General features: G+C 69.9%; 48 protein-coding genes, 2 tRNA genes, 1 pseudogene and 1 riboswitch (1 of these 52 running past the window's edge). Of the genes and pseudogenes, 30 read left to right on the forward strand and 21 right to left on the reverse strand.

Annotated elements, in window-relative coordinates; genetic code table 11:
* Both E3O32_RS06675 and E3O32_RS06680 read left to right on the forward strand, forming a co-directional pair.
* Window positions 1-1,294: the final stretch of an alpha/beta fold hydrolase gene (locus tag E3O32_RS06675; protein ID WP_241974665.1), read on the forward strand. The gene continues 1,499 nt to the left of window position 1, outside the view; the window shows 1,294 of its 2,793 coding nt (coding positions 1,500-2,793); its start codon lies beyond the left edge, outside the window; the stop codon is at window positions 1,292-1,294.
* The gene (locus tag E3O32_RS06680; RefSeq protein ID WP_134507847.1) at window positions 1,291-2,268 is read left to right on the forward strand and encodes an NAD-dependent epimerase/dehydratase family protein; all 978 of its coding nucleotides are present in this window, start codon (window positions 1,291-1,293) and stop codon (window positions 2,266-2,268) included. The genes E3O32_RS06675 and E3O32_RS06680 overlap by 4 nt, the downstream gene beginning before the upstream one ends.
* Window positions 2,269-2,343: 75 nt before the next feature.
* On the opposite strand, the gene E3O32_RS06685 is transcribed toward E3O32_RS06680, so the two are convergent.
* Complete coding sequence (locus E3O32_RS06685; protein WP_134507971.1) at window positions 2,344-2,706, reverse strand: GntR family transcriptional regulator; 363 nt, start codon at window positions 2,704-2,706, stop codon at window positions 2,344-2,346.
* A 96-nt stretch (window positions 2,707-2,802) separates the two neighbouring features.
* On the opposite strand from E3O32_RS06685, the gene E3O32_RS06690 reads away from it, so the two are divergent.
* Entirely contained in the window at window positions 2,803-3,240 is a 438-nt protein-coding gene (locus tag E3O32_RS06690; protein WP_134507849.1) for a YdeI/OmpD-associated family protein, read from the forward strand.
* A 17-nt stretch (window positions 3,241-3,257) separates the two neighbouring features.
* The gene (locus E3O32_RS06695) at window positions 3,258-4,028 is read left to right on the forward strand and encodes an ABC transporter permease (RefSeq protein ID WP_241974666.1); all 771 of its coding nucleotides are present in this window, start codon (window positions 3,258-3,260) and stop codon (window positions 4,026-4,028) included.
* A 22-nt stretch (window positions 4,029-4,050) separates the two neighbouring features.
* On the opposite strand, the gene E3O32_RS06700 is transcribed toward E3O32_RS06695, so the two are convergent.
* Window positions 4,051-4,488, reverse strand: a complete 438-nt coding sequence (locus tag E3O32_RS06700) for an Lrp/AsnC family transcriptional regulator (protein ID WP_134507851.1) — start codon at window positions 4,486-4,488, stop codon at window positions 4,051-4,053.
* A 393-nt stretch (window positions 4,489-4,881) separates the two neighbouring features.
* On the opposite strand from E3O32_RS06700, the gene ddaH reads away from it, so the two are divergent.
* Genes ddaH through E3O32_RS06720 form a run of 4 tightly spaced genes read left to right on the forward strand, consistent with a single transcriptional unit; the run spans window position 4,882 to window position 7,762 of the window.
* Window positions 4,882-5,727 (forward strand): dimethylargininase, encoded by an 846-nt coding sequence (gene ddaH / locus E3O32_RS06705; protein ID WP_134507853.1) that lies wholly within the window; start codon window positions 4,882-4,884, stop codon window positions 5,725-5,727.
* Window positions 5,724-6,977 (forward strand): ornithine--oxo-acid transaminase, encoded by a 1,254-nt coding sequence (rocD, locus tag E3O32_RS06710; RefSeq protein ID WP_134507855.1) that lies wholly within the window; start codon window positions 5,724-5,726, stop codon window positions 6,975-6,977. Before ddaH ends, rocD begins: the two co-directional genes overlap by 4 nt.
* 49 nt (window positions 6,978-7,026) lie before the next feature.
* Complete coding sequence (locus E3O32_RS06715) at window positions 7,027-7,233, forward strand: ribbon-helix-helix domain-containing protein (RefSeq protein ID WP_134507857.1); 207 nt, start codon at window positions 7,027-7,029, stop codon at window positions 7,231-7,233.
* A gap of 25 nt (window positions 7,234-7,258) precedes the next feature.
* Window positions 7,259-7,762, forward strand: coding sequence for a type II toxin-antitoxin system death-on-curing family toxin (locus E3O32_RS06720; RefSeq protein WP_134507859.1), 504 nt, complete (start codon window positions 7,259-7,261; stop codon window positions 7,760-7,762).
* Window positions 7,763-7,784: 22 nt separating this feature from the next.
* On the opposite strand, the gene E3O32_RS06725 is transcribed toward E3O32_RS06720, so the two are convergent.
* From E3O32_RS06725 to E3O32_RS06735, 3 genes are all read right to left on the reverse strand, one after another.
* Complete coding sequence (locus tag E3O32_RS06725) at window positions 7,785-9,044, reverse strand: alpha-hydroxy acid oxidase (RefSeq protein WP_134507861.1); 1,260 nt, start codon at window positions 9,042-9,044, stop codon at window positions 7,785-7,787.
* Between the two features lie 48 nt (window positions 9,045-9,092).
* Window positions 9,093-9,809, reverse strand: coding sequence for a FadR/GntR family transcriptional regulator (locus E3O32_RS06730; protein WP_134507863.1), 717 nt, complete (start codon window positions 9,807-9,809; stop codon window positions 9,093-9,095).
* A gap of 131 nt (window positions 9,810-9,940) precedes the next feature.
* Window positions 9,941-10,987, reverse strand: coding sequence for a glycerophosphodiester phosphodiesterase family protein (locus tag E3O32_RS06735; RefSeq protein ID WP_134507865.1), 1,047 nt, complete (start codon window positions 10,985-10,987; stop codon window positions 9,941-9,943).
* 207 nt (window positions 10,988-11,194) lie between these two features.
* Here E3O32_RS06735 and E3O32_RS06740 point away from each other — a divergent pair, with 207 nt between their 5' ends.
* Complete coding sequence (locus E3O32_RS06740; RefSeq protein ID WP_134507867.1) at window positions 11,195-11,953, forward strand: dienelactone hydrolase family protein; 759 nt, start codon at window positions 11,195-11,197, stop codon at window positions 11,951-11,953.
* A gap of 106 nt (window positions 11,954-12,059) precedes the next feature.
* Here E3O32_RS06740 and E3O32_RS06745 read toward each other — a convergent pair whose 3' ends face one another.
* The gene (locus E3O32_RS06745; RefSeq protein ID WP_134507869.1) at window positions 12,060-12,455 is read right to left on the reverse strand and encodes a DUF3592 domain-containing protein; all 396 of its coding nucleotides are present in this window, start codon (window positions 12,453-12,455) and stop codon (window positions 12,060-12,062) included.
* Window positions 12,456-12,559: 104 nt separating this feature from the next.
* On the opposite strand from E3O32_RS06745, the gene E3O32_RS06750 reads away from it, so the two are divergent.
* A complete protein-coding gene (locus tag E3O32_RS06750; RefSeq protein WP_134507871.1) occupies window positions 12,560-14,026 on the forward strand; it encodes a peptide MFS transporter in 1,467 nt (488 codons plus the stop codon).
* 42 nt (window positions 14,027-14,068) lie between these two features.
* Here E3O32_RS06750 and E3O32_RS06755 read toward each other — a convergent pair whose 3' ends face one another.
* Together E3O32_RS06755 and E3O32_RS06760 are read right to left on the reverse strand one after the other, a co-directional pair.
* Entirely contained in the window at window positions 14,069-15,397 is a 1,329-nt protein-coding gene (locus E3O32_RS06755; protein ID WP_198417536.1) for an MFS transporter, read from the reverse strand.
* Window positions 15,398-15,402: 5 nt separating this feature from the next.
* A complete protein-coding gene (locus E3O32_RS06760; protein WP_134507875.1) occupies window positions 15,403-15,915 on the reverse strand; it encodes a MarR family winged helix-turn-helix transcriptional regulator in 513 nt (170 codons plus the stop codon).
* A gap of 113 nt (window positions 15,916-16,028) precedes the next feature.
* Between E3O32_RS06760 and E3O32_RS06765 the strand changes: the two genes are divergently transcribed.
* Both E3O32_RS06765 and E3O32_RS06770 read left to right on the forward strand, forming a co-directional pair.
* Window positions 16,029-16,880, forward strand: a complete 852-nt coding sequence (locus E3O32_RS06765; protein WP_134507877.1) for an alpha/beta fold hydrolase — start codon at window positions 16,029-16,031, stop codon at window positions 16,878-16,880.
* Window positions 16,881-16,889: 9 nt separating this feature from the next.
* Entirely contained in the window at window positions 16,890-17,942 is a 1,053-nt protein-coding gene (locus E3O32_RS06770; protein ID WP_134507879.1) for a lipoate-protein ligase LplAB, read from the forward strand.
* A gap of 27 nt (window positions 17,943-17,969) precedes the next feature.
* Here E3O32_RS06770 and E3O32_RS06775 read toward each other — a convergent pair whose 3' ends face one another.
* Window positions 17,970-18,290 (reverse strand): GNAT family N-acetyltransferase, encoded by a 321-nt coding sequence (locus E3O32_RS06775; protein ID WP_134507881.1) that lies wholly within the window; start codon window positions 18,288-18,290, stop codon window positions 17,970-17,972.
* A gap of 34 nt (window positions 18,291-18,324) precedes the next feature.
* Here E3O32_RS06775 and E3O32_RS06780 point away from each other — a divergent pair, with 34 nt between their 5' ends.
* Together E3O32_RS06780 and E3O32_RS06785 are read left to right on the forward strand one after the other, a co-directional pair.
* On the forward strand, window positions 18,325-19,236 hold the full coding sequence (locus E3O32_RS06780) for a DNA-methyltransferase (RefSeq protein WP_134507883.1): 912 nt from the start codon (window positions 18,325-18,327) through the stop codon (window positions 19,234-19,236).
* A 49-nt stretch (window positions 19,237-19,285) separates the two neighbouring features.
* Window positions 19,286-20,212: an LLM class F420-dependent oxidoreductase gene (locus E3O32_RS06785; protein WP_134507885.1), complete on the forward strand. Its 927-nt coding sequence runs from the start codon at window positions 19,286-19,288 to the stop codon at window positions 20,210-20,212.
* Window positions 20,213-20,337: 125 nt separating this feature from the next.
* Here the strand turns inward: E3O32_RS06785 and E3O32_RS06790 are convergent, their stop codons facing one another.
* The 8 genes from E3O32_RS06790 to E3O32_RS06825 all read right to left on the reverse strand — a co-directional run bounded on the left by E3O32_RS06790 (window position 20,338) and on the right by E3O32_RS06825 (window position 32,500).
* On the reverse strand, window positions 20,338-21,366 hold the full coding sequence (locus E3O32_RS06790) for a LacI family DNA-binding transcriptional regulator (protein ID WP_134507887.1): 1,029 nt from the start codon (window positions 21,364-21,366) through the stop codon (window positions 20,338-20,340).
* Between the two features lie 40 nt (window positions 21,367-21,406).
* Window positions 21,407-22,864, reverse strand: coding sequence for a GH1 family beta-glucosidase (locus E3O32_RS06795; RefSeq protein WP_174776492.1), 1,458 nt, complete (start codon window positions 22,862-22,864; stop codon window positions 21,407-21,409).
* On the reverse strand, window positions 22,861-23,703 hold the full coding sequence (locus E3O32_RS06800; protein ID WP_134507889.1) for a carbohydrate ABC transporter permease: 843 nt from the start codon (window positions 23,701-23,703) through the stop codon (window positions 22,861-22,863). The genes E3O32_RS06795 and E3O32_RS06800 overlap by 4 nt, the downstream gene beginning before the upstream one ends.
* Window positions 23,700-24,689, reverse strand: coding sequence for a carbohydrate ABC transporter permease (locus E3O32_RS06805; RefSeq protein WP_134507891.1), 990 nt, complete (start codon window positions 24,687-24,689; stop codon window positions 23,700-23,702). Before E3O32_RS06805 ends, E3O32_RS06800 begins: the two co-directional genes overlap by 4 nt.
* 142 nt (window positions 24,690-24,831) lie before the next feature.
* A complete protein-coding gene (locus E3O32_RS06810; protein WP_134507893.1) occupies window positions 24,832-26,043 on the reverse strand; it encodes an ABC transporter substrate-binding protein in 1,212 nt (403 codons plus the stop codon).
* Between the two features lie 246 nt (window positions 26,044-26,289).
* Entirely contained in the window at window positions 26,290-29,784 is a 3,495-nt protein-coding gene (locus E3O32_RS06815; RefSeq protein ID WP_134507895.1) for a hypothetical protein, read from the reverse strand.
* Window positions 29,785-29,992: 208 nt separating this feature from the next.
* Window positions 29,993-30,673 carry an NAD(P)H-binding protein gene (locus tag E3O32_RS06820; protein ID WP_134507897.1) on the reverse strand — a complete coding sequence of 227 codons (681 nt, stop codon included), beginning with the start codon at window positions 30,671-30,673 and terminating at the stop codon, window positions 29,993-29,995.
* Between the two features lie 57 nt (window positions 30,674-30,730).
* On the reverse strand, window positions 30,731-32,500 hold the full coding sequence (locus E3O32_RS06825; RefSeq protein ID WP_241974668.1) for an MDR family MFS transporter: 1,770 nt from the start codon (window positions 32,498-32,500) through the stop codon (window positions 30,731-30,733).
* Window positions 32,501-33,011: 511 nt separating this feature from the next.
* Here E3O32_RS06825 and E3O32_RS17880 point away from each other — a divergent pair.
* The 3 genes and pseudogenes from E3O32_RS17880 to E3O32_RS06840 form a co-directional block, all read left to right on the forward strand.
* Window positions 33,012-33,398, forward strand: a pseudogene (locus tag E3O32_RS17880) (M15 family metallopeptidase); the annotation flags it as partial.
* 234 nt (window positions 33,399-33,632) lie between these two features.
* Entirely contained in the window at window positions 33,633-34,715 is a 1,083-nt protein-coding gene (locus tag E3O32_RS06835; protein WP_134507899.1) for an amidase domain-containing protein, read from the forward strand.
* Between the two features lie 101 nt (window positions 34,716-34,816).
* Complete coding sequence (locus tag E3O32_RS06840; protein ID WP_134507901.1) at window positions 34,817-35,566, forward strand: amidase domain-containing protein; 750 nt, start codon at window positions 34,817-34,819, stop codon at window positions 35,564-35,566.
* Between the two features lie 110 nt (window positions 35,567-35,676).
* Here the strand turns inward: E3O32_RS06840 and pgm are convergent, their stop codons facing one another.
* Window positions 35,677-37,293, reverse strand: coding sequence for a phosphoglucomutase (alpha-D-glucose-1,6-bisphosphate-dependent) (gene pgm / locus E3O32_RS06845; protein ID WP_134507903.1), 1,617 nt, complete (start codon window positions 37,291-37,293; stop codon window positions 35,677-35,679).
* Window positions 37,294-37,329: 36 nt separating this feature from the next.
* Between pgm and pheA the strand changes: the two genes are divergently transcribed.
* Window positions 37,330-38,277: a prephenate dehydratase gene (pheA, locus tag E3O32_RS06850; RefSeq protein ID WP_134507905.1), complete on the forward strand. Its 948-nt coding sequence runs from the start codon at window positions 37,330-37,332 to the stop codon at window positions 38,275-38,277.
* On the opposite strand, the gene E3O32_RS06855 is transcribed toward pheA, so the two are convergent.
* Window positions 38,274-39,269 carry a diacylglycerol/lipid kinase family protein gene (locus E3O32_RS06855; RefSeq protein WP_134507907.1) on the reverse strand — a complete coding sequence of 332 codons (996 nt, stop codon included), beginning with the start codon at window positions 39,267-39,269 and terminating at the stop codon, window positions 38,274-38,276. The two genes, pheA and E3O32_RS06855, sit on opposite strands and share 4 nt — an antisense overlap.
* A 49-nt stretch (window positions 39,270-39,318) precedes the next feature.
* Here E3O32_RS06855 and serS point away from each other — a divergent pair, with 49 nt between their 5' ends.
* The 7 genes from serS (at window position 39,319) to E3O32_RS06890 (ending at window position 45,994) form a co-directional block, all read left to right on the forward strand.
* Window positions 39,319-40,584: a serine--tRNA ligase gene (serS, locus tag E3O32_RS06860; RefSeq protein ID WP_134507909.1), complete on the forward strand. Its 1,266-nt coding sequence runs from the start codon at window positions 39,319-39,321 to the stop codon at window positions 40,582-40,584.
* Complete coding sequence (locus E3O32_RS06865) at window positions 40,581-41,420, forward strand: HAD family hydrolase (RefSeq protein ID WP_241974672.1); 840 nt, start codon at window positions 40,581-40,583, stop codon at window positions 41,418-41,420. The genes serS and E3O32_RS06865 overlap by 4 nt, the downstream gene beginning before the upstream one ends.
* Window positions 41,421-41,538: 118 nt before the next feature.
* A tRNA-Ser gene (locus E3O32_RS06870) sits at window positions 41,539-41,623 on the forward strand.
* A gap of 131 nt (window positions 41,624-41,754) precedes the next feature.
* Window positions 41,755-42,933, forward strand: coding sequence for an LCP family protein (locus E3O32_RS06875; RefSeq protein WP_241974673.1), 1,179 nt, complete (start codon window positions 41,755-41,757; stop codon window positions 42,931-42,933).
* 85 nt (window positions 42,934-43,018) lie between these two features.
* Window positions 43,019-43,109: transfer RNA gene (locus tag E3O32_RS06880), tRNA-Ser, on the forward strand.
* Between the two features lie 77 nt (window positions 43,110-43,186).
* Window positions 43,187-44,434: a glycosyltransferase gene (locus E3O32_RS06885; RefSeq protein ID WP_134507911.1), complete on the forward strand. Its 1,248-nt coding sequence runs from the start codon at window positions 43,187-43,189 to the stop codon at window positions 44,432-44,434.
* Between the two features lie 150 nt (window positions 44,435-44,584).
* Entirely contained in the window at window positions 44,585-45,994 is a 1,410-nt protein-coding gene (locus tag E3O32_RS06890; protein WP_134507913.1) for an aldehyde dehydrogenase family protein, read from the forward strand.
* A gap of 60 nt (window positions 45,995-46,054) precedes the next feature.
* Here E3O32_RS06890 and E3O32_RS06895 read toward each other — a convergent pair whose 3' ends face one another.
* Window positions 46,055-46,243 carry a YegP family protein gene (locus tag E3O32_RS06895; protein ID WP_134507915.1) on the reverse strand — a complete coding sequence of 63 codons (189 nt, stop codon included), beginning with the start codon at window positions 46,241-46,243 and terminating at the stop codon, window positions 46,055-46,057.
* 263 nt (window positions 46,244-46,506) lie between these two features.
* A riboswitch (TPP riboswitch) is annotated at window positions 46,507-46,605 on the forward strand.
* Here E3O32_RS06895 and thiM point away from each other — a divergent pair.
* The 5 genes from thiM to E3O32_RS06920 all read left to right on the forward strand — a co-directional run bounded on the left by thiM (window position 46,597) and on the right by E3O32_RS06920 (window position 52,002).
* A complete protein-coding gene (thiM, locus tag E3O32_RS06900) occupies window positions 46,597-47,409 on the forward strand; it encodes a hydroxyethylthiazole kinase (protein ID WP_241974674.1) in 813 nt (270 codons plus the stop codon). Its footprint overlaps the riboswitch before it by 9 nt.
* Window positions 47,406-48,137 (forward strand): thiamine phosphate synthase, encoded by a 732-nt coding sequence (gene thiE, locus E3O32_RS06905; RefSeq protein WP_134507917.1) that lies wholly within the window; start codon window positions 47,406-47,408, stop codon window positions 48,135-48,137. The genes thiM and thiE overlap by 4 nt, the downstream gene beginning before the upstream one ends.
* Window positions 48,134-49,696: a bifunctional hydroxymethylpyrimidine kinase/phosphomethylpyrimidine kinase gene (locus E3O32_RS06910; RefSeq protein ID WP_134507919.1), complete on the forward strand. Its 1,563-nt coding sequence runs from the start codon at window positions 48,134-48,136 to the stop codon at window positions 49,694-49,696. Before thiE ends, E3O32_RS06910 begins: the two co-directional genes overlap by 4 nt.
* Window positions 49,697-49,867: 171 nt before the next feature.
* The gene (locus E3O32_RS06915) at window positions 49,868-51,379 is read left to right on the forward strand and encodes an alkaline phosphatase (RefSeq protein WP_134507920.1); all 1,512 of its coding nucleotides are present in this window, start codon (window positions 49,868-49,870) and stop codon (window positions 51,377-51,379) included.
* An 89-nt stretch (window positions 51,380-51,468) separates the two neighbouring features.
* On the forward strand, window positions 51,469-52,002 hold the full coding sequence (locus tag E3O32_RS06920) for a hypothetical protein (RefSeq protein WP_134507922.1): 534 nt from the start codon (window positions 51,469-51,471) through the stop codon (window positions 52,000-52,002).
* Window positions 52,003-52,042: 40 nt separating this feature from the next.
* Here E3O32_RS06920 and E3O32_RS17220 read toward each other — a convergent pair.
* On the reverse strand, window positions 52,043-52,223 hold a 181-nt coding region (locus E3O32_RS17220), incomplete at its 5' end, for a hypothetical protein (RefSeq protein ID WP_166790797.1).

The raw sequence follows: 52,223 nt of genomic DNA on the forward strand, positions 1-52,223 counted from the left end.
CTGGCCCGGCCAGAAGATCTCCGTCGCCCGCCTGCCCCGCGCGGTGCACCGCGCACTGGACGTGTCCTTCACCCTCGCCGAACTCCTCTCCCTCGGCGCCGCCGAGGAACTGCCGGCCCCGCCCGCCCCCGGCGACACGGCGGCCGTGCTGTTCACCTCCGGCTCGACCGGTCCGGCCAAGGGCGTCGTCTACACCCACGCCCAGCTGGCCGCGGTCGCCCACGCGCTGCACGCCCAGTACGGGGTCGGCGTCGGCACCGGCCTCGTCGCCGGCTTCGCGCCGTTCGCCCTGCTCGGCCCGGCCCTCGGCGCCCGCTCGGTCACCCCCGACATGGACGTCACCTCGCCGAAGACCCTCACCGCGACCGCCGTCGCCGCGGCCGTCGCCGCGATCGACGCCACCGTCGTCTTCCTTTCCCCGGCCGCCCTGGCCAACGTCGTCGCCACCGAGGCCGCCCTCACCCCCGCCGACCACCGGGCCCTCGCCGGCGTGCGCAGCTTCCTCTCCGCGGGCGCCCCGGTCGCCGAGCCGCTGCTCGCCGGCGCCGCCCGGCTGATGCCGCGGGCGAGCGCGCACACGCCCTACGGGATGACCGAGGGCCTGTTGATGACCGACATCACCCTCGAGGGCATCCGCGACGCCGCCCCGACCTCCCTCGCCGACCTGGCCGGCCCGGGCGGGGTCTGCGTCGGCCGCCCGGCGGCGACCACCCGCATCCGGATCAGCGCCCTCGACGCCGACGGGGCCGCCACCGGGGAGCTCTCGGATGCCGCGGGCGTCACGGGCGAGATCGTCGTCTCCGCGCCGCACACCCTCGACCACTACTCCCGGCTCTGGCTCACCGACCGGGCCGCCCGGCGCGGCGCGGTCGCCGGGGAACGCTGGCACCGCAGCGGCGACGTCGGCCACTTCGACTCGGCCGGCCGGCTCTGGATCGAGGGCCGCCTGCCCCACGTCATCGCCACCGCGACCGGGGTGCTCACCCCGGTCGGCCCCGAACAGCGGATCGAGGGCGTGGCCGAGATCGCCCGCGCCGCCGTCGTCGGCGTCGGCCCGGCCGGAACCCAGCAACCGGTCGCCGTCGTCGAGACCCTGCCGCACGCGCACCGGGTCGCGCTGGCCATGCCCGGGCTCGCGGCCCTGGTTCGCGACGCCGCAGGGCTGCCGCTCGCCGCAGTGCTGGTCGTGCCGCGCCTGCCCACCGACATCCGTCACAACTCCAAGATCGACCGCAGCCGGCTCGCCCGCTGGGCGGAGACCGTGCTCTCCGGCGGGCGGATGACCCGCCCGTGAGGGTGCTCGTCACCGGGGCCAGCGGGTTCCTCGGCCGCTTTGTCGCCGCCCGGATCGCGGCCGCGGGGCACGAGGTGCGCACCCTCCAGCGCCGGCCCTCCGGGCTCGCCGGGGTGTCGCCCGGCGTGACCGACCTGCGCGGCTCGATCGGCGACCCGGCCGCAGTCGCCCGGGCCGTCGCCGGCATGGACGCGGTGGTGCACCTGGCCGCCAAGGTCTCCCTCGCCGGCGACCCGGCCGAGTTCGAAGCCGTGAACGTGGGGGGCACCCGCACCCTGCTGGCCGCGGCGGCGGATGCCGGGGTCTCCCGTTTCGTCTACGTCTCGTCGCCCTCGGTGGCGCACGCCGGGGCATCCATCGTCGGGCAGGACGCGCTCCCGGCCGACCCCGTCCGGGCCCGCGGCGACTATGCCCGCACGAAGGCGCGCGCCGAGCTGGTCGCGCTGGCCGCCGACTCGCCGGCGCTGCGCGTGGTCGCGGTGCGGCCGCACCTGGTCTGGGGTCCGGGCGACACCCAGCTCGTGGCCCGCGTCGTCGACCGGGCCCGCGCGGGCCGGCTGCCGCTGCTCGGCCACGGCGCCGCCCTGATCGACACGACCTACATCGACAACGCCGCCTCGGCGATCGCCGCCGCGCTCGAGCGCGCCGACGCCGTGCACGGGCGCGCCTATGTGATCACCAACGGCGAGCCGCGGCCGGTGGCCGAGCTGCTCGCCGGGATGTGCGCGGCCGCGGGGGTTCCTGCCCCGGAGTGGCGGGTGCCCGCGGCGCTCGCCCGCGGCGCCGGGTCGCTGATCGAGGCGGCCTGGCGGGTGCGGCCGGGAGCCGACGAACCGCCGATGACCCGGTTCCTGGCCGAACAGCTCTCGACCGCGCACTGGTTCGACCAGCGCCGCACCCGCGCCGACCTCGATTGGATGCCCGAGGTGACCCTGGACGAGGGCTTCCGGCGGCTCGCGGCGTCGTACCGGTAACGGTCCGTTTCGTCGTGGACGACTCCGGCGTGAGCGCCCGCCGTTATGGGCGGATGCCGGCGTGAGCGCCCGCCGTCACGGGCGGATGCCGAGGGCCGCCCTCACGATCGCGAGCGCCTCGGTCTCGCCCACGCCGAGTGCCCGTACCCGCTCGGCGTAGGCGATCGCGGCCAGCTGCGCCTGCTTGTGGGTGGCATCCCCGGTCACGGCGATGAAGGAGCCGAGCCGGCCCCGGGTCTCGATCACCTCGTCGCGCTCGAGTTCGCGGTAGGCCCTGGCGACCGTGTTCGCGGCCAGGCCGAGGTCGTCGGCGAGGCGGCGCACGGTCGGCAGCTTGTCGCCCGGGGCGAGGGCGCCGCTCCGCACGCCCTCGATCACCTGGCTGCGCAGTTGCTCGAACGGCGGTGTCGGCGAGTGCGGGTCAAGCGTCAGGATCATGGGCACGAAAGCTCCTTTGTGCGGACTATGTATCAATCTACCGAGGCCGGTCCGGTGAGCGACGCTGCGGTGCCGACAGCGGGGCATACTCGACTCATGAAGTTCACGACCGTGCTCGAACTGGGCGGCAAGACCGCCACCGGGATCCGCGTGCCGGACGAGGTCGTCGCGTCCCTGGGCGCCGGCAGGCGGCATCCGGTCGTCGTCACCATCGGTGCGCACAGCTATCGCAGTTCGGTCGCGCCCTATCGCGGCGCGTACATGGTCGCGATGAGCGCGGAGAACCGGGCGCTCGCCGGGGTGGCAGCGGGTGACGAGATCGAGGTCGACCTGGCTCTCGACACCGAAGCCCGCGAGGTGGCGGTGCCCGCGGACCTGGCCGCGGCGCTCGACGCGCAGCCGGGCGCCCGCGCGGCCTTCGAGGCGCTGTCCTACAGCAACCAGCGACGGCAGGTGCTGGCCGTGGAGGGCGCGAAGGCCGCCGAGACCCGGCAGCGTCGCATCCTCGCCGCGCTGGCCGAGCTCAGCCCGTAGGTCGCTAGGCTCGGAGGGTGACCTGGCCCCGCGACCTGCCCGCCCAAGTGGCGGGGCTCCTGCCGAGCCTGGTGGGCATCCTGTTGCTCATCGCGATCGTCTCCCTGGTGCTTGCGGCCTACCGGGTGCCGCATCCGTTCGCCCCGGCGCTCGCGGTGCTCCGCGGCGCCCTGCAGCTCGCGGCGATCAGCCTGATCCTCAGCGGGATCATCTCCGACCCGTTCTGGGTCGGCGTCGGGCTCACCGTCATGTTCGTCGCGGCGGTGAGCACCGTCAACCGCCGGATCGGCGCCACCCGGCAGCATTTCGGCTGGGTTGCCGTGTCGATGGGAATCGGGATCCTGGCCACCCTCGGGGTGGTCTTCACCGTGGGCGCGATCGAATTCTCCCCGCGATATGTGCTCTCCTTCGGCGGGATCATCATCGGCAATGCGATGTCGATCGCCACTCTCACCGGCCGCCGGTTCGGGGAGGCCGTCACCGAGCACTGGGACGAGGTCGAGGGCTGGCTCGCGCTCGGGGCGACTCCCCGCCAGTCGACGAGGGAGCTCGCCCGCCGGGCCGTGTACTTCGCGATGATCCCGTCGACCGACCAGACGAAGACCACGGGCCTGGTCACGCTGCCCGGGGCGTTCGTCGGCGCGATCTTCGGCGGGGCGAGCCCCCTCGAGGCCGGCCGGTTCCAGATCGTGGTGCTCGCCGGCATCCTCTGCGCCGGGTCGATCGCCGCAGTCACCCTGATCCGGTTCCTGGCCCCGGTCACCCGTCGCCCGGTCCCGATCTCCTAGCCGCCCGCCCCACGCCGCGGGGCTACTCGGCGGCGCGGTGGATCAGCCGGGAGAGCACGATCGCGCTGCGGGTGTGGTCCACGTTCGGAGCCAGCCGCACCTTCTCGAGGGCGGCCTCCAGCCCCGAAATGTCGCGGGCCCGGATGTGCACGATCGCGTCGGCGCTGCCGGTCACCGTGCCGGCGTCCACCACCTCCGGCACGCCGGAGAGGATGCGCAGCAACTCGTCGGGCGCGACGGTGCCCCGGCAGAACAGCTCGACGTAGGCCTCCGTGCTCATGCCGTCGATGGCCGGGTCGACCTGGATCGTGAAACCACGGATGATGCCGTCCGCGACGAGCTTGTCGACCCGCCGTTTCACGGCCGACGCCGACAGGCCGACGACCGAGCCGATATCGCCGTAGCCGGCGCGGGCATTCTGGCGAAGAAGGTCGAGAATGCCACGGTCGAGGTTGTCCATTCCGCGAGTCTAGGTGAAATCGTTGCGCTTGCGGGGGGAGCGGCGCAGCAAATTTGCGCTCAACGGCGGGAATCACTAGATACCTGCGCGATGTCGCGTGCCCGCCGGGGGTCCGGCACAGGCATCCGTGTCGGTGGGCCCCGCCGGCCCCATCACCGGCCCCTTCCGGGTGCGGACGGATCCGCTCGGTTCGGTGCGCGGCGATCGCGCAGCACGCAGGAATCGAGCGTGAATTCGCAGGAAATACCGATTCATGCTGTGTGAGACTGGGACCGGCGTCCCTGCATGGTGTTCGGTTTCAGCCGGGCAGGGCTCTCGTGAGTGACCTGGTCCGCCATCCACCCCCGCGTTCCGTTTCGCCCAGAGCGGCGGAATGCAGACGAAGGAGCCCCAATGTCGACCAATCTCGATGCGCTCGTCTCCCCGGAGGCACCCGTGCGCACCGCGCTCAAGCGCACGATCCTGATGTGCAAGCCCAGCCATTTCACCGTGGTCTACCGGATCAACCCCTGGATGGACCCGGCCGTGCCGACCGACACGGCGCTGGCCGTTGCGCAGTGGCAGACCCTCTACGACACCTACGTCGGTCTCGGCTTCGACGTGCACCTGATCGACCCGATCGACGGCCTGCCCGACATGGTCTACGCGGCCAACGGCGGCTTCGTCATCGACAACATCGCCTACGGCGCAGCCTTCACCTACCCGCAGCGCCAGCCCGAGGGCCCGGCCTACATGGACTGGTTCCGCGAGAACGGCTTCGACGTGCGGGTGCCCCAGGAGATCAACGAGGGTGAGGGCGACTTCCTCCTGGTCGGCGACGTCATCCTGGCCGGCACCGGCTTCCGCAGCGCCTCGAACAGCCACGAAGAGGTGTCGGCGATCTACGGCCGCCCGGTGATCACGCTCAACCTGGTCAACCCGAACTTCTACCACCTCGACACGGCCATCGCCGTGCTCGACGACACGAACATCGCCTACCTGCCCAGCGCGTTCGACGAGCCGAGCCTCGCCAGCCTGCGCGAGCGCTACCCGGATGCCGTGATCGCCACCGAGGAGGACGCCGCCATCCTCGGCCTCAACTCCTACTCCGACGGCTACAACGTGGTCATCGCGGCCCGGGCGAAGGACTTCGAACGCCAGCTGCGCGAGCGCGGCTACAACCCGATCGGCGTCGACCTGTCCGAGCTGCTCCTCGGCGGCGGCGGCGTGAAGTGCTGCACCCTGGAGCTGCGCCGATGACCGACCTGCAGGCCGGCCGCACGCTTGCCCCGGCCGACTACATCTCCCTCGAGAACGACCACGCGGCGCACAACTACCATCCGCTGCCCGTCGTCGTCGCGTCCGGCGACGGCGCCTGGGTGACGGATGTCGACGGCAAGCGCTACCTGGATTGCCTGGCGGCGTACTCCGCGGTCAACTTCGGGCACTCCAACCCGGTGCTCCTCGAGGCCGCGCGCGCCCAGCTCGGCCGGATCACCCTCACCAGCCGCGCCTTCCACAACGACCAGCTCGGCCCGTTCGTCGCCGCGCTCGCGAAGCTCGCCGGCAAGGACATGGTCCTGCCGATGAACACCGGTGCCGAAGCGGTCGAGTCGGCGATCAAGGTCGCCAGGGCCTGGGGCTACCGGGTGAAGGGCGTCGCGGCCGGACTGGCCAACATCGTCGTGGCCGGCGAGAACTTCCACGGCCGCACCACCACGATCATCAGCTTCTCCGACGACGAGTCTGCCCGCAAGGACTTCGGGCCGTTCACGCCCGGGTTCCGCACGGTTCCCTACGGCGATGCCGCGGCGCTCGAGGCCGCGATCGACGAGAACACCGTCGCCGTGCTGCTCGAGCCGATCCAGGGCGAGGCCGGCATCGTCGTGCCGCCGGCGGACTACCTGCCCGCCGTGCGCGAGATCACGACCCGTCACAACGTGCTCTTCATCGCGGATGAGATCCAGTCCGGCCTCGGCCGCACGGGTGCCACCTTCGCCTGCGACCTGGTCGGGGTCGTGCCCGACCTCTACCTGCTCGGCAAGGCCCTCGGCGGCGGCATCGTGCCGGTGTCCGCCGTGGTCGGCAACACGGACGTCCTCGGCGTGCTCCGCCCGGGCGAGCACGGCTCCACCTTCGGCGGCAACCCGCTCGCCGCGGCGGTCGGGCTCGCCGTGGTCGAGCTGCTCGCCACCGGCGAATACCAGGAGCGCGCGCGCGTCCTCGGCGCCCGGCTGCACGCCGGACTGCTGGGCCTGATCGGCCACGGGGTCGTCGCCGTGCGCGGCGCCGGACTCTGGGCCGGGATCGACATCGACCCGGCCCTGGCCTCGGGCCGTGCCGTCTGCGAGGCGCTGCTGGAGCGGGGTCTGCTCGCCAAGGACACCCACGGCTCGACCGTGCGGCTGGCCCCGCCGATCGTGGTCTCGGAAGAGGACATCGACTGGGCCGTCGCCCAGCTCGCCGCCGTGCTGACGGAGTTCGGGGCCGTGGAGCCCCGCCCGGAATAGGGGTTCCGGACTGTTCCGCTCCGTGGTATCACAGTGGTACCATCTTGGCATGGCCATGACCGTCAGACTCCCCCCGCCGATCGACTCCGCACTGGAGGAACTGGCTCGCCAGCGCCACACCTCGAAGCACGCCTTGCTCATTGAGGCGGCAGATCGTTTCACGCGCCAGGAGTCCAGGACGGAGCGTGTGCTCGTGAGCGTGGACGAGATAACCACGGAGTACTCAGAACTGCTGACCCGACTCGAAGACGCGTAGTCGCCTCGGGTCGGCGCACGCTTTCATGGTGGACTACATCGAGCCGGAGCAGGCCGTGGCCGTTGTCGCGCACCTCGGACTGCACGTGCGCGACAAGGGGCTCCTCTTTTCTGCGCTCGCGCGCCCTGCGGCGGGCATGTTCGGCGAGGATGCGTATGCGGCCAGGGAGCTAAAGGCCGCCGCATTGATGTCGTCACTGGCACAGAATCATGCGTTGTTCGACGGAAACAAGCGGCTGTCCTGGATTCTGACCCTGGCATTTCTGCGACTGAACGGCTTTCGGGTCGTCATGCCCACGGACGAGGCCTTCGACTTCGTGATCGCGGTGGCGCAGAGCCAGCTTGAGCTCGAAGAGATCGCGTCGACGCTGGCACGCCATCTCGTCGCCACGACCCCGCGCCCGGCACCCCCGTCTGCCTCGACCGAAAAGGTCGATTTCGGCAAAGAAGGGCGGGTGGTAGCGGACGGCACTGCTGACCTCGACGATTCGGAGCGGCGGAGTGCTGCCCACCGCGTCACTCGGCCGTGAAGCGAGAATCTGAGCGCATCGGTCAGGTGGTGGCGGGGATGCCGGCCGACCGGTCGATCGGCGTCAGCCGGGCGAGCTGGGTGACGTGGCCGGGTTCGAGTTCCTCGAGCGAGTTCACGCCCAGCAGCCGCATGGTGCGGGTGATCTGGCCGGAGAGGATCTCGATGGCCCGGTCGACGCCGGCCTCGCCGCCGGCCATCAGCCCGTAGAGGTAGGCACGGCCGACGAGGGTGAAGCGGGCGCCGAGGGCCACGGCGGCGACGATGTCGGCACCGCTCATGATGCCCGTGTCCAGGTGCACTTCGAGGTCGGTCCCGACCTCGCGGACCACCCGCGGCAGGAGGTGGAACGGGATCGGGGCCCGGTCGAGCTGCCGGCCGCCGTGGTTGGAGAGGATGATGCCGTCGACGCCGAGTTCGGCCAGCCGGGTCGCATCCGCCACGGTCTGCACGCCCTTGACGACGATCTTGCCCGGCCACTGCGCGGTGATCCAGGCGAGGTCTTCGAACGTGACGGTCGGGTCGAACATGGTGTCGAGGAGGTCGCCGATCGTGCCGCTCCACCGGTCGAGGGAGGCGAAGGCGAGGGGTTCGGTGGTGAGGAAGTTGATCCACCACTCCGGCCGGGGCAGCGCGTTCAGCACCGTGCCCACCGTCAGGGCGGGCGGGATCGAGAACCCGTTGCGCTTGTCCCGGAGCCGGGCGCCCGCGATGGGCACGTCCACGGTCACCAGCAGGGTGTCGAAGCCGGCCTTCGCGGCCCGGTCGACGAGGGCCATCGACCGGTCGCGGTCCTTCCACATGTACAGCTGGAACCAGTTGCGCCCGGCCGGGTTCGCCGCCTTGACGTCTTCGATCGACGTGGTTCCCATGGTCGACAGCGAGAACGGGATGCCGGCCTTCGCGGCCGCGTGGGCGCCGGCGGTCTCACCCTCGGTCTGCATCATCCGGGTGAAGCCGGTCGGCGCGATCCCGAACGGCAGCGCCACGGGGGCGCCGAGCACATCCCAGCCGGTGGAGACCGCCGACACGTCGCGGAGGATCGCCGGGTGGAACTCGATGTCCTCGAACGCCTGGCGAGCCCGGGCGAGGGAGATCTCCGACTCCGCCGCGCCGTCGGTGTACTCGAACGCGGCCTTCGGCGTGCGGCGCTTCGCGATCGTGCGCAGGTCGTGGATGGTCAGCGCGGCCTCGAGCCGGCGCTTCCTCGCGTTCAGCTCCGGCGCCTTGAACTTCATCAGGGGGGCCAGGTCTGCGATCTTGGGGATTCGTCGTTGAACCATCAGTGGGTGTCCGTTCGGTGGGGGTCAGGTGGGTTCCGGTCCACGCGGTCAGGCGTGGAGCGGGTGGTCGTGGGTTTCGGCGTAGTAGCCCTCGATGTGGGCGACGATCCGCGCGCGGGCCGGCTCGGGCTCGGCGGCGGCGATGGCGGCGAGGATTCCCCGGTGTTCGGCCCGGAGGCGGGCGGACGTCTCCGGCCAGGAGGCCAGGCCGAGCGCGCCGGCCCGCGCGTAGCCCTCGATGGCATTCCGGAGCCCGGCCATCGTGGCGGTGATCACCTGGTTGCCGGAGGCGGTGGCCAGGGAGAGGTGGAACTGGGTGTCGAGCGCGAGGAACTCGGCCTCGGTCAGGTCGGGGGCGTCCATCGCGTCGAGCAGCTGCGCCGAACCGGCGAGGTCGGGGCGCGCGGATGCCCCGGCCAGCTCGGCCACCACCGCCGCCTCCAGGATGAGCCGGGTCTTCACCACGTCGGCGACCGGGAATCCCTGCGCCGCGACCTGCAGCCGCATCAGGGCCGACATTCCGCCGCCGGGCAGGGCGACGATGATCGCCCCGGCCGAGGGGCCGGATCCTGCCGCCGTGCGGATCAGCCCGAGCACCTCGAGCACTCGGAGCGCCTCGCGCACGCTGGACCGTCCGACGCCCAGGTCGGCGGCGAGGGCACGCTCGGCGGGGAGGTGGTCGCCGGGGGAGAGCCGGCCGGAGAGGAGGTCGGCTTCGATGCTTTCCAGCACGACTTCCCAGGCGCGACGCTCGGTGCCTGGCACAGGGTCCTCCTCGGCGTGGGGCGGCAGCCGCGCTGAGAGCCGGCGGCTGTGGTCTGACCACGCTACACGGCGAGACCGGTTCGGTCCACCACGTCGGGTGAGGTCACGTCTCAGCCGCCGCCGGCATCCGGCTACCGGGTGTACGGGCGGGGGAGCGCGAGGCCCCGGTCGGCCATGATCTGGCGCACCCGGCTGGGGTAGTCCGTGATGATACCGTCGACGCCCTCGTCCATCAGGGTGCTGACGTCGGCCGGCTCGTTGACGGTCCACGGGATCACCGGGAGGCCGAGGGAATGCGCCTCCTCGATCATCGCCGGGGTGGCCGAGGCGAAGTTCGGCGAGATGACGTCGTAGCCCTGGGCGGCGGCGGCCTGCGCGAGGGAACCGTTGAACGTGTCGATGTCGATCCCCCCGAGGTTCGGGCTCATGCCGGGTGCTCCCACGCCCAGCCAGACGTCACCGCTGGACAGGGCGACCAGGGCGAGATCCGGCGCGATCTCCCGGGTGAGATTCAGGGATGCCCAGTCGAAGCTCTGCAGGGTGGTGCGCCCGGCCAGGCCGGACCCCTCGATCTCGAGGACGACCGCACGGGTCAGGGCCGCCATCTCGTCGGCGCCGTCGGGGCCGGCCACCTCGACCTTGGTTTCCACGTTGAGGCGAACCTTCCGGGCGTCGTACTCGTCGACCAGGGCGAAGACGTCCTGCAGCAGGGCGATGCGGTTCCCCGCGATCACGGTCTGGGTGGGGAAGCCGGGAAGCTGCTGGTAGCCGCAGTCCATCGTGCGGATCTGGGCCAGGGTGAGGTCACGCACCCGGTCGTTCGCATAGGGGAATGCCGGATCGCCGGCGAAGGCCGGGGCGGTGTCCGCGCACTTGGCGGCCGTCATGATGTCGTCGTGCCAGACCACGACCTGGTCGTCCCGGGTCAGGTGGGTGTCCAGCTCGAGGGTCGACACGCCCAGCTCCAGGGAACGGGCGAACGCGGCCGTCGACTCTTCGGTCCACTCGCCACGCCCACCGCGGTGCGCCTGCAGGTCGAAGGAGGAGTGTCGGTCGGCTCCGTGGCCGTCGTCTTCCGGGCGGGATTCGGCGGCCATGGCCGGTGTGGCCAGCGTGGTCGCGACCAGTGCCGCGGAGAGCGCGGCCGTGACGGCGGTTGTGATAAGGATTGAGCGCATTGCGGGGTCCCCCTGGTGGAGCCGGTGCCGGGGCGGCGAAGCGCCGCCCACCCGGCCACCGTAGGAACCGGAGGTTGCCGGGCAGGGCCGGCTTGCTGTCTCCGCGGTGAACGGGCGGGGCAATCCGGGCGGCGCCGGGCGGCCAGTCCGTTGTCCGTTCTCCGTTCAGCGACCCGCGCTACGCTTCAGCCACCGAAGGAGGCCACCATGAGCACCGCGCCACAACTCGTCGATCTCACCCTGCCGGGGGCGTCCGGAGGCAGCGCGGGGCTCACCGCCCTCCTCGGCATTCCGGCCGGGAACGGCCCGTGGCCCGGGGTGGTGCTCGTGCACGAGGCATTCGGGCTGACCGATGTGATGCGGCGCCAGGTGGCCAGGATGGCCGAGGCCGGCTACCTGGCCCTGATGCCCGACCTGTTCACCGAGGGCGGACCGCGCAAGTGCCTCACCGCGACATTCCGTGCTCTCCAGGCCGGCGAGGGCCGCGCGTTCGTCGACATCGAGTCCGCGCGCCGGTTCCTGCTCGATCGGCCGGACTGCACCGGCGAGGTCGGAGTGCTCGGCTTCTGCCTGGGCGGCGGCTTCGCCCTGGTGGCAGCCGCACGCGGCTTCGACGCGGCATCCGTCAACTACGGGCGTCTGCCCAAGGACCTCGACGACGCGCTCGCCGGGGCCTGCCCGATCGTGGCCAGCTACGGCGCGACCGACGCGTCGCTGAGGGGAGCCGCCGGCACGCTCGAGGCCGCGCTCGTGCGGCGCGGGATCCCGCACGACGTCACGGAGTACCCGGGCGCCGGGCATGCCTTCCTCAACGACGCCGAGAGCGGGCCGCCGGTGCTGCGATTCGTGCTCAAGCGCATCCTCGGTGCCGGGCCGGACCCGGTGGCCGCGGCCGACGCGTGGCAGCGGATCGACGCCTTCTTCGGGGAGCACCTGGCCACCCCGAAGGAGGCGCCCTCCAGCTAAAGGGCCGCCTGGAGCGCCGGCTCCGCGGTCGTCGCCTCGGCCGCCTTCGCCTGGGAGGCCTCCAGCAGACGTCGGTGTGGCCCGGGTCCTCGAGCGGCCCGGCGACTCAGACGAACATCAGCACGAAGCCGAGCACGGCCGCGGCCAGGCCGGTGCCGAGCAGGATCAGCCCGGTCAGCCGCAGCCCCTTGCCCTCGATCTCCGGCGCATGGGTGCGGCAGTGCCAGGGCGTCCGGGAATTGAACCAGAGCGGAACATCCTGCCCGGGCGAAAGCCGGTGGGTCTCGTGGGTGGTCGCGGGGCACTCGTGCACTTCGCCGTCCTGGTCGAACCAGCGGATGACGGTTCCCGGCCCCGACGCGGCGATCACCCCGTCGGCCGGGATCCACCGCCCCTTGATCCCGCGCACGAACGCCCCCGCCAGATAGAGGGTCACGCCGAGGACCAGGCCGACCAGGGACAGCACCTCGCTGATGAGCGAGATGAGTGAGTGTGTGTCCAATCCGGCCCCTCCGGCAGAAGCAATGCTGCTTTTCCGATCGTATCGTGTGCGGCCGAACCCCCGCCGATGCCCCCAAAACAGGGGGCACGCGGTAAGGTCGGGCAATGAGCACGGTCGCGGAACGAACCCCCACCCATGAGGACAGCAGCTTTCTGGGGCAGCCGCGCGCGCTCGCCAACATCTTCGGGGTGGAGATGTGGGAGCGGTTCTCCTTCTACGGTATGCAGGGCATCCTGCTGCTCTACTTGTACTACTCGGCGACCCGGGGCGGCCTGGGAATCCCCCAGGCGACGGCCGCCGGCATCGTCGGCGCGTACGGCGGCGGGGTGTACCTGTCGACCATCCTCGGCGCCTGGATCGCGGACCGCCTGGTCGGCTCGGAGCGGGTGCTCTTCTTCAGCGCCATCGTCATCGCGGTGGGCCATCTCGCGCTCTCGCTCATCCCCGGGATTGCCGGGGTCACGGTCGGGCTGATCCTGATCGCGCTCGGCAGCGGTGGGCTCAAGGCAAACGCCACCTCCGTCGTCGGCGCGTTGTACCGACGTGACGATCCTCGGCTCGACGCGGGCTTCTCCCTGTTCTACCTCGGCATCAACCTCGGGGCCTTCTTCGGCCCCATCCTGACCGGGCTGCTCCAGTCCACCCTCGGCTTCCACTTCGGCTTCGGCCTCGCGGCCGTGGGCATGACGATCGGCCTGGTGCAGTACTCCTTCGGGCGGAAGCGCCTGCCGGAGGTCGTGCACCACGTGCCCAACCCGCTCCCGGCCGAACGCACGCTGCCGTACCTCGTCTCGGCCCTGGCCGCCGTCGCGGCGATCGTCGTGCTCGTGATGGTCGGCGTCATCACTCCGACCAGCCTCGTCACCATCGTGATCGGCCTCACCGTGATCGCGACGATCAGTTACTTCGTCGTCATCCTCCGCAGCCGCCGGATCACCGCCGTCGAACGCAAACGCGTCTACGCGTTCATCCCGCTGTTCCTCGCCAGCGCCGCATTCTGGTCGTTGTCACAGCAGCAGTTCACCGTGGTCACCATCTACGCCGATGAGCGCCTCAACCGCGACCTGTTCGGCTGGGTGCTCCCGGTGTCCTGGGTGCAATCGTTCAACCCGATCTTCATCATCCTGCTGTCCGGCGCGTTCGCGGCCCTGTGGACCCGCTGGGGGTCCCGCCAGCCGTCGACACCGGTCAAGTTCGCGATCGGGACCGCGGTGATGGGCGTCGCCTTCCTGATCTTCCTTCCCTTCACCGGCGGCGGCGCGAACTCGACGCCGCTGGCAGCGATGGTCGGCATCCTGCTCGTGCTCACCGTGGCCGAGCTCCTGATCGGCCCGGTCGGCCTGTCGATCACGACCAAGCTCGCCCCCGAGCCGTTCAAGACCCAGATGGTGGCGCTGTTCTTCCTGTCGATCGCGCTCGGCACCGCCGTCTCCGGAGGGCTGGCCCAGTGGTACACGACGGTCCCGGAGACGGTGTACTTCAGCGTGATCGGCGGCGTCGCCATCGCGCTCGGCCTGCTGCTCGCGCTGATCTCCCGGCCGATCCTGCGCCTGATGGACGGCGTGCGCTGACGCCGCCGCCTCGGCGGCGGGTGACTACCGGCCGGCGGGTGACTACCGGCTCGCCGTGGCCTCGACGATCGCGATCTCGCGGGTGGCGGTCTCCGGCGTGCCGGCGACCAGGTCGCGGCCGTCCCCGTCATGGCGCAGCAGCAACCGTGGCGTGCGGCCCGGCCGGTATCGCACGCGCAGGCTCCGGTACCTGACCATCCAGAAGAGCACGGCCCCGGCAGCCAGGATGCCGGAGAGCGCGGCGACGCCGAGCGCCCAGCGAGGGCCGTACTGGTCGGCCACCCAGCCCACCAGGGGAGCCCCGAGCGGGGTGCCGCCGGCGAAGATGGCCATGTACAGCGCCATCACCCGGCCGCGCATCGCCGGCCGGGTCGTCGTCTGCACGTAGGCGTTGGCCGTGGTCATCAGCGTCAGCGAGGCGAATCCGATCAGCGCGAGCGAGACCGCGAAGGTGACGTAGTTCGGCATCACCGCGGCCAGGGCGCAGGACAGCCCGAACACGGCGGATCCGGCGACCACCAGGCGGAGGCGCGGTCGGCTGCGCCGGGCCGACAGCAGCGCGCCCGCGACCGATCCGATGGCCATGATCGAACTGAGGAAACCGAACTCGCCCGCGCCCATCCCGAACTCGACCGTGGCCATCGTGGCGGTGAAGATGGCGAAGTTGAAGCCGAAGGTGCCGACCAGGAAGACCGTGACCAGCACGGCCACAATGTCCGGCCGATGCGACACATAGCGCAAACCGGCCATCAGCTGGCCGCGCTTGCGCGACGCCCGCGGCTGCGGTCGCAGTTCCTTCGTGCGCAGCATCGCCATCGCGAGCACGGTCGCGCCGAAGGTGACCGCGTTGATGATGAACACCCAGCCGGCGCCGATGGCGACCGTGAGCAGCCCCGCGGCGGCCGGGCCGACCAGGCGGGCGCCGTTGAACGACGCCGAGTTGAGCGCCACCGCGTTGGAGAGCTTGTCGTCGGAGACGAGCTCGGAGACGAAGGTCTGCCGCGCCGGGGCGTCGATCGCGGCGACGATCCCGAGGCCGAGCGCGAACAGGTAGACGTGCCAGAGCTGGGCGACGCCGGTGACCGTGATCAGGCCGAGCCCGAGGCCGAGCAGGCCCATCAGACCCTGGGTCACCATCAACAGCCGCCGCCGGTTGAACCGGTCGGCGATGAGGCCCGCCCACGGCATCAACACAAGCTGCGGACCAAACTGCAGCGCCATCACGATGCCGACCGCCGTGGCGTTATGGTCGGTCAGGTCGGTGAGCACGATCCAGTCCTGGGCGGTGCGCTGCATCCAGGTTCCGATGTTCGACACCAGGGCGCCGGCGAACCAGATGCGATAGTTCGGGACGCTCAGGGAGCGGAACATGGCACTCAACTGTCGGTGAGCTCCTTCATGATCTCGATGGCCTCGGCGAGCACCCGGCGCTGTTCGGGGGTGAACCTGACGATGCGCTGGGCCAGCCAGGCGTCCCGGCGCTTGCGGGTGTCGCGCATCATGGTGCGCCCGGTCTCGGTGACGGTGAGCACGACCTTGCGGCCGTCGTCCGCCGAGGCGGTTCGATTGACCAGCCCGGCCTGGACGAGCGCGTTCACGGTGCGGTTCATCGACGGCGGCGTCACCTTCTCGTGCTCGCTGAGCTCGCGAAGGGTGAACGGGCCGTAGAAGAACAGGGTGCCGAGGGCGGAGAACTGGCTGCCGCTGAGCTCGTTGTCCGCCTTCTCCTGGCGCAGGCGCCTGGCCAGCCGCCCGTTCGCCAGCCGGAAATCATGGCTCAACTCGGCGACGGTCATGCGGCGACCGGGAGCCGAGCCGGGCGCCGTGCCGGAGGCCGATCCGGAGGTCGGGCCGGAGACGGTCGAAGCGGATGCCGTTGCAGAGTCCATAGATACCAACCATAACCACTTAGCAACGCTAAGTATTCCCCCTGTGCGGGTGGCGGGCCGCGATTCCGGGTCGGTTTCGGTGCGGGCCCGGTTCGACCTGACAGACTGGTCCCGTGCCCACCTACACGGATGACTACGGCGTCGCGATCACCTACTACGTCTGGACGGTGCCTCACCCGCGTGCCGCCGTGCAGCTCGTCCACGGCGTGGGCGAGCACGCGCACCGCTATGAGGAGCTCGTCGGCCGGCTCAACGCCGCTGGGTACACCGTGTATGCCGACGACCATCGCGGCCACGGCCAGACCGGGGTGCACCAGCACCGCGGCGACCTGTCCCGGCTCGGCCGGCTCGGCGAGGGCGGGCTGCGCGCCGCGGTCGCCGCCGTGCACCAGCTCAGCGGGATCATCCGGGCCGAACAGCCCGGTGTGCCGCTCGTGCTGCTCGGCCACAGCTGGGGCTCGTTCATGGCGCAGATGATCCTCAACCGCTACCCGGACGACTACGACGCGGTGGTGCTCAGCGGCACCGCCTACCGGATGCCGGGCTACCTCGACGGCGGAGACCTGAACCGCAGGCACAAGAACCTGGGCACGACCGGGGTCGAGTGGCTCAGCCGGGACCCGGCCGTCGCCGCCGCGTTCGTCGCCGACCCGCTGACGACGTCCGTGCCGCTGGCGAAACTCTTCGGAATCCGGGACGCGGCCCGGCTCTTCGGGCGCCCGGCCCGGCGACTGCCGGCGAGGCTGCCGCTGCTGATCCTGGTCGGCAGCGATGACACCGTCGGCGGGGAACGGAGCGCTCGCATGCTCTCGAAGGCATATGCGGAGCGCTCGGGGCTGCGCGACATCCGTCTCATCGTCTACCCGGGGGCACGGCACGAGGTCTTCAACGAGACCAACCGGGAGCAGGTCTTCGCCGACCTGATCGGGTGGCTGGACGAGCGGGTTCGGGCGCGCGCCGATTAGGCTTGCGTCATGCACGGTGAATACAAGGTCCCAGGCGGCAAGCTCGTCGTCGTCGATCTCGAGGTCGTCGACAACACGATCGTCGACTTCCGCCTGGCCGGTGATTTCTTCCTCGAACCCGACAGCGCGCTCGGCGACATCAACGCCGCGGTGAACGGACTGTCTGCGGACAGTGACGCGGTGAGCATCGCGGCCGCGGTGAGGGCTGCCCTCCCGGCGGAGGCCACCCTGCTCGGTTTCTCTCCGGAGTCGGTGGCGGTCGCGATCCGGCGTTCGCTCGCCCGGGCCAGCAGCTGGCAGGACTACCAGTGGCAGCTCATCCACTCGCCGCGTCCCGTCCCGCCGGTGATGCAGATGGCGCTCGACGAGGTGCTCGCGATCGAGGTCGGCGAGGGCCGGCGCAGCCCCACCCTCCGCATCTGGGAGTGGAACGAACCGGCCGTGGTGATCGGCAGCTTCCAGTCGCTGAAGAACGAGGTCGACCCGGTCAACGCCGAGAAGCACGGCTTCACCGTGGTGCGCCGGATCAGCGGCGGCGGCGCCATGTTCATGGAGGCGGGCTCGGTGATCACCTACTCGATCTACGCACCGACCGACCTCGTGCAGGGGATGACCTTCGCCGACTCATACGCCTACCTCGACGAGTGGGTGCTCACCGCGCTCAAATCGCTCGGCATCGACGCCTACTACCAACCGCTCAACGACATCACCAGCCCGAAGGGCAAGATCGGCGGGGCGGCGCAGAAGCGGCTCGGCAGCGGGGCCGTGCTGCACCACGTCACCATGAGCTACGACATGGACGGCGAGAAGATGGTGCAGGTGCTCCGCATCGGCCGGGAGAAGCTCAGCGACAAGGGGATCACCAGCGCGGCCAAGCGCGTCGACCCGCTGCGCAGCCAGACCGGCCTCAGCCGCGCCGAGATCATCGACCGGATGAAGCAGACCTTCACCGGGCTCTACGGCGCGGTCTCCGGCGACGTCACCGACGACGAGTACGCCAAGGCGGCGGCGCTGGTCGAGAGCAAGTTCGGCACGGCGGACTGGATCGGGCGCGTCCCGTAGAACCCGCGTCCGCCCCGGTGAGAACAGTCAGCGGCCGCGGGTCAGCAGGTCCTGGTATTCGGCGTGCGCGTCGATCCAGCTCACCACATACGGACACACCGGCACGACGGTGAGGTCCGTGCGCACGCGCACATCATCGAGGGCCTGCTCCACGAGGATGCCGGCCAGCCGCTGGCCGCGACGGGCCGGGTCGACCTCGACGTGGGTGAACAGCACCTCCTGGCCTTCCACCTCGTAGTCGGCGAAGCCGACGGTCTCGCCGTCGATCAACAACGTGTACCTGGCCAGTGCGGGCTCGTGGCGGAAGGTCACCGCTGCCGGGCCGGTGGTCGCTGAGTCAGTAGTCATCTCCATAGGCTAGGCCGCCTGACACAATGAGGGAATGCCAACCGTGTGGTCCCAGTCGTCTCCCAGCCGTGTCGTCCATGCCGACAACCTCGAGATCCTTCCCGGGCTGCCGGATGCGGCGTTCACGCTGATCTACCTCGACCCGCCGTTCAACACCGGCCGGAAGCAGAACCGCCAGTCCACGACATCCGTTCGGTCGCCGGCCCCGGTGGACTCCGAGGCCCTCGGCGCACGCGCGGCCGGCACGATCACCGGGTTCAAGGGCCAGCGTTACGAGCGGATCAAGGGTGACCTGCTCGGTTACGACGACCAGTTCGAGGACTACTGGGCCTTCCTCGAACCTCGCCTGATCGAGGCGTGGCGGCTGCTGGCCGACGACGGCACCCTGTACCTGCACCTCGACTACCGGGAGGCGCACTACGCGAAGGTGCTGCTCGACGCGCTCTTCGGCCGGGACTGCTTCCTCAACGAACTGATCTGGGCCTACGACTACGGCGCGAAGTCGAAGAACCGCTGGCCGACCAAGCACGACACGATCCTGGTCTACGTGAAGAACCCGGCAGCGTATTACTTCGACTCGACCACGGTCGACCGGGAGCCGTACATGGCGCCCGGCCTGGTCACCCCGGAGAAGGTCGCGAAGGGCAAGCTGCCGACGGATGTCTGGTGGCACACGATCGTGTCGCCGACGGGCAAGGAGAAGACCGGGTATCCGACCCAGAAGCCGGTGGGCATCCTGCGCCGGATGATCCAGGCCTCCAGCAGGGAGGGCGACTGGGTGCTCGACTTCTTCGCCGGCAGCGGCACGACGGGCGCGGTCGCGGCCGCCCTCGGGCGCCGGTTCCTGCTGGTGGACCAGAACCCGGAGTCGATCGCCGTCATGCGGGAGCGGTTCGCGCCGCTGGCCGAGGTGGAGTTCCTCGGCCCGACGGTCGCCATCGCCTGATCCCGGCGGGCTCGAAAACCGTCCGGTCCAGGTCTGGAACACTGGGACCATGAGACTCCGCATCTTCACCGAACCGCAGCAGGGCGCCGACTACGACGGAATCCTCGCCGTCGCGCAGGCCACGGAGAAGCTCGGCTTCGACGCCTTCTTCCGCTCCGACCACTATCTCGCGATGGGCGACCAGGTCTCCGGCCTGCCCGGGCCGACGGATGCCTGGACCACCCTCGCCGGCCTCGCCAGGGAGACCTCGCGCATCCGCCTCGGCACGCTCGTCTCTTCGGTGACCTATCGGCCTCCGGGCATCCTGGCGATCCAGGTGGCCCAGGTCGACCAGATGTCCGGCGGACGGGTCGAGCTCGGCCTCGGCACCGGCTGGTTCGAGCGGGAACACCTGGCCTGCGGCATCCCGTTCCCGGCCAAACGGTTCGGCATGCTCGAGGAACAGCTCGAGATCGTGACCGGACTGTGGGGCACCCCCGCCGGCGAGACCTACAGCTTCGCCGGCGAGCACTACACGCTCGTCGATTCGCCGGCGCTGCCGAAGCCGGCCCAGGCGCGCATACCCGTGATCGTCGGCGGCGGGGGAGCGAAGCGCACCCCGGCCATGGCCGCGCGGTTCGCCACCGAGTTCAACCTGCCGTTCCCGGAGTTCGCGGATGTCCCCGGCAAGTTCGCCGGCGTGCGCGCGGCCTGCGAGGCCATCGGTCGCGACCCGCGTGAGCTCGTCTACTCGACCGCCCTGATCGCGGTCGCCGGCCGTGATGAGGCCGAGTTCACCCGCCGTGCCGCCGCGGTCGGCCGTGAACCGGCCGAGCTGCGCGACCACGGCCTGGCCGGCACCGCGTCCGAGCTCGTCGACCGGCTGGGTGCGCTCGCCGCCGACGGGGTCGAGTGCGCCTACCTGCAGATCATGGACCTGTCCGACCTCGACCACCTCGACTTCATCGCCCGCGAGGTCGTGCCCCAGCTCGACTAACCTCGGTCCGTCCGGTTCGTCCGGCCCGTGCGTCCGCGATCAGCGCGCCCGGTCCGGCAGGCCGCGGCCGCGCCCGCGGACGCGGGCTGCGGTTCCGGGCGCGGCCTGGCGAGGGGCGGTCCCGGTCAGGCGGAGTCGCGCAGCACGAGACGGGTCGGCATGAGGGTGCGGTGTGGCATGCTCTCGTCTCCGGCGAGCCGGCGCAGCAGCACGTCCGCCATCGCGTAGCCCATTTCCTCGGAGGGCTGGCTCACGGTGGTCAGCGCCACCGGGCCGCTCGTCGCGGCCGGGCTATCGTCGAATCCGACGATGGCGACGTCCCCCGGCACCGAACGGCCGAACTCGCGCAGCACGTCCACCGCGCCGGTGGCCATGAGGTCGCTCGCCACGAAGAGGCCGTCGAGGTCGGGGTACCGCTCCAGCAGGCGTCGGGTGGCCGCGGCCCCGCCGGCGGCCGTGAAGTCGGCGAGCTCGACGGCATCCGTGGGCAGACCGGCCCGCTCGAGCGTGCGCGCGAACCCGGTGAGGCGGTCGATGCCGGCCGGCATGTCCCCCGCCCCCGCGATCGAGCCGATGCGGCGGCGCCCGATGTCGAGCAGGCGCTGGGTGCCCGTCTCGGCTCCCGCCGCGTTGTCGACGTCGACGAAGTAGGCGTCGAGGTCGTCGGCGTTCGACGGCCGCCCACCGAAGACCACCGGCATGGTCGTCTCGAGCTCGGCCACGAAGTCGTCGCCGGTGTGGTGCGAGATGATGAGCGCGCCGTCGACGTTGCCCGTGCGCAGGTAGCGCAGGGTCTTGTGCCTCGGGTCGCTCGAGGCGACGAGCAGGTTGAGGGTGTAATCGCTCTGGTCGAGCCGGCGGGTGATTCCCTGCACGACCGCGGCGAAGTAGGGGTCACCGAAGAACCGGGTCATGTCCTCGGGCACGACCAGGGCCACGGCCTCGGTCTGCCGGCTCGCCAGCGAGCGGGCCGCCCGGTTCGGCACGTAGTTGAGCTCGCCGATCGCCTTGGTCACTGCAGCGACGATCTCGGGGCTGACCTTCGTCGACCCGTTGACCACCCGGCTCACGGTGGCCCGGGACACCCCGGCCACCTCGGCCACCATTTCCAGGGTGGGCTGCGCGGGACGGGCCTGGCGCACACTGGTAGTCATGACGTCATTCTAATTTGCCCGCGCCCCTCGTCGTTCCCGGTCAGGAGAGGGCGCGGTTGCGGATGATTTCGGCGTAGGCTCGGCCGCTGTCCTTGACGATGCGCTCCTGGGTCTCGTAGTCGACCCGCACGATGCCGAAGCGCTTCTCATAGCCCCAGGCCCACTCGTAGTTGTCCATCAGCGACCAGTAGAAGTAGCCCTTGACGTCGACACCCTCATCGATCGCGTCGAGGATGGCGCCCAGGTGGTCGGTGAGGAACTCGGTGCGCCGGGCATCCGGAACGCTGCCGTCCGCGGCGACAACGTCGTCGAACGCCGCGCCGTTCTCGGTGACGTAGAGGCTCGTCCCGGTCGGGGCCGCGTATTCGGTGTTCACCCGGACGAGCAGTTCGCGCAGCCCGTCAGGCTGGACCTCCCACTCCATGGCGGTCAGCGGTAGCCCCTGCGGGTGGTCGAAGACCCCGTCGGCGGCCGGGAACGGCGACCGGGTGGGGCGGGCGGTCGGGGCCTGCGCGAGCAACGGATGCTCGGCCGGGCGATCGCTGACCAGGTCGCCGTGGTAATAATTCACGCCGAGGGTGTCGATCGGCTGATTGATCCGGGCCAGGTCACCCTCGCGGATGAAATCGGTCAGACCGTATTCGGCGACGTCCTGGAGCACATCCTCCGGGTAGGAGCCGCGGAAGACCGGGTCGAGGAAGATCCGGTTGAACTGCCCGTCGATCCGGCGCGCCGCGTCCACGTCGCCGGCATGCGTGGGATCGACCGGCTTGGCGACCGTGAGGTTGAGCGTGATGCCGAGTTCGAGTTTCGGGTCGCGTTCGCGGAGCGCCTCGACGGCGAGGCCGTGTCCCAGGAGCAGATGGTGCGCCGCGGCCAGGCCGTCCCGGGGGCTCTGCCGCCCCGGGGCGTGTGCACCGCCGGTGTAGCTGAGGAATGAGGAGCACCAGGGCTCGTTCAGGGTGGTCCACACGCCCACACGGTCACCGAGGGTGTCGTGAACGCTGAGGGCGTAGTCCCGGAATCGCAGGGCGGTGTCGCGGTTGGTCCAGCCTCCCGTGTCCTCGAGGGCCTGCGGCAGGTCCCAGTGGTAGAGGGTCAGCCACGGCTTGATCCCGGCGCCGAGGAGCTCGTCGACCAGGCGGGAGTAGAAGTCGATGCCCTTGGGGTTGACCGGTCCGCCGTCGGGTCGCACCCGTGACCAGGAGGTGGAGAAGCGGTAGGTCTGCAACCCCAGGTCCTTCATCAGGGCGACGTCGTCCTGGTAGCGGTGGTAGTGGTCGCAGGCGACGTCTCCGTTGTCGCCATTGATGACGGCACCCGGCACGCGGCTGAACCTGTCCCAGATGGAATCCGTGCGGCCGTCTTCATGGGCGGCACCCTCGATCTGGTAGGCCGCCGTGGCCGCCCCGAAGAGGAATCCGGGCGGGAAGGTGCGGGTGTGGGAGGTCAGGTCCGGATTCGCGGCGAGACCGTTGAGTGTTCCGAGAACGGTCATCCCTTGACCGCGCCCTGCATGATCCCGGCCACCAGCTGCTTGCCCAGGAAGATGAATACCAGGATCAGCGGGATGATCGACAGGACGACGCCGGCGAGCACGAGCGAGTAGTCGACGTAGAAGGCTGCCTGCAGCTGCTGCAGTGCCACGGGGAGGGTCGGGTTGCCCGGGCCGAGCACGATGAACGGCCAGAAGAAGTTGGTCCAGGTGCCGATGAAGGTGAACAAGGCGAGCATCGCCGCGGCCGGCCGGGCGGCCGGGAGGCCGATGTGCCAGAAGCTGCGGATCATGGAGGCGCCGTCCATCCGGACGGCCTCGATCAGTTCGTCGGGGAGGGCGTCGCGCAGGTACTGGGTCATCCAGAACACGCCGAACGCGGTGACCATCGCGGGCGCGATGACAGCCCAGAGGCTGCCGGTCCAGCCGAGCCTGGCCATCACGATGAACAGGGGCACGATGCCGAGCTGGGTGGGCACGGCCATGGTCGCGATCACGAAGATGAGCAGACCTTCCCGGCCCCGGAACTTGAGCTTGGCGAAGGCATAGCCCGCCAGCGTGGAGAACAGGACGACGCTGATCGACACCACGGACGACACGATGATGCTGTTGCCGAGGGCGGTCCAGAACGGGATGCTGTCGATGACGGTGGCCGCGTTGGCGATGAAGTTGCCGCCCGGGATCCACATCATGCCGTTCTGGTTCAGGGCCGAGGCGTCCTGGCTGCCGATCAGGTATGACCACCAGATCGGGAAGGCGGAGCCGAGGAGAACGGCGATCAGGATGCCGTAGACCCAGATGGAGGGTCGGCGGTCGTGTCCGCCGATGATGGTCTTGCTCATTTCAGGCCTCTCGCGCGGGTGCGCAGCTTGCGGTCGGCGGTTCCCGCGATGCGCCGGGTGATGAGGAAATTGGCCACGGCGATCACGATGATGATCAGGAAGAGCAGCCAGGCCACGGCGGATGCCCGCCCGAAGTTGCGCTGGTTCCAGCCGAGCTCGTAGATGTACAGGGTGAGTGTCTGCCACTGCCGGCTGGCGCCGCCCTGGCCGACGTTGTCGAACATCCGCGCCTCGTCGAAGATCTGCAGGCCGCCGATGGTGCTGGTCAGGATGACGAAGATGATGATCGGTCGGAGCAGCGGCAGGGTGATCGACCGGAAGGTGCGCCAGCGGTTCGCGCCGTCGATGATGGCGGCCTCGTAGTAGTCGCGCGGCACGGCCTGCATGGCGGCGAGGAAGATGAGGGCGTTGTAGCCGGTCCAGCGGAAGTTCACCATCGTGGCGATGGCGAGGTGGCTCGGGATCACGTCGACATGCCAGCGGATCGGCTCGAGCCCGAGGCCCCCGATCGCGCTGTTGATGAGCCCGTACTTGTCCCCGAAGAGGTCGTTGAAGATGAGCGCGACCGCGACCGGTGCCACGACATACGGCAGGAGGACGCCCATCCGCCAGAAGGTCTTGCCGCGCAGGTTGAAGTCGAGCACGGCGGCGATGCCGAGCGCCAACAGCACCTGGGGGATGCTCGAGAGCAGGAAGATGCTGAACGTGTTGCGGAGGGAGTTCCAGAAGTAGCCCTGGGTCAGCACGGTGACGAAGTTCTCCAGGCCGACGAAGTCGCCCTGGCCACCGATCAGGTTCCAGTCGTGCACCGACACCCACGCGGTGTAGAGCAACGGGAACAGTCCCATCACTCCGAAGACGAGGAAGAAGGGGGAGATGTAGAGGTAGGGCGAGAAGCGCACGTCCCAGCGGCTGAGCTTGTGGCTGAAGGCGATCCGGCGGATGCTGCGGGCATTCACCTCGACAGCGGCGGAGGTGGTGGTCATGAAGAGTCCTTCGGTGGTTGAGCTTGTCGAAACCCGGTGGTCGAGCTTGTCGAAACCCGGCGGTCAAGCCGGTCGCGACCCGGTGACCGGGCCGGTCGAGGCAATGCTGGCCTCGACCGGCCCGACTGCGGGGTGAGGCAGGTTAGCCGAGCGCCTTGACGTCGGTGGTCCACTGCGCCCAAGACTGGTCCGGCGTCATCGTGCCGTCTTCGACCCGGGTGAGCGCCTGCTGCATGGCGTCGTTGATGGCGAAGTAGAACTCACCCTTGAACGGAGTCACGTCGACGGCTGCGGCCCGGTTGGCGAGGATCTGACCGGTCGGAGCGTTGTTGAAGAACGGGTTCGCCGCCCCGAGGAGTTCGTCGCTCTTGAGAGCGTCGACCTGGCTCGGGAAGGTGCCCTTGGACGCGAAGGCCTTGAGCTGCTGCTCAGGGGCGGTCAGCCAGGACGCGAGCTTCTGAGCTTCCTTCTGGTGCTTGGACTGGTTGGGAACGGTCAGGTACGAGCCGCCCCAGTTGCCGCCGCCGCCGGGGAACGTGTCGGCGATGTCCCAGCCGGTGACCCCTTCAGCGTTGCCCGAGATCACGCCGAGCATCCAGCCCGGGCAGAGCATCGTGGCGAAGCCGTTGTTCTGGAAGCTGGCGGTCCAGTCGTCGCTCCACTGTCCGAGGTGCGCCGAGAGGGTGCTGCTGGCGTCGAGCACGCTCGTGTACGCCGCCTTCACCTCCGGGTTCTCGGTCGCGATGATGGTGCCGTCCTTCTTCTCGTAGGCGTTGGGGATCTGGTTGACGACGCCCTGCCAGGTGGCTCCGGCCGAGTCGAACCATGGCACGTTCGTGCCGGCGGCCGCGAACGTCTTGCCGGCCGCGTAGTAGCTGTCCCAACTGGTGCCGAGGAGTTTGGCGACCTCGGCGCGATCGGTCGGCAGGCCGGCCGCGGCGAACAGGTCGGAGCGGTAGCAGACGCCCTCCGGGCCGATGTCGGTGCCGTAGGCGATCAGGCGACCGTCGGCATCCGTGGCGGCCTTGGCCTTCCAGTCGAGCCAGCGGTCCTTGACGTCGTCGCTGGTCAGGTCCACGAACTGGTCAGAGTACTTCAGCAGTTCCGGCAGCCAGTCGACCTCGATGGCCTCCACGTCGCTCAGGCCGCTGCCCGCGGCGAGGCGGGTGGTGAGGTTGTCGCGGGCCTCGTTGGAGGTCGCCGCCTTCTTGTGCGTGATGGTGACGTTCGGATTCGCCTTCTCGTATTCGCCGAACAGGTCGTCGTAACCGAATTCGTTGAACGTGGCGACGGTCAGTTTGACATTCTTGTCGCCTGACTGCTCGGTGCCGGCGCCGGCTGAACAACCGGACATTACCAGTGCGAAGGATGCTGCTCCGGCGACTGTTACTGCAAGTGTGGTGCGCGGGAAACGCTTCACGGTCACTCCCTTGTGTGCGTGCTGATGGGTGGATGCGAGTCCGCTCTCATCAGGTTCTGTGAGAGCGCTCTCACGATGTGATGCTCACGTTAGTGCGCGCATCGGTCGTTTGTCAAGAGAGCGCTCTCCGTTGAGGAGTCGGGACGAGGCGGGGAAGCGGCCCGCCCGTCTCCGCACAGGTCAGAACCCGGGCGTCTCCGGCACGGTCACCGTGAGGGAGCGCACCCGGCCGTCGCGGCGGAACACGCTCGCGCTGAGTTCGGCGTCGAGCCAACCGCCGGCCCCGGGCACCCGGCTGCCGTCGGCGAGGTGCGCGACCACCTCGAGCGGGCCGCCGCGGTGGAACACGACCGGCACCTGGCAGAACGTGAACGCGAGCGCGCCCACGGGCAGCTCGATGCGCTGCCGCTCGCCGGCGAGGTCCCGGTAGGCGAAGGCGCCGGGCGCCGTGGTCCATTCGCCGGCACGCAGCAGGGTGGGTCTGAACCTGATGCGACCGTCCTCGACCCGCAGGCCGAGCTCGCCCAGGCGGGTGAGTACCTCCTCCTTGACCTGCCCGGTCATCCCCGGCTGCCGGGCGCCGTGTCCGGCCGGTGTGTGCGAGTAGGGGTCGGTCGGGAAGGCGCCGTAGGTCAGGGGGTCCTTGCAGTAGCCGATGCCGGCCCGCACGTCCTCATACGCCGCCATCAGAGCCCGGATCGCGGTCTCGTCGGCCCGCTCGGCGACGGCCCGTTCGAGCGTCTCCTGCACCGCGAGCAGCAGCTTCGACACCATGTGCCAGTAGATGCTGCCGAGGCCCTCGTAGGCGAAGAAGGAGCCGGAGCGCCCGGTGAACTCCGCGTGCCGGAAGACTTCCTCGAAGATGTCAAGGAGCTGCGTCCGGTCCCGTTCCACGGCGTCGTGCATGGCCGGGTCGGCGCTGAGCCGGTTCAGCGCCTCCGAAACGCCCCTGGCGTTCCGAATGTGGGCGGCGAAGTGCAGGTCACCGTCGACGTCCCGCACCACGATGCTCCGGTCTCCGGCCTCCACGAGGCGCAGGGCGAGCGGGCAGTCGGCGGCCCGCTCGGCGCCGAACGTATTGCGGGCCAGGAAAGACGGCAGGTCCTTGTCGGGATAGAGGATGTAGCTGTGCTGGTCGGCGCGGTACAGCCGGCTCGCGCGCAGTGCGCTGAGCACGTCCAGCGACTCCTCGGGGGTGAGCAGGCCCGAGGAGAGGATGGCGACCTGGCCCTCGAGCATCTCCGCGAGCGGTCGCACCTCGGCCCGATCGGATCCGAGGTCGAGCACGTTGTAGGAGTGCACGAGCCCGTCGCCGCGCCGGTTGGCGCGCAGGCCGGACTCGACGAAGGATTGGGCCAGAGCGAGCAGCTCGGCCACATCTCCTGCGGCGACCGTCGCACGATCGCCGCCGAACCCGGCGTAGACCCGTTCCCGGTAGGCGGTGGCGGCCTCACCCAGACCGTCCATGACGGCCCGTCGGCGAGTGGCATCGAACCCGTCGGCCAGCGCATCCCCATGCCCGACGAGCACGTCGCGCACCGCGGTGAGCAGCCCGGCGAGCTCACTGCTGAGCTCGACGTCGACCGTCAGGAGTTCCTGCACGAAGACCAGGTAGCGGCGCAGATAGGCGAGGGTCACCACCGACAGTCCCCGGCCGACCAGCGCATTGTTGGCGTCGTTCCACTCCGGGCGTTGCGTGGTCATCCAGATGCCGCCGTCCGGCACCAGGTTGACGAGTTTGGCCAGCAGGAGCAGCAGCACCTTCTCGGCCAGAGTCACCCGCACAAGGTCGCCGTCGGCTCCGTGCACGAGCCGGCCGTCCGCCCCTTCCGCGGCGACCCGCCGGGCGATCACCCGTTGCCGCTCCTCGTCGAAGGTGATCGTGTCGTACGGGTCCGCGAGGATGTCCGCATAGCCGGCGATCCGGTACGGCACATCGGCGTGGGTGAAGGCCGCCCGGTTGATGAGCGCGTCGAGGCGCCCCGGGTGGAAACGCCGGGATGTCTCGAGCAGCTTGAGCAGGTAGATGATCTGGTGGTCGCTCCAATAGCCGATGTTGGCCCACGGGTTCTCAGGCTCGGGCACCTCCCAGTCGATGCCGTCGCGGGAGATCCGGTACGGATTGTAGCCGTCGGCGGTCGTGGCGTCAAGGAAGATCGTGACCATCGACTCGACGTATTCGGGGAACGACCAGGCCAGCGCCTCCCAGTTCTGGAAGATGTCCCGCCAATTGCCCTGGTACTCCAGGCGACGGTCCCCGTTCTCGTCTGTGAGGACGATCCGGAACTGGTTCCACGGCCGGCTCGGGTCGCCGTGCCGACGGCTGAACGTGAGCGGCAGGTACTCCGTGGCGAGGCGCCACAGGTCGAGGTCGCCATGCTCCAGGGCGATGGCGATGAGCTCGTCCGCCCGCAGCCGCTCGGGCAGAGCCTCCAGAACCGCGGCGCAGCGGCGGGCGGTGGACGTGCTCCGCTGGGCGATGAAGGCCCGCACGTCGCGGGACTCCACCGTGTAGCCCTCGGCGGGGACGCCGCCGCGCATGGTGTTGAAGAGCACATTGGCGGTGTGGTGGATGGTCGCCAGCTCGTCGCCGCTCTGCTGCGTGGCATCGGTGGCCGCCAGGATCGTTTCCAGGTCGGACCGGGTTTCGACGATGTCGGCCGCGAGCTCCGCGGCGAGACCGAGCGGGTCGCGCAGCTTCGCGCGCAGGCCGACGACATCGGCCGAGTCCTGGTTCACGTCGGCGACGACCTGCCAGCTCGCAGTGCTGCCGGGGGAGAGCGTGACCCGGGCATGCACGAGGTAGGCGCCGCGCCGGCCGCGGACATCCGTCTCGGCGGTGATGCCCCGGCCCCGGGCGAAGGCGGACAGCTGGTCGATCGAGAGCAGGTGCTCGGCGTTGTCCAGTCCCACCTGCCAGGCCACATTGGCCTGCAGCGATTCGCTGGGCTCGGCCAGGTCGGTCAGCGTCGCGCTCAGCGTGAGCAGCCCGAGGCCAGTCGACTGGTCGAGTTCGGCACGCTTGTAGGCGTCGAGCAGCACGCTCAGTTCGTTCTGCGTCTTACTGCCTGCCCCGGCGGGAAGGATGTTCACCAGGCCGTCGAGGAGGTCGATGTCGAGTTGCTCGCCAGGCTGTCCGCCCGGCTCATCGTCGGCGAGCGAGGTCAGGGCGCAACTGCGCACGACGCCGAAGCGGGCGCTCGTCTGCCAGGTCACGCGCAGGCGCAGGCCGAGGTCCGGACGGGTCTCCTCGAAGACCAGGGTGGTGCCGAGGGCGTCCTTGTACAGGGTGCGCTGCACGGCTTGATCGCCGGGGCGGAGCTCCGCGAACGGCTGCCAGTGCGTGCTGGTCCCGTCTGGGCGTCGAACGAGCAGCACGCTGAGCCCGCCGGTTCGCCCGGCGCTTTCGGTGACCTTGTCGTCGGTGTAATAGGGGAAGAGGGCCCGATCGGCGTCGACCCGGCCGGCCGTCAGGCCCCCCGTGCTCGAGATGAAGAACCAGACGTCGCTCGCGCCGACGAGAGTCATGAAGAACGGCGGCATCTGGTCGTAGTTCTCGATCCGGTAGAACCGGCGTCCGTCCAGGTCGACCGGTCCACCTCGGACCGTGCCGTCACCGGGATCGAACCCTCGTTCGTCCAGAACGGCGGGCTGGGCGATGGACTCGAAGTGCATGCGATCCTCCATTGGATTCACCCGGCGGGTGCTCCGGCCGGAGACGGCTCCATCACCTCAGTGATGAGAGCGCTCTCACAGACTGCCAGAGATCGCTCCCGCGTTCAAGCGCGGCCCCTCCGGCGTTCGCCCGTGGGGCCGCGCTTCACGGTCGCCCCCTCGGGGTCGCCCGGTTGGCCGAACCTCAGCCCGAGGGTCGGCGGTCGGCTCAGGCGAAGGCGGCTACGGCGGAGGGGATGGGCTCATCGCCGGACACCAGATGCAGCAACCGGCGTTCGGCGGCACCGGTCTCGATCAGCGCTGCCAGCACGGCCGCGACGTCTGCGCGGGGAACGCTTGCCGGTTCTTCCGGCAGGCCGGGGCCGGCCGGGCTGAGGCGAACCAGACCGGTGCCTGGCTCGTCGGTCAGGCCGCCGGGGCGGACGATCGTCCAGGCCAGGGGGCGGGTGATGAGGTCTTCTTCGGCTGCGAGCTTGGCCTGCAGGTAGCCCAGGAAGTCTGCCGGGACATCCGCGGGGGTCTGACCTGCCCGGACCTTCTCGGTGCCGGTCGAGGAGATCTGGATGAAGCGCGCCACGCCGGCGGCTTCGGCAGCGTCGGCGAGCCGCACGGAGCCGCCGAAGTCAACGGCGTGGCGGCGCTCCTCGCTGCCGCCCGCTCCGGCGCCGGCCGCGAACACAGCGACGTCGGCTCCGTTCAGGAGGTGGGCCACGTCAACAGCCGATGACTTCTCGAGGTCGATCACCACCGGGACGGCCCCGTCAGCGACGAGATCGGCCCTCTGTTCCTCCGTGCGAATCAGCCCGACGACCTCATGGCCGTCCTTGGTGAGCTGCCGGGTCAGCTGTCGAGCGATCTTTCCATGTCCACCTGCAATAACAATACGCATTGAGGGTGCAACCGCCCGCCGCCACGGATCATTCCCCAGGGCGGCGGACTCGCGCGGTCAGCGGTTCGTCGGCTGCGCCGGGCGCTCGAATTCGTCGACGTCGATTCCCGGTTCGATCAGCGCGCCCATCGAGTCCGCGGCGCGCTGGACGTCCCGGGTGAGCTCGGCCTGCTCGGCGGCGTGCTCATCGGCTGCCTCCTGGAGCGCTGACGTCGTCCGCAGCGGCGGGGCCTTGAGGAAGAAGCTCAGCACGAAGGCGATCAGCACGACCACGAGGCTCACCCAGAACACGGTGAGGGTCGCGTCGTTGAAACCCACGAGGAACGGCTGGGCAAGGCGCGGGTCCGCGGCCTTGAGGAACGACGTGTCCCCGTCGAGGGCGCCGCCGATGCCGCTCGGGTTCGCCAGCAGCTTGAGGATGCCCGCGTTCGCCGGGTCGGCCTGGACGGCGGGATCGGTGGCGGCGGCCTTGACGCCGGCCAGCAGCGCCGTGTTGCCGAAGGCCGAGGCGAGGGTGTCCGGAATCCGGGTGAAGAGCACGGAGAACAGCACGGCAGTGCCCAGCGTTCCACCGATCTGGCGGAAGAACGTCGACGCGCTGGTCGCGACCCCGATGTCGCGGGGGCCGACCGAGTTCTGGCTGGCGATGGTGAGCGTCTGCATCAGCTGGCCGAGGCCCAGTCCGACCAGGAGCATCCCGATCATCATGAACCAGACCGGCTTGTCGGCGGTCGAGAACGTGAAGAGGAGGAAGCCGGCCGACATGAAGGCCGTGCCGACGGTGGGGAAGATCTTGTACCGGCCGGTGCGGGCGATGATCTGGCCGCTCACGATCGACGAGATCATCAGGCCGAGGATCATCGGGAGCATGAGGAAGCCGCTCTCGGTGGGGTTGGCCCCGTCGACGAGCTGGAGGTAGAGCGGAACGGTCATCATGGCGCCGAACATGCCGAAACCGACGAACACTCCCAGCACGGTGGCCATGGAGAACGTCGCGGACTTGAAGAGCTTGAGCGGGATGAGGGCGTCGTCTCCCATCATCCGCTCGGCCAGGATGAAGGCGACGATGCCGAGCGCGCCTACCGCGTAACAGGCGATCGAGGCCAGGGAGCCCCAACCCCAGGTGCGGCCCTGCTCGGCGACGAGCAGCAGCGGAACCGCGGCGAGGACCACCGTGACGGCTCCCCACCAGTCGATGCGCACCGGGCGTGTGAAGTGCGGAACGTGCAGGAACTTGAGCACGATCGCGAGGGCCACGATGCCGATCGGGATGTTGATCAGGAAGACCCAGCGCCAGCCGGTGACGCCGAGGATCGTCGTCGCCCCGGAGAGCACGCCGCCGATGAGCGGGCCGATCACGCTGGACACGCCGAAGACGGCGAGGAAGTAGCCCTGGTACTTCGCCCGTTCCCGGGGCGCGAGCATGTCGCCCATGATCGTGAGCGGGAGGGCCATCAAGCCGCCGGCGCCCAGCCCCTGGATCGCGCGGAACACGGCCAGCTCGTACATGGAGTTCGCCATGCCGGCCAGCAGGGAGCCGACGAGGAAGATCGTGATCGCGATCAGGAAGAGCGGGCGGCGGCCGAAGATGTCGCTGAGCTTGCCGTAGATCGGGGTGCTGATGCACGACACGATCAGGTACGCGGTCGTCACCCAGGCCTGCAGGGCCATGCCGTCGAGGTCGTCGGCAATGGTGCGCATCGACGTTCCGACGATCGTCTGGTCGAGCGCGGAGAGGAACATCCCGGCCATCAGGCCGAAAATGACGAAGAGGATCTGCCGATGGTTCATCAGCGGGGCGGCGGAGGCGGGGGCAGGAGTTTGCATCGTGTGCAAAGTTACACGACGGGCAATGAATCTTCAAGCATCCTGCGGCCCGTCCGGAGAGGAAGATTCGCCTGCCGGGTCTATGCTCGGCGATGTGGGGCAAGAACAGCAACCAGAGGTGTCGCGGTCGGTGCGGAGGCGGCGCATTGTTGCGGTGACCGTTGTGGTCGTGCTGTTCGCCGGTGGCGCGCTCGCGATCGGCACGATCTCGGGCAGGGCGGCAACATCCCTGACCGGGGCTGTGACCAGGACCGGCCACGCGACCGCGCAGCCGAAGGCTCCGACGTCGCTGCCGATGCCCACTCCACAGCCCACGTCGACCGGCTCGGCCCGGCCGTCGCCGGCGGGTTCGCAGCCTCCGGCCGTCGTGCCCACCTTCAACCGGTCCGCCCGGTCCATCGACGACCCCACCAGCCTGTGGGCCGTCGTCGACAAGGTCCGGCCGTTGCGGCCCGCCGACTACACCCCGCCCGACCTGGTCGAGGTGCCGGTTCCGCACGTCTGGCAGCCGATGCTGCGCGCGGAGGCCTCGACCGCCGTCGTCGCGATGTTCGCCGCCTTCACGGCGGAAACCGGCCTGCAGCTCCAGTCCCAGAGCTCCTATCGCAGCTACGGCACCCAGGTTGACGTCTACAACCAGGACGTGGCGGCCAACGGCCAGGCCTTCGCCGACACGAGCACGGCGCGCCCGGGAACCAGCGAGCACCAGACCGGGCTGGCCATCGACATCAGCGCGCTGCCGGGCAACTGTTCGCTCGATCCCTGCTTCGGCGCCACCCCGCACGGCCAGTGGCTGGCTCAGAACGCGTGGCGCTTCGGGTTCCTGTTGCGGTATCCGGCCGACAAGGTCCCGATCACCGGCTACGGCTACGAGCCCTGGCATTTCCGGTACATCGGAGCGGACCTCGCGACCGAGATGCACAACACGGGAGTGACCACCCTGGAGGAGTTCTTCGGGCTGCCCGCAGCGCCCGGCTACAACTGATCTCCAGCACGTGCACGGGTTTCGGATGCTTCGCACAGGCTTCTGCCATCCGGGCGTGATTGGGTCTTGGGTCCCCTTCCGCTACCCAGAAACGATTTTGTGCGCCCCGATCCACTCAATGAACCCCGTATCCGTTCCCGCCATCGTGTGGAGAAGCCCGCGAGACCCCGGCGCGTCCTGCTCGCCGGAAGCGCCGCGGCAGCCTGTGCCGCCGTCGCGATCTCGGTAGGTTTCGCCACCGGCGGCAGCGCCATCGGTGCCAGTGCGCCGTCAGCCACCCGAGCGGTCCCCGCCGCGGCCGCTCCCGCGGCACCCGTCGAACAGCCGAAGCCGGTGGTGCACAGCAGCATCAGTGCCCCCGACGGCGCGTCGGTCGGCCCGGTCACCGGTGGCACGACCGTGACCGTGAGCGGAGACGACCTGGCCGGCGTGGCAAGCGTGACCTTCGGCGGGAACGCCGGCGCAGTCGTCTCGGCCACCGAAAGCACCGTCACCATCACCACCCCGCCCGCCACCGACCTGGGCACGGGCCCGGTCGCGGTCGAACTCTTCGACGCCGCGGGCACCACCGTGCCGGTCGACGCGGCCGGAGCCGGTGTCTCGGACTCCGCCGCTGCCGCCGCAGGGTCGGCCGTCGCCTCGGTCCCCGCGCCCGGTTCGGCCGCTCCTTCCGCACCGGTCCGGACCGCTCCTGCGCCGTCGCCGGCTGCAGCCCCGGCCGCCGGTGGAACCGCCTCGCTGACCTTCAACTACGTGCCTGACCCGAGGGTCACCGCGCAGACGACGTACGCGCTGGCCCACTGGGACGACTACAACACCGACGACTACGGTTCCATCGGCGGAAACGACTGCGTCAACTTCACCAGCCAGACCCTCGTGGCCAGGGGCTGGACGATGGACGCCGGCTGGTCGTTCGACACCGACAGCCTCCAGTACAGCCCGGCCTGGGCGAGCTCCACGGCCTTCGCCGCCTACCTGACCGCCCACCCGGAGCGGGCCACCCCGCTCACCGACAAGCAGCGCAACCTCGTCAAGGTCGGCGACATCGTGCAATTCGACTGGGACGATTCCGGCGATGAAGACCACACCGGGATCGTGACCCGAGTGGAGAAGAGCGGGCAAACGGCTCGAATTTATTATGCAGGTCACACGTCCAATACCGACTACCAGTCGGTGGACGAATCCCTTCGCAACGGCGGCGGAACGGTCTCGTTCTGGAGTGTCAAGTAGCACCTGTACACGGTTCGGCCTCCCCGCCCGCACAGTGAAATTCGCAGGCAAGTGTGATTGTCTGGACGTATCCCCCCCAAAGAATTGAGATATTTGTGTTGTTGACCCGGCGTTTCCGCATCGGCGTCGTCGTGCTGGTGCTCGGCGGCCTTGTCGCCGGAACGGCGGCTGTCGCCTCCCTCGGCGACGACGAACCGTCGTCCGCCGCCCGGGCCGCGAGTGCGGGTGGTGACACGGTGACCGGCAAGCGCTCGGCGTCCATGGCCCCGACCGCCACGCCGCGGGCCGCCCCGGCCGACGCCGGCGCACCGGTCGCTGTCGAGCAGCCGAAGCCGGCCCCGGTGGCGCCCGTCGCCCCCGCGGCGCCGGCCACTGCCGGCGTCGAGGCGCAGGTGGCCTATATGCTCGCGCACTGGAGCAGCTACAACACCGCCGACTACGGCGTCATCGCCGAAAACGACTGCGTCAACTTCACCAGCCAGTCCCTGATCCAGCGCGGCTGGGAAATGGACGACGCCTGGTGGTCGAAGGGCAAGGGCGGCTCGTTCACGCACTCGGCGGCCTGGATCAGCTCCACCGCCATGATGAAGTACCTCGCGAGCTCCGGCCGGGTGACCGCACTCACCGATGACCAGCGCGACGAGGTCAAGGTCGGCGACATCGCCCAGTTCGACTGGGACAACTCCGGCGACCGCGACCACACCGGAGTCGTCACCCGGATCGAAGGCTCCGGCGACAACATCGAGATCTTCTACGCCGGCCACACCGACGACACCGACTACCGTTCGGTCGACTACGCGATCACCGAGAAGCACCCGGGCGCGACCGCGTACTACTGGAGCATCCCCTAACCACCTTGCGCATCACGGCCGCGCCGGTTTCGGCAGGCCGCGCCCGCCGAAACCGGAGCGCCGTGCCGAGACCGGCGCAGGGATGAACCGGATGCCGCCGACCGTCCGGTCTAGGCGATCGCCGCGTCCACGATCGCCTTCGCCTCGATCTGCACCTGGCGCAGGTGCTCCTCGCCCTTGAACGACTCGGCGTAGATCTTGTAGACGTCTTCGGTTCCGCTCGGCCGGGCCGCGAACCAGGCGTTCTCGGTGACGACCTTGACCCCGCCGATCGCCGCCCCGTTGCCGGGGGCGTGGCTGAGCTTGGCGATGATCTTCTCGCCGGCGAGCTCGGTGGCCGTGATCGCCTCACCGTCGAGCCTGCCGAGCTGCGCCTTCTGCGCCGGCGTAGCCGCGGCATCCACCCGGGCGTAGGCGGGGGAGCCGAAGTGCTCGGCGAGCTCGGCGTAACGCCGGCTGGGGGACTTGCCGGTCACGGCGAGGATCTCCGAGGCGAGCAGGGCCAGCAGGATGCCGTCCTTGTCCGTGGTCCAGACGGTGCCGTCGAAGCGGACGAAGCTCGCGCCGGCGCTCTCCTCGCCGCCGAACGCGACCGATCCGTCGATCAGGCCGGGCACGAACCACTTGAACCCGACGGGAACCTCCCAGAGGTCCCGGCCGAGGAAGCCGGCCACCCGGTCGATCATGGTCGACGAGACGAGCGTCTTGCCGATCTGCGCATCCGCCCGCCAGCCCTCGCGGTGGCTGTACAGGTAGTCGATGGCGACGGCGAGGAAATGGTTGGGATTCATCAGCCCGGCATCCGGCGTCACGATGCCGTGGCGATCGGCGTCGGCGTCGTTGCCGGTGAGGATGTCGTAGTCGTCCTTGTGGGCGAGCACGGAGGCCATCGCCGACGGGCTCGACGGATCCATCCGGATCTTGCCGTCCCAGTCGACGGTCATGAAACGCCAGGTCGGGTCGACCTTGGGGTTGACGACGGTCAGGTTGAGTCCGTAGCGGTCGCGGATGGCACCCCAGTAGCCGACGCTCGCCCCGCCGAGCGGGTCGGCGCCGATCCGGATGCCGCTCGCCTTGATCGCGGCCATGTCGATGATGTTCTCGAGGTCGTCGACGTAGTGGCCGCGGAAGTCGTAAGTCTCGACCGCGCTCGGCTCGCTCATCTTCACGTCGTGCAGTCCGCCGGCGATGAGTTCGTTGGCGCGATTCGCGATCCACGAGGTGGCGTCGCTGTCGGCCGGACCGCCGTGCGGCGGGTTGTACTTGAATCCGCCGTCGGAGGGCGGGTTGTGGCTCGGGGTGACCACGATCCCGTCGGCCTCGTCGCTGTTTCCGGCCCGGTTGTAGGCGAGGATCGCGTGCGAAAGGGACGGGGTGGGCACGTAGTCGTCGAACTCGTCGACGAGAACGCGGACGCCGTTGGCGACGAGCACCTCGAGCGCCGTCGTGTAGGCCGGACCGCTCAGCGCGTGCGGGTCGGTGCCGATGAAGAGCGGCCCGGTGATGCCCTGCTGGGCGCGGTACTCCACGATCGCCTGGGTGGTCGCGATGATGTGGTCCTCGTTGAAGGCCGTGTTCAGGGAACTTCCCCGATGGCCTGAGGTGCCGAAGGCGACCCGCTGGGCGGGCACCGAGACATCCGGTTTCAGGTCGTAATACGCCTTCACCAGCGCGTCGACGTCGATCAGGTCAGATTCCTGGGCCGGGGTGCCCGCTTGTGCTGTCATGGGACCCAGTCTTGCACTGCAAGTAGGCTGTGAGCCATGTCCGAGACGCGCAATGTCAGCTACAGCTTCCTCGGTCCCGCCGGCACGTTCACCGAAGCGGCGCTCGCGCAGGTGCCGGAGGCTCGAGGGAAGGCGTGGCGCGCGGTCAACAACGTGGGCGAGGCGCTCGCCGACGTCGTCTCCGGGCGCAGCGTCGCCGCGATGATCGCCATCGAGAACTCGGTCGACGGAGGCGTGTCCGCCACCCAGGACGCCCTCGCGAACGTGCCGAACCTGCGCATCATCGGCGAATACCTTGTGCCGGTGAACTTCGTGCTGGTGGCCAGGCCGGGCACGGCCCTCGCCGATGTGCGGGTCGTCAACGCGCACCCGGTCGCCTACGCCCAGTGCCGCAGCTGGCTCGAAGCGACACTGCCGCACCACGGCCACATCCCGGCGTCGAGCAACGTGACCGCCGCGTCGTCCCTGCTCGACAACGACCAGGCGGATGCCGCGATCGCGCCGCCCGGCATCGACACGCGTTACGACCTCACCGTGCTCGCCACCGGGATCGGCGACAACCCGAACGCGGTCACCCGGTTCGTGCTCGTCGGCCGGCGGGGGGCGCTCCCCGAAAGGACCGGCGCCGACAAGACCAGCGTGATCGTCGAACTCCCCGAGGACCGTCCCGGCTCGTTGCTGGACATGCTCGAGCAATTCGCCACCCGCGGGGTCAACCTCAGCCTGATCCAGTCCCGGCCGATCGGGGACGCGATGGGGCGGTACCGGTTCGTGATCGACGCCGATGGGCACATCCAGGACGAGCGCGTCGCCGACGCGCTGCTCGGACTGCGCCGATTCAGCCCGAAAGTGCTGTTCCTCGGCTCCTACCCGCGAGCGGACAAGCGGCCGATCGAATTCACCTCGCACTACGACGATGACGTGTTCATCGGTGCCAGGGAATGGTTGACGGAACTGATCGGCGACGATCCTTCCGCCACCTAGGCCACGGCCGGCAGGCGCACCATCAGTGCGCCTGGGTCGGCGCGGAACGAGGCGGCGCGCACCAGGCCGAACTCATCCCCGTCGATCTCGAACTCCTGCGCGTGCTCGAGCACGATCCGGATGCCTGCCCCGCGCAGCGTCGTCATCACCCGTTCGTTGCTCGATTCGGTGCGGTCGATGATCCGCCGCCCCGCAGCCGAACGGCGAAGCACCCCGTTCTCCCAGGTCACCCGGCGCCAGATCGCGAGCCAGCCGAGGACGCCCTTCGGCTGCAGCACCGCGATGTCGAGGATTCCGTCGTCGATCCGGGCGTCCGGCAGGAACTGCATGTTCCCGGGCAGCAGGCCGCAGTTCGCGATCAGGATGGTGCTCACGTGCGCCGGCCGGTCGGTGCGCCCCTCCACGCTGTACCGGATCCGGAACGGCCTGGCCGTGGGGATGACCCTGGCGCCCGCGTCGACGTAGGCGAGCCAGCCCACCCGTTTCTTCAGGTCGGCACTGGTGCTGGCGATCATCCGGGCGTCCAGGCCGATCCCCGCCATCACCAGGAAGGCGTGCTCGACGGCGGCGCCTGACTCGGTCGTGACGTTCGCCACCCCGACGTCGACGGGCTTGTCGACCCCGGTGAATGCGATCCTGGCCGACTCGTCGAGGCTCGACAGTGGCAGCTTCAGGTTGCGGGCCAGGAGATTCCCGGTGCCGGCCGGCACGATGGCCAGCGCGATCCCGGTGCGGCGGAGGACCTCCGCCACGGCGCGGACCGTGCCGTCGCCGCCGGCCGCAATCACGACGGATGCCCCCTGTTCCACGGCGAGCCGGGCCGCTGCGGTGCCCGGATCGTCCAGGGACGTCGGGAACCAGAGGCTCTCGTCCCAGCCCGCGGCGGACGCGGCGCCCGCCACGCTCAGCCGCAATTTCACCAGGTCGACCTTGATCGGGTTGTAGACGACGGCAGCGCGCAGAACTCTTTCGGTCTGACCGGGAGTATTCACGGGGCAAGGCTAGCAAGGTGCCCCGGTGGGCGCTTGTAGAATGGCCAGCGTGATTGATCCTGTGCTGCTGCGAGAGAATCCCGACCTCATCAAGCGTTCTCAGACGGCGCGCGGTGCGTCCGTCGAGGCGGTTGACCGTGCCCTCGAGGCCGACACCGAACGGAGGGCGTCGATCCGCGCGTTCGAAGACCTCCGCGCGTCGCAGAACCAGTTCGGGAAGCGCGTCGCATCCGCCCCCGCCGCGGAGAAGAAGGCGCTCGTCGCCGAAGCCCAGGCCCTCGCGGCGCAGGTGAAGGCCGCCGGCGCGGCAGCGGGCGACGCCGAGTCGGCGTTCACCTCGGTGGTGCGCACGATCGCGAATCCGATCATCGACGGGGTCCCGGCGGGCGGGGAAGACAACTTCGTCACCCTCCGCACCCACGGCGAGATTCCCGCGTTCGACTTCGAGCCGCGCGACCACCTCGAGCTCGGCGAACTCCTCGGCGCGATCGACATGGCCCGCGGCGCCAAGGTCTCCGGCTCGCGCTTCTACTTCCTCAAGGGGATCGGCGCGCGCCTCGAGATCGCGCTGATGAACATGGCCCTCGACCGTGCCCTCGCGGCCGGGTTCATCCCGCTGATCACCCCCACCCTCGTGCGCCCCGAGATCATGGACGGCACCGGCTTCCTCGGCGAACATGCCGACGAGATCTACTACCTGCCCGCGGATGAGCTCTACCTCACCGGAACGAGCGAGGTCGCGCTGGCCGGCTACCACTCCGACGAGATCCTCGACCTGGCCGAAGGCCCGCTCCGCTACGCGGGCTGGTCGACCTGCTATCGGCGCGAGGCCGGCTCGGGCGGCAAGGACACCCGCGGCATCATCCGGGTGCACCAGTTCAACAAGCTCGAGATGTTCGCCTACGTGCTGCCCGAGAACGCCGAGGCCGAACACGACCGCCTCGTGGCCCTGCAGGAGGACATGCTCCAGTCGCTCGGGCTGAGCTACCGCGTGATCGACGTCGCCGCCGGCGATCTCGGGTCGAGCGCGGCGCGCAAGTTCGACATCGAGGCGTGGGTGCCCACCCAGAACGCCTACCGTGAACTCACCAGCACGAGCAACTGCACCACCTACCAGGCGAGGCGCCTGGACATCCGTTACCGCACCGAGTCCGGCAAGACCGCGCCCGTGGCCACCCTCAACGGAACGCTGGCGACCACCCGCTGGATCGTCGCGATGCTGGAGACCCACCAGCAGGCTGACGGTTCGGTGCTCGTCCCGGAGGCCCTGCGGCCCTGGCTGGGCGGACTCACCGTGATCGAGCCCACGCCGTGAGCCTCGACGCGCTGACCGTGACCGGGCAGGGCACGACGGATGCGCCCTGGCTGGTGGCCCTCGACATCGACGGCACGACCATGCACGAGGACGGCACGATCAGCGAGCGCGTGCTCGACCAGGTGCGGCGCCTCGACGCGGCCGGCCATGAGGTCATGCTCGCCACCGGGCGGTCGGCCGCGACCACCCTGCCGGTGCTCGACCGCCTCGAGATCGCCCCGCGCTTCGTCGTCTGCTCCAACGGCGCGATCACCCTGCACCGCGACCCCGACTCGCCCACCGGGTACCGGCGCGAGTGGGTCGAGACCTTCGACCCGACCGAGGTTCTCCTCTCGATCAAGTCGCACCTGACCACCGCCCGCTACGCCGTCGAGGACGAGCACGGCTACTACCGCTACACCGAGCCGTTCCCGGACGCGACCATCGGACTCGACAGCGAGCACGTCGACTTCGACGACCTCCTGCGCCATGCAGCCACCAGGGTCGTGGTGATCTCACCCGACCACGACATGGACGATTTCCTCCGCGTCGTCGACCGGATGGGCCTCAACCGGGTGAGCTACGCGATCGGGTGGACCGCGTGGCTGGACATCGCCCCCGACGGCGTCAACAAGGCCACCGCGATGGAACGGGTGCGTGCCGAGATCGGCATTCCCCGCCACCGGGTGATGGCCGTCGGCGACGGGCGCAACGACATCGAGCTGCTGCAGTGGGCGGCCGTCCACGGCCGGGGGGTGGCGATGGGGCAGGCGCCGGACGAGGTCATCGCTGCGGCCGGCGAGACCACCGGGGCCGTTCAGGACGACGGCCTCGCGTTCGTGTTGAGCAGCCTGTAGCCTCACCCAGCCTGCTGTCAGCATCCGCTGGCATTCTGGACGATGGCTCATCGGCTAGAATCGGTCGGTATTCGCCTATTGCGATCGCGTGCCGTCTGCGCAGTTGCGCGGCGAACAGGGAGGGCTGTCCGAGCGGCCGATGGAGCCAGTCTTGAAAACTGGTGGACAGAGATGTCTCGTGGGTTCGAATCCCACGCCCTCCGCACCTGGATGCTGCACGCCGGCACACGACGAAGGGATCTGAGTGAGCGACCAATTACGGCCCCGCTCGACACGGTCGCGCACTCTCGCGACCTTCGCCCGGCATGGCCGGTTGAAGCGGTCGAACCCGGTCGTGACCGTGGTGAAATTCCTCGCCGCGGCGATGGCCGTTTTGCTCGTCAGCGGGGTGTCCGTCGCCTCCCTCGCCACCTACGACGTCGCCGCGAGCGTGCAGCCGAGCGTGCACCTGGCCAATGAGACCAAAGGCCCCGTTCCTCAGATCGGGGCCATCCCTGGCGGGGTGAACCTGCTCGTGGTCGGCAGCGACAGCCGCAAGGGCCAGGACGCCAGGTTCGGCGAAGAAGATTCGACCGGTGACCTCAACGACGTCACGATGCTGCTGCACATCTCCGCCGATCACAGCAACGCCTCGGTGATCAGTTTCCCGCGCGACATGTTCGTGCCCATCCCGGAATGCCCCGACCCGACGGGCGGCACCTTCAACTCGATGAGCCGGCAGAAGATCAACACCACGCTCACCTACGGCGGGCTGGCCTGCACCGTGCTCACGGTGGAGAAGCTGACCGGCCTGGATATCCCGTTCGCCGCCGAGGTGCAGTTCAGCGGGGTGATGGCCATGTCGACCGCCGTCGGCGGCGTGCCGGTCTGCGTGGCAGAGGAGATCCAGGACGACTACACCCAGACTTACCTCACCCCCGGCATGCACACGCTCGAGGGTGTCGCCGCCCTGCAGTTCCTGCGCACCCGGCACGGCGTCGGAGACGGCAGCGACCTGACCCGGATCAACAACCAGCAGGTGTTCATGTCGGCGCTCGTGCGCACGATCAAGAGCGCCGACACCCTCTCCGACCCGCTCAAGGTGTACTCCCTGGCCAAGGCCGTGACGGCGAACATGTCGCTGTCGGCCAGCCTGAACAACGTGTCGACGCTCGCCTCGATCGCCGTGGCACTCAAGGACATCCCGTTGGACCAGGTCGTGTTCGTGCAGGTCCCGACCGGGAGCACGGAGGGCGGGGTGCTGCCGTTGCAGCCGGACTTCGAAGACCTGTTCACGGCCGTCGCCGCCGACCAGCCGCTCAAGCTCGGCGGTACGACGGGCGCCGGTGCAACCCTGGACCCGTCCGCGACAGCCGCTCCGACCGAGCCGGCACCGGCCGAGCCGACTGACCCGAACGCCACACCCGACCCCGCCGCGACGACACCCGGCGTCACCGTGCTCCCGGAGTCGGCGACCGGGCAGACGGCCGGGGAACTGACCTGTTCCGTCGGCCGCACCCTCGAGAACCAGTAGCAATCCGGGCATCCGGGCCGGTGTTCAATCGGATCCCGCTTGTGAGGTTATGATTGCTGAGGTGTGTTTGCATTGCAGGCACCAAGGAGACGTCGCATAGTACGGCTTAGTGCACCACCCTGCTAAGGTGGAGTACCCTTCACGGGGTACCGTGGGTTCAAATCCCACCGTCTCCGCACTTTCGGCCCCTGGTCACCGCGTTCATCGCGGTTTCCCGGGGCCTTTTTCGCCCGTCGGGCTCCTCGGAGGAATCGTGCGCATCGGAATTGTCGCCAACGACACCAGGGGCGGGGTCGAACCGTACGCGGCATTGGCACTTCGACTGAAGGCGCGCGGGCACGAGCCGAGGCTGATCGCCCCCGCGGACTTCTCCCCGCTGGTCGAGGGCAGCGGCATCCCCTTCGCCGGGCTGTCCGGGAATTCGCGCGAGGACATCCGGCGTGCACAGGGCGCCACCGAGCGGGGGTCCGGCGCAAGCATGCGGATGGTTGCCGCGGAAATGGGCGCCCGACTGCATATCTGGACGCGGGAAACCCTGGAGGCTGCGCAGGGGGTGGACGCCCTCACCGGCGGTGTCGGTGGAATGGTCGTCGGTCTCGGTGTTGCCGACAAGCTGCGGGTGCCGTTCATCCCCGCGCACTTGCAGCCCATCGATGCGCCCGCCACCGCTTACCCGGGTGTGCTGACACCCCGGGTGCGACCGAATGTCCTCGGCCATCGCCTCACCTCGTTCGCCCTCTGGGCGCCGTTCGCGAAGGCGATGGCGGATGCCCGGCGCGAGGTTCTGGGGCTGTCCGGCCGGTCGACCGCCACAGCGGGTCAGCCGGCGCTCTACGCGATCAGCCCTCGGGTGCTCAGGGTTCCCGGCGCCCGCAACCACACGACGGGGTACTGGTTTCCCACCGAAGACCCCACCTGGCAGCCATCGCCCGAGCTGGAGGAGTTCCTCGCGCGCGGTCCCGCCGTGAGCATCGGGTTCGGGAGCATCAGCGGCACTGACCCGGCGAAGCGGACGGCAATCGTGCTCGAGGCTGTCCGCGCAGCGGGAGTGCGAGCCGTGCTGCTCTCCGGCTGGGGCGGACTGACCGACCTCGAACTGACCGACCTCGGACTGACCGACCTCGACGGGGGCGGTCGCGTGCTCGTCCAGGAGTCGGTGCCACACGAGTGGCTGTTCCCGCGGATGGCAGCCGTCGTGCACCACGGAGGGGCCGGCACCACAGCGGCCGGCCTGCGTGCCGGAGTGCCCGGCATCGTGGTGCCGTTCACCGTCGACCAGCCCTTCTGGGGAAGCCGCGTGGTTAACCTCGGCGTCGGCCTGTCATCCTTTTCGCAGCGCCGGCTCACCTCGGCGCGTCTCGCGGACGCCCTGGGCAGGGTCCTGGCCGACAGGTCGATGCAGCAGCGGGCCGGTGAACTCGCCGCGGGCATCCGCAGCGAGGACGGGATCGCCACCGCCATCGACGCCTACGAGAATGCGCTCGGCGGATCGCGCGTCTGACGGATGCCGGAAGGCGCAGCAGAGGCCGACGCCGGCGTGAGCGGTGACCCGGTCGGCACCGACCGACAACCACGCTGCGCGCTCCAACAAACGGGGCGGCATCAGTGCTGGATACGGTCAGGGTACTAACGGACTCACAGTGGAGGACCCATGGATACCTACGACGCACTTCTTGAGACGATCACCCCGACGTCGACGCCGACGAGGGAGATCCTGGACCCGGCAACGGGAGCGGTGGTCGGCCTGGTCGCCGTGCACACCGTCGACGACCTCGACCGCGCCGTCGCCGCGGCCGTCGCCGCCCAGCCGGCCTGGGCCGCACGGGGCCACGCGGAGCGCATCGCGACCCTGAACCGGGTGGCGGACGCCATCGACGCCGCCGCGGAGCCGCTCGCGGAGCTGCTCTCCCGGGAGCAGGGCAAGCCGCTCAACGGTCCGAACGCCCGGTTCGAGGTCGGCGCCTGCTCGGCCTGGCTGCGCGCCACCGCCGCGACGCCGCTGGAGGCCGAGGTTATCGTCGACGACGGCCAGACCCACGCCGAACTGCACTACCGTCCGATCGGCGTTGTGGGTGCCATCGGCCCGTGGAACTGGCCGATGATGATCGCAGTCTGGCAGATCGCCCCAGCCCTGCGGATGGGCAACGCGGTCGTCGTCAAGCCGTCCGAGTACACGCCGCTGAGCGTTCTCGCGCTCGTCGCGGTGATGAACCAGGAACTTCCGGCCGGTCTGCTGAGCGTCGTCTGCGGCGACCGCGAGGTCGGTGCGCGGCTTTCCAGCCACCCGGGAATCGGTAAGGTCATGTTCACCGGGTCGACCGCCACCGGCAAGGCGATCATCAAGAGCTCCGCCGACACGGTCAAACGCCTCACCCTCGAGCTGGGCGGCAACGACGCCGGCATCGTGCTCTCCGACGCCGACCCGAAGGCCATCGCGGAGGGCCTGTTCTGGGGTGCCTTCATCAACACCGGCCAGACCTGCGCGGCGCTGAAGCGCCTTTACGTGCACGACGACATCTACGACGCGGTCTGCACGGAGCTCACCGCGGTCGCCGCCGCCATGCCGATGGGCGTCGGACTGGACGAGAAGAACGTGCTCGGACCGCTGCAGAACAAGGCACAGTTCGACATCGTGTCCCGCCTCGTCGACGCCGCGAAGGATTCCGGAGCGCGCGTCCTCCTCGGTGGCAACCCGAGCCTGGACCAGCCGGGCTACTTCTACCCGACCACGCTCATCGCCGACATCGACAATGCCAACCCGCTCGTCATGGAGGAGCAGTTCGGCCCGGCGCTGCCGATCATCCGCTTCACCGACCTCGACGACGTGATCGCGCAGGCCAACGGTGTCGACGTCGGACTCGGCGGCTCGGTCTGGTCGCCCGACCTGGCGAAGGCGCGCGAAGTGGCGGCCCGCCTCGAGGCCGGCACCGTCTGGATCAACGGGCACGGCGGCGTGCACCCGATGATCCCGTTCGGCGGGGCCAAGCAGTCCGGCTACGGGCTCGAATTCGGCGTGGAGGGCCTCAAGGCGCTCGGCGTGCCCCAGGTGATCAACGGCTGAGCGGCACCGCGCCGGAACCGCCGCCCCTCGGCCTGAGCCGGATGGGCGGCGGTTCCCGTGTCAGCTGGCGGGTTCGGTCAGGTCGACGACGTGGGACTTGACGTGGGATTTCAACGACTCGATCCCCTTGAGCGCGGCGACCTTCGTCTTGTAGCTGTCGGAGGTGGCGATGACCTCGCCGTTGTTGGCCTTGAGCCTGAACTGGTAGCCGCCGGACCTGTCGACGTACACTTCGTATTTGCCGCTCATGACACGCTCTCTTCTTCGCCACGGAACATCATCGTCGACCGTTTGGCCGGTGACCTCAGACTACGCTCCGGTCGTCATCGATGACCTGTGTGCGAAGCTCACCGAGGGCGGTGAACCAGGCCGGGCGGGCGGCTCGAGGCTGAGACGCGGAATGTATGCGCTTGCACTCGGAGTCACGTGGCCCGGTGCAGGCCACCATCAAGCCGCTGATCGGGATCGAGGAGTTCGGCGGGGGCCTGGTCTCCTGAGGCGGCTAGGCTCGGAGGCGTGACACGGGGTGCCGTCGAGAGTCGATGGCTGAGATCAGACCCGTAGAACCTGATCTAGCCAGTACTAGCGAAGGGATGTCGCGAGTGAACTCTCGCTTGTCGAACCAGCACGCCCAGTCAGCCGCCGAACTTCTCCGCCGCCTGCGGGAAGGCGTGCCGCTCGTGCAGTGCCTGACCAACGCGGTGGTGGCCAACTTCACCGCCAACTCCCTGCTCGCCCTCGGCGCCGCCCCGGCGATGGTCGACCTCCCCACCGAGGCCGGACCCTTCGCCCGGCTGGCGTCCGCGGTGCTGATCAACCTCGGCACTCCCCAGCACGACCAGCGGGTCGCCATGGTCGAGGCCGTCACCGTCGCCAATGCGGCCGGAACCCCCTGGGTGCTCGACCCGGTCGCGATCGGCGCGCTCCCGGTGCGCACCCACCTCGCCCGAGACCTGCTCGGCCTCCGGCCCACGGTCATCCGCGGCAACCCGTCCGAGATCATCGCGCTCGCCGGGGCCGGCCACGGCGGACGAGGCGTCGATTCGACCGACTCCGCCGAGGACGCGCTCGAGGCCGCGCGCAACCTCGCCATCGACTTCGGGTCCATCGTGGCCATTTCCGGCGGAACCGACATCGTCACCGACGGGGTCAGGGACGTGCGCGTCGACAATGGCACCGAGCTGCTCACCCGGATCACCGGCGGGGGCTGCGCCCTCGGCGCGGTGATCGCCGCCTTCGCCGCCCAGGACCAGGACCGGCTCGCCACGACCGTGGCAGCCTGCGCGGTCTACACCCTCGCGGCCGAGCAGGCCGCGCGGGAATCCGCCGGTCCGGGCAGCTTCGCCGTCGCCTTCCTCGACAGGCTGGCCGGGCTGACCCCCGACGACGTGCTGGCCGGCGTGGTCATCGGATGAGCCTGCCCGCCCACCTGACCCGGCCGGCCCACGCGACACCGCAGAGGTCGGCCCACACGACACCGCCAAGGCCGCGCACCCTCGACCTGTCCACCTACCTCGTCACCGACCGGCGGCTCTCCGGACGGCTCGGGGTGCTCGGAGTGGTCTCCGCCGCGGTCGCCGGCGGTGTCTCCGTCGTTCAACTCCGTGACAAGACCGCGGACACCCGGGACTTCTACGACCTCGTGGTCGCCGCCGCCCGGATCACCGCCGGTCGCTGCCTGCTGCTCGTCGACGACAGGGTTGACGTCTTCCTGGCGGCGCGGCACGCCGGCGCAGAGGTGGACGGCGTTCACGTCGGCCAGGCCGACCTTCCGGCCGCCACGGTGCGCGCCCTGATCGGGCCGGACGCCGTGCTCGGACTCACCGCGAACACGCCCGTGCACCTGCGTGCCGCTCACGCCCTGCCGGCGGGCTTCGTCGACTACCTCGGGGTCGGGGTGATCCACCCGACCGCGACCAAGCCCGACCACCCCGAGGCGCTCGGCGTGGCCGGGTTCGGCAAGATCGCGCGGTCGACCAGGCTTCCCTGCGTCGCGATCGGCGGCATCCGTCTCACCGACACGGCCGGCCTCCGCGCCGCGGGCGCCTCCGGGCTGGCCGTCGTCTCGGCGATCTGCGCGGCCGACGACCCGGGCGAAGCCACCCGCGCGTTCGCTGACGCGTGGGCCGGGGCCGCGGCATGAGCGGTATCCCCCGCGTGCTGAGCATCGCCGGCACCGACCCGACCGGGGGCGCGGGCATCCAGGCCGACCTCAAGGCGATCGCGGCCAACGGCGGCTACGGGATGGCCGTGATCACCTCCCTGGTCGCGCAGAACACGCAGGGCGTGCGGTCGATCCACCTGCCGCCGACCTCGTTCCTGCGCGAACAGCTCGACGCCGTGAGCGACGACGTCACCATCGACGCCGTGAAGATCGGGATGCTCGCCACCGATGACGTGGTCGCCGAGGTCGCGGCCTGGCTGCGCCGCATCCGCCCGCCGATCGTCGTGCTCGACCCGGTCATGGTCGCCACCAGCGGCGACCGGCTGCTCGACGAACGCGCCGAGGCCGCCGTGCGCGACCTCCTCGCCGAGGTCGACATCGTCACGCCCAACCTGCCCGAGCTCGCCGTGCTCGCCGCGTGCCCGGTCGCGCTGACCTGGCCCGAGGCGATACGCCAGGCCAGGGCGGTCTCCGCCCGGCACGACGTGATCGTGCTCGCCAAGGGCGGCCACCTCGGCGGCCAGGGCTCGCCGGATGCCCTGGTCGACGCCGCCGCCGGGCTCTCCGGCGGGCACGACCTTGTCGAGTTCGTCCAGGAACGGGTGCCGACGACGAACACCCACGGCACCGGCTGCTCGCTCTCGAGCGCCCTCGCCACCCGCCAGGCCCGGCTGGGCGACTGGGTGGCCGCCCTCGCCTCGGCGAAGGAGTGGCTGACCGACAGCTTGCGGCATGCCGACGAACTCGACGTGGGGCACGGCAACGGGCCGATCCACCACTTCGCGGCGCTCTGGAGCGCCGGGGACGCGGCTGCGGCGGCATCTGTCGCCGCGTCATCCGTCGCCACAGTATCTTTCGCCGAGGTATCCGTCGCCGATGCTGTTACGCCGGTCGCCGCTCTGGGAGCCGACATGGCTGCCCATACCGAGGAGTGGTGGGCGGGCATCGACCACCTGCGCACCGAGATCGACGATCTGGCGTTCATCAGAGGGCTGGCCGACGGCAGTCTCGCGGACGACGCCTTCTCGGCCTACATTGCCCAGGACGCCCTCTACCTGCGCGACTACTCCCGGGCCCTGGCCCGGGCCAGCCAGCTCGCGCCGACCGTGGCCGAACAGGCGTTCTGGGCCTCGAGCGCGCACGGCTGCCTGGTCGAGGAACTCGAGCTGCACCGCACCTGGCTCGACGGCCGGGCCACGGATGCCGCGCCGTCGGCGGTGACGACGGCCTACCTGAACCATCTGCTCGCGGCGGCGCAGGGCGGTTCCTACCCGGTGCTCGTCGCCGCACTGCTGCCCTGCTTCTGGATCTACCAGGACGTCGGGGAACGGCTGGCGGCGGCGAACCACGCGGAGCATCCGTACCGGACCTGGTTGGACTGTTACGCGCAGCCGGACTTCCAGGCGGTGACCCTGGGGGCGATCGCCATCGTCGAGCGGGCCGCCCAGGGAGCCACCGCCCCGGAGCGGGCGGAGATGCGGCGCTCATTCCACGCCTCGGCCGAGCACGAACTCGCCTTCTTCGACCAGACGACCTGAGACGCGCGCCGGCGCGCGCCCCCCGGATGCCCGCCCCCGGATGCCCGCCCCCCGGATGACCGCCCGGGGACTCTGTTCACCATCCGGCCATTCGGGGGACACCGGGACTCTCTACAGTGCGGGGGTGGCAACATGAGCTGCCACTCCCACGCACTCCTCAGGAGCATCCTCATGCGACGAAGAATTTCTGTCCTGGCCTCCACGACCGTGGTCGCTGCTCTGCTGGCCACCGCTGTCGTCACGGCCGGCACCGTCTCGTCGGCTTCGGCCGACGACGACAAAGGCCGCGCCAAGAACGTGATCTACCTCCTCGGTGACGGCATGGGCCGCACCCACGTCACGGCCGCCCGCGAGCGGTATTACGGTGCGTCCGGCAAGCTCACGATGGAGACGCTGCCGGCCCAGGGCTATGTCAGCACCTACGCGGTGGAAAAGGGCTCCGGCCAGCCGGGCGAAGCCGACTTCCACCCGAACGCGGTCACCGATTCCGCGTCGGCCGCGACGGCCTGGTCGTCGGGCGTCAAGACCTACAACGCGGCGCTCGGCGTGGACGCCAAGGGCGCCGTCGTTCCGACCATGATGGAGCTGGCCAAGAAATCGGGCTACCGCACGGGCAACGTGTCCACCGCCGAGGTCACAGACGCGACGCCCGCCGGCCAGATGAGCCATGCCCTCGCCCGCGGATGCCAGGGGCCGGTCTACTCCGACGCCGCCTGCCAGGACATCACGGTCACGGGGGCTGCGCTGCCGACCAGCGACGTGAGGGTCACCCCGATCGCCGACCAGATCGCCCGGAACGGCACCGCCGACGTCATCCTCGGCGGCGGCCTCGGCCGGTTCGACGCTGCCGATGAGACGGCGCTGAAGGGCCAGGGGTACTCTGTGCTCGGCTCGATCGCCACCCAGACGCCGGCGACGAAGACCGACCTCGCGGCTGCCGCCGGCCAGAAGGTCTTCGGCCTCTTCAACAAGGGAAACCTCACGATTGAGAAGTCCAAGACCGACAGGCCCACCTCCGCCCAGGCCCAGGAGCCCAGCCTGCCCGAGATGACCAGCAAGGCCATCGAACTGCTCAGCCAGAAGAAGGCCGAGGGCGAGAAGAACGACAAGGGCAAGGGCTTCTACCTCCAGGTCGAGGGCGCGCTGATCGACAAGCGCTCCCACGCGAACGACGCGGCCCAGACCCTGGCCGAGGTCAAGGCGTTCGACGACGCCGTCGCGATCGCCCAGGACTTCGCCAAGCGCGACGGCAACACCCTCGTCATCGTCACCGCCGACCACGAGTGCGCCGGCTTCAACATCATCGAGAAGGGCACCTTCACCAACGCGGAGGCCGCCACCCCGCCGGCGAACACCGACAGCGGCAACACCGCCAACAACTCCACCCCGAGCCGCCCGAGCAACGCCCGCGACGGCGCCCGGTCCACCGGGATCATCAACGGCGCCGGCGCGGCCGATCCGAAGAACTTCGGTCCGGCCACCTTCCGCACTCCCACCGACCCGGCCGGCGTCGTCGACGGTTCGCCGGAGGCCGGCCTGTGGTTGAGCTACCTGTCGGGCAATCACACCGGAGCGGATGTCCCGGTCTACGCCGCCGGCCCCGGCGCCGACCAGCTGCAGGGCACGGTCGACAACATCGCCCTGTTCGGCATCGTGGGCCGCGCTCTGCGCGTCATCGGCTAGCGCCGTAGGCCGGCGCAACCCGCGCACACTGCCCGGGCCGGACGGTATCCCGTTCCGGCCCGGGCATCCCCACAACAGGAAGCACCAGTATGAAACCCAGGACTCCCCGGGCGATCGCCCTCGTCGCGATCGCCGCAGTGCTCATCGTCGGCGGAGGTGCGTACGCGCTCGCCTCCTCCGGTGCCTCCGGCTCGTCCGGCGGCTCGATCTCGGCCGGAGCGGCCCGGACCACCTTCCCCGGCCTGGTCGCGCCCTCGGGGCAGCCGGAGCTGGAGAGCATCGGGAAGGCACATCCACGGCCGGGGGAGGTCGTGCAGGCGGCTGGGCCGTTCGACGACCGGTTCCTGCTCGAGAACCTGGCCTTCGACGGCGCGGCGGTTTCCGGGGCCGTGCGCGTGACGAGTGACGTGAGCGCGGTGCTCGACCTTGAGGTCGTCGCCGGCTTCTACGACGACACGGGCGCCCTCCTCGGCACCGGCCGATTCGTGCACCACCTCGTCGACGACGGCAGCCACAGTGGCGCGCCGGAAGAACTGGTGACGTTCACCATCGCGGTACCGTCCGGCATCGCCGTCCCGGCGGTGTCGGTCGCGCTCGGGGTGCCGGTGCTCGTCAACGAATAGCGCCGCCCGGGGTGGTCGAGGCTGTCGAGACCGGGCTCGGTCACTGGCGGGCGTGGCTGGCCTGCTGGGCGCGGTGGGTGGCGCCGGGCTGCCAGGTGGTGGTGGTTCCTGCCCAGGCTGGTGCCTTGACCTGGGGTTTGCCGCGGATCATGCGGATGAGCCAGCCCGAGGTGTCGATGCTGTGGTGGTGGTACCAGCAGAGAAGGACACCGTTGTCGATG

Source organism: Cryobacterium mannosilyticum (genome assembly GCF_004402705.1).
Lineage (GTDB): Bacteria > Actinomycetota > Actinomycetes > Actinomycetales > Microbacteriaceae > Cryobacterium > Cryobacterium mannosilyticum.

What these genes read in the sequence shown, in the direction of transcription:
- pheA (WP_134507905.1), top strand. Translation starts at nt 37,330, where the DNA reads ATGTCCGAGACGCGCAATGTCAGCTACAGCTTCCTCGGTCCCGCCGGC.
- E3O32_RS06725 (WP_134507861.1), bottom strand. Translation starts at nt 9,044, where the DNA reads ATGGTTCAACGACGAATCCCCAAGATCGCAGACCTGGCCCCCCTGATG.
- rocD (WP_134507855.1), top strand. Translation starts at nt 5,724, where the DNA reads ATGACCGACCTGCAGGCCGGCCGCACGCTTGCCCCGGCCGACTACATC.
- E3O32_RS06720 (WP_134507859.1), top strand. Translation starts at nt 7,259, where the DNA reads ATGGTGGACTACATCGAGCCGGAGCAGGCCGTGGCCGTTGTCGCGCAC.
- E3O32_RS06805 (WP_134507891.1), bottom strand. Translation starts at nt 24,689, where the DNA reads ATGACCACCACCTCCGCCGCTGTCGAGGTGAATGCCCGCAGCATCCGC.
- E3O32_RS06735 (WP_134507865.1), bottom strand. Translation starts at nt 10,987, where the DNA reads ATGCGCTCAATCCTTATCACAACCGCCGTCACGGCCGCGCTCTCCGCG.
- E3O32_RS06795 (WP_174776492.1), bottom strand. Translation starts at nt 22,864, where the DNA reads ATGACCGTTCTCGGAACACTCAACGGTCTCGCCGCGAATCCGGACCTG.
- E3O32_RS06825 (WP_241974668.1), bottom strand. Translation starts at nt 32,500, where the DNA reads ATGCAAACTCCTGCCCCCGCCTCCGCCGCCCCGCTGATGAACCATCGG.
- E3O32_RS06910 (WP_134507919.1), top strand. Translation starts at nt 48,134, where the DNA reads ATGAGCGGTATCCCCCGCGTGCTGAGCATCGCCGGCACCGACCCGACC.
- E3O32_RS06685 (WP_134507971.1), bottom strand. Translation starts at nt 2,706, where the DNA reads ATGATCCTGACGCTTGACCCGCACTCGCCGACACCGCCGTTCGAGCAA.
- E3O32_RS06785 (WP_134507885.1), top strand. Translation starts at nt 19,286, where the DNA reads ATGAGACTCCGCATCTTCACCGAACCGCAGCAGGGCGCCGACTACGAC.
- E3O32_RS06800 (WP_134507889.1), bottom strand. Translation starts at nt 23,703, where the DNA reads ATGAGCAAGACCATCATCGGCGGACACGACCGCCGACCCTCCATCTGG.
- E3O32_RS06755 (WP_198417536.1), bottom strand. Translation starts at nt 15,397, where the DNA reads ATGTTCCGCTCCCTGAGCGTCCCGAACTATCGCATCTGGTTCGCCGGC.
- E3O32_RS06690 (WP_134507849.1), top strand. Translation starts at nt 2,803, where the DNA reads ATGAAGTTCACGACCGTGCTCGAACTGGGCGGCAAGACCGCCACCGGG.
- E3O32_RS06780 (WP_134507883.1), top strand. Translation starts at nt 18,325, where the DNA reads ATGCCAACCGTGTGGTCCCAGTCGTCTCCCAGCCGTGTCGTCCATGCC.
- E3O32_RS06920 (WP_134507922.1), top strand. Translation starts at nt 51,469, where the DNA reads ATGAAACCCAGGACTCCCCGGGCGATCGCCCTCGTCGCGATCGCCGCA.
- E3O32_RS06715 (WP_134507857.1), top strand. Translation starts at nt 7,027, where the DNA reads ATGGCCATGACCGTCAGACTCCCCCCGCCGATCGACTCCGCACTGGAG.
- E3O32_RS06895 (WP_134507915.1), bottom strand. Translation starts at nt 46,243, where the DNA reads ATGAGCGGCAAATACGAAGTGTACGTCGACAGGTCCGGCGGCTACCAG.
- thiE (WP_134507917.1), top strand. Translation starts at nt 47,406, where the DNA reads ATGAGCCTGCCCGCCCACCTGACCCGGCCGGCCCACGCGACACCGCAG.
- E3O32_RS06815 (WP_134507895.1), bottom strand. Translation starts at nt 29,784, where the DNA reads ATGCACTTCGAGTCCATCGCCCAGCCCGCCGTTCTGGACGAACGAGGG.
- E3O32_RS06700 (WP_134507851.1), bottom strand. Translation starts at nt 4,488, where the DNA reads ATGGACAACCTCGACCGTGGCATTCTCGACCTTCTTCGCCAGAATGCC.
- E3O32_RS06740 (WP_134507867.1), top strand. Translation starts at nt 11,195, where the DNA reads ATGAGCACCGCGCCACAACTCGTCGATCTCACCCTGCCGGGGGCGTCC.
- pgm (WP_134507903.1), bottom strand. Translation starts at nt 37,293, where the DNA reads ATGACAGCACAAGCGGGCACCCCGGCCCAGGAATCTGACCTGATCGAC.
- E3O32_RS06890 (WP_134507913.1), top strand. Translation starts at nt 44,585, where the DNA reads ATGGATACCTACGACGCACTTCTTGAGACGATCACCCCGACGTCGACG.
- E3O32_RS06820 (WP_134507897.1), bottom strand. Translation starts at nt 30,673, where the DNA reads ATGCGTATTGTTATTGCAGGTGGACATGGAAAGATCGCTCGACAGCTG.
- E3O32_RS06810 (WP_134507893.1), bottom strand. Translation starts at nt 26,043, where the DNA reads ATGTCCGGTTGTTCAGCCGGCGCCGGCACCGAGCAGTCAGGCGACAAG.
- E3O32_RS06915 (WP_134507920.1), top strand. Translation starts at nt 49,868, where the DNA reads ATGCGACGAAGAATTTCTGTCCTGGCCTCCACGACCGTGGTCGCTGCT.
- E3O32_RS06775 (WP_134507881.1), bottom strand. Translation starts at nt 18,290, where the DNA reads ATGACTACTGACTCAGCGACCACCGGCCCGGCAGCGGTGACCTTCCGC.
- E3O32_RS06770 (WP_134507879.1), top strand. Translation starts at nt 16,890, where the DNA reads ATGCACGGTGAATACAAGGTCCCAGGCGGCAAGCTCGTCGTCGTCGAT.
- E3O32_RS06750 (WP_134507871.1), top strand. Translation starts at nt 12,560, where the DNA reads ATGAGCACGGTCGCGGAACGAACCCCCACCCATGAGGACAGCAGCTTT.
- E3O32_RS06760 (WP_134507875.1), bottom strand. Translation starts at nt 15,915, where the DNA reads ATGGACTCTGCAACGGCATCCGCTTCGACCGTCTCCGGCCCGACCTCC.
- E3O32_RS06790 (WP_134507887.1), bottom strand. Translation starts at nt 21,366, where the DNA reads ATGACTACCAGTGTGCGCCAGGCCCGTCCCGCGCAGCCCACCCTGGAA.
- ddaH (WP_134507853.1), top strand. Translation starts at nt 4,882, where the DNA reads ATGTCGACCAATCTCGATGCGCTCGTCTCCCCGGAGGCACCCGTGCGC.